Here is a 55,648-nt window from a genome sequence, read left to right as displayed (position 1 = left end):
CAGGGCGCGGCCCGAGGAACTGCTCGCCCTGTTCACGCTGCTCCTCTACTTCTGGGCGCAGCACACCTTGTGGGGGCGGACGCTCGGCAAGCGGCTGCTGCGCGTGCGCCTCGTCGACGCGCGGACGGGTGAGCGGCTGGGAGCGGGCAGGGCGGCCCTCCGCACGCTGGCCTTCCCCTGCCTCGCCGTCGTTCCCGACATCGGGCCGGTGCTCCTGCTCGCCGGCGGGCTGGCGGCGTTCCTGGACGCCAGGGGGCAGTTCCTGCACGACCGGCTGCTGGGCGCGGCGGTCGTACGCACCCGTCACACCACAGGCGATCCTCATGCCCCTGATCTCCCGTAGCGACTGCGAGGTCGACGTCCACGATGGGACCTTCTTCATCGTCGACGTGTCGTTCTCCTGGGACCCCTTCGAGCCGTCCGACGACGGCGGCCTCAGCCTCTCGGCCGAGGACGACCTCGTGGGCCTCACGCTCGAAGTGTGGGACGACGAGCCGGGGGATCAGCGCGAGGCGTGGGCGGATGTCGTCACCCGCGTCCTCCGCTCGGAGACGGGAGAAGTCTGCGCGGCGGAGCTGTACACGGGCGTGCAGGACGGGTTTCTGCTCCTCGGCGAGCCGGAGCGGCTGTGGAACGTACGGGTGTACACGCGGGCCGATGACGAAGCGGATCCGCGGGAGCAGTTCTTGGTCCAGTTCTGGCCGCATCGCGGGCCATCCAGCGCCTCGACCTAGATCTAGATCTTCCCTGCACGGGGTCGGGAGAGAACAAGATCCGGCCAACTGTTGGCACGGCCACACGTGTCGTGCCGCACCTCTCGTCGCCGTCCGACGAATCTTCCGTGCGGTGCCAGCGCCGGTCGCACGGCCTGGTGAATCGCCACGACGAGAGGACGTTCATGATGAGGCACATCCGTCGGATGTGTTACCCCGTCGCCGCCCTGCTGGCGGCGGCTGTTCCCCTGACGCTGTCCGGAGCGGTCCCGGCCGACGCCGCGTCCGCCCGTACCGAGCCCGTGGCCACGGTGGCGCAGCGGGCCGCGGCGCCGAACCCCGTGTCGTGTCCCGAGCAGGTGGCGCTGGTCAACGGTGGTTTCGAGAAGCCCGTCGTCGCCGGGACGTGGGCTCCGTTCCCCGACGCCTCGCAGAACAACCCCAACGCGGTGCCGGGCTGGCGGACGACCGCCACCGACCACATGATCGAGGTCTGGAGCCCCCGGATGAACGTTCCGGCGGTCGAGGGCGCGCAGTTCGCGGAGCTGAACGCCAACCAGGTCTCGACCCTCTACCAGGACCGTCCGACCACTCCGGGCCAGAAGCTGTACTGGCGGCTGTCCCACCGCGGGCGTCTCGGCACCGACCAGATGGCGCTGGACATCGGCGCTCCCTCGGGCCCCGCCCAGCAGGGGATCATGTCCGACGGCAACGGGAAGTGGGGCGCCTACCACGGCACCTACACCGTGCCCGCCGGGCAGACGACCACCAGGTTCGCCTTCCGTTCCATCTCCGCGGCCGGAGGCAACGCGTCGGTCGGCAACTTCCTCGACGACGTCTTCTTCGGCACCCCGCCGTGCGTCGTCGTCACCAAGTCCGCCAGTCCCCAGGGGCCGGTGAACGTCGGCGCCGAGATCACCTACCGGCTGACCGCCGTCAACAAGGGCGGCGACGTCGCGCAGAACGTCCGGCTCACCGACAAGGTCCCGGCCGGGACCACCTACGTGCCCGGCTCGCTCCGCGTCGTCGCCGGCCCGGGCAGCGGCGCGATGACCGACCAGGCCGGCGACGACCAGGCCGAGTTCGACGCCGCCACCGGTGCTGTCTCCTTCAGGCTGGGCGACGGCGCCACGGGCACGGCGGGGGGCCGGCTGGCCAACGACACCACCCTGCCGGACGGCACCACCGTGGAGTTCCGGGTCAAGGTCGGCAGGTCGGTCGCGGGCAAGCAGGTCGTCAACAGCGGCGCGGTCGCCTACGAGAACCGGCTCGGTCCCGAGCCCGAGCCGCTGACCTCCACCAGCGGGGACGCCGTCACCGAGGTCAATCCGGCCGTCGACCTGAGCGTGGTCAAGTCCGCGGACAAGACCGAGGTCACCGTGGGGGAGACCGTCACCTACCGCGTCACGATCGCCAACGCCGGGCCCAACGACGCCACCGGCGTCGCCGTCAAGGACGCCCTGCCGGCCAACCTCGCCTTCCTGTCGTCCACGCCCTCGGCCGGCACGTACGCCAAGGGAACGTGGACCGTGGGAACGCTGGCCAGTGGCGCGACGGCCACGCTGGTCGTCCACGCGAAGGCCACCGCGATCGGGGAGACGGTCAACACCGCCACCGTCGGCGGCAAGGAGCTCGACCTCGACCCGGCCAACGACAGCGACGCGGTCAAGGTCTGCGTCCAGCGCGAGCCGTTCTGCCCGTACTGCACGCCCGGGGGCAAGCAGGACGCCGGGAAGTAACCTGCTGAAATCGGGAGCCGCCGGGACTACCGTTGTGTCGCCGAAGACGGGCCACGACGGAGAGGACCGATATGGCAGGCAATCTTCTGGACGAGCTGTACGAGGCCGAGCGGCGGCTGCAGAAGGCGCAGCTCACCGGTGACGTGGAGGAGCTCGACCGGCTGCTCGACGAGCGGCTCGTCTTCACGGGACCGCCGGACGGCCGGCTGCACACGGAGGCCAAGCAACTCGATCTCCACAACCACCGCTCGCGTACGCAGGTGATGACGAAGGTTGCCGAGGAGGACCTCACCGTCGTCGTCTCGGGGACGACCGGGGTCACGTGCTTCCTCGGCACCCTCGAAGGCGCCTTCGACGGCGAGCCGTTCGCCGGCCGGCTGCGCTACACGCGCACGTGGGTGCACACCGGCGAGTACGGCTGGCGCGTCCTGGCGGCCCACGCCAGTGAGGCGTGACGCGAGGTTCGGCGTCGCGAGGCCCCTCCGGACCATCCGGAGGGGCCTTCGCACGTACCGGGCCGGAAACACGCGAGCGGCGAATCGCCGCGAAGACGCGAGCAGCGGATCGGCGGGGGTGCGCGTTCACACTGCATGGATCGTGAATCCCTACGGCTGACGGCGCTCGCGCCGCCCGCGCCGCCTCCCAAGACCGATCTGGCGGGGCTGTACCGCGAGCACCGGGTCGGCCTGGTGCGGCTCGCGGTGCTGCTCGTCGGCGACCTGGAGACGGCGGAGGACGTGGTGCAGGACGTCTTCGCCCGGCTGCAGGGCCGGCGGCGGCCCCCGGACCTGACGCTCGCCTATCTGCGGACCTGTGTGCTCAACGGGTCGCGGTCGGTGCTGCGCCGCCGTGCGGTCATGCTGCGCCGCACGCAGCGGGTCACCGACCTCGCCGACTCGGCGGAGACCGCCGTCCTCATCGGCGAGTCCCGCAGGCAGATGCTGCAGGCACTGGCCCGGCTGCCGCGGCGCCAGCGGGAGGCGCTGGTGCTGCGTTACTACCTCGACCTGGCGGACTCCGAGATCGCCCTGGTCATGGGGGTGGGGCAGAGCACCGTCAGATCCACGACCGCACGAGCCCTGGCCAAACTCCTCCGCGAACTGGGAGAGGACGCATGAGCACCATCGAGGATCGGCTCCGTGACGCCATGGCGGCCCGCGCGCGTACGGTGCCGGACGACGGCCTCGCCCACGCGCTGCCCGCGCCACGCCGCACCCGGCCGCGCGGCCTCGCGATCGCCGCGGCGGCCCTCGCGATGGCTGCGACGACCGTGGGCGTCGCACGGTTCGCGCAGCCGTCACCGGACCCCCGGGAGGTCAGCCTCGCCGTGATGTCGCTGAGCGGCGCGGCGGCCTCGTACGACGGGGTCGACGTCTCGGTCTACCTCTGTGTGGACGACTCAGCCTTCGAGGAGTGCAAGGGCGGCGGGGCCACCGACAGGGAGAAGGCGAACATCGAGCGGGTTCTTCAGGCCCGCCCCGATGTGCAGACCATCGTGTTCGAGGACCAGCGGACGGCGTTCGAGAAGTTCCGTAGATTCGAGACGAATCCCTTGCTGCTGAAGGTGACCACACTCGAGGACATGCCGGAGTCCTTCCGCCTGAAAGTCGCCCCCGCCGCCGACCCCCTGGCCGTGGCCGGGGCGGCGAGCGAACTGCCAGGGGTGTCCGTCGTCGTCGCCGAAGGGTGTCTGATCGACAACCTGAGCCGGCAGGGGGAAAGCTCCAGGCAATGCAGCTTCCCCGGCAGGGGGCGCTGACGCGTACGGACAGCGGAAGGGGCACGGGCGGGAACGCCCGTGCCCCTCATGGCCCTACTGGATGTCAGGACCTCGCTTCCCGGCTCACGGGTCGCAGTCCTCGCTGGAGGAGCGCATCATGGGCCGGCTGTAGCTGGTGACCTGCCGTGACTCGGTGACGTACCGGGTCTCGCTGACCGGACGCTGGTAGGTCATCATGCGCGTGTAGCTGACCGGACGGCTCTCGCTGACGAAGCGCGTGGACTTGACCTCGTGAGTCTCCGGCACCATCCGGGTGTAGCTGACCGGACGGCTTTCCGTGACGAAGCGTGTCTCCGAGACCGGGCGCTGGAAGGTGACCTGGTGGGTCACCGGACGGCTCTCGGTGACGTACCGCGTCTCGGTGATGGGCCGCTGGTAGGTCACCTGGTGGGTGACCGGACGGCTCTCGGTGACGTAGCTCACCACGGGACGCTGGTAGGTGACGTACCGCGTCACCGGACGCGACTCGGTGACGTACCGCGTCTGGGTGATCGGGCGCTGGTAGGTCACCTGGCGGGTGACCGGCCGGCTTTCTGTGACCATGCGCGTGTAGGTCACGGGGCGCTGGTAGGACACCTGGCGCGTTTCGGTGACCGGACGCATCCGGGTGACCATTCGCGTCTCGGTGACCGGGCGCTGGAAGGTGACCTGCCGGGTGAACGTGACCGGACGGCTCTCGGTCACCATGCGCGTCTGCGTGACCGGGCGCTGGTAGGTGATCGTCCGCGTGTAGCTGATCGGACGGCTGTACGACGACTCCTCACGGAGCGCCGGACTGCTGCTCCGCAGCAACGACGAGCGCAGCGACGACGCGCGCAGTGACGACGAGCGCAGCGACGACTCGCCCAGCGAGGCCCGCGAGTGGTGGTAGGCGAGGTTTCCCTGGGACTGGCTGCCGCTCGACTCCTCGCTCGATGAACCTTCCTGGGCGCTCTCCCGCCCGTACCCGCTCTCCTCCTCGTACGCGCTTCCGCTCTGCTGAGCCGCCTCCTCCGACTGTTCGCCGAGGCTGGTGCCCGGCTCCTCGGCCCGCGGCGCGCTGAGCGCGGCGGCGAGGCCGGAGGGGTGGGCGGCGGTGGAGGCCGATGCGATGGCCGGCCAGAGCGTGACCGCGGACAGGACTGCCGGACCCAGCAGTAATGAGAATCGAGTGCCGTGCATAGAGATACTCCTCTCCGATCAGCGATCGGTCGTATCTCAATCGTTGGCACACGCCGCCGGAGCCCGTCCAGGCGAGTTGACCCCTCCCGGGCCGTTCGCTGTGGCATTTCATGTGTGCCCATGGGCGTGGCTGTCGACGACGACGTCGATGACCGGCCTCCGCTTTGCCCCCACATTTCGCCGGCAATGCGCTTCGACTAATTGCCGAGACGTTTACGGATTCGGCATTGCGTGTTTTCCGGAGAAAGCGCAGGCTCAGCGGTGGGCGATGACGGCGTACCGTTCGTCGTGGATGGGCTTGCCCCACAGCACGGGGTCGGTCAGCGGCTCCACTCGCACGCTCGCGGCGTACGGCCGCAGCACCTCGACGAGGGGCTCGGCGCTCACCCCGCCGAGCCAGGGCAGGGAGCCGGCGCCCGGCACGTACGGCGGGCCGTCCCCGGAGGCCTGCCAGTTGCCCTCGATGAGGATCAGCCGGCCGTGCGGGCGCAGCAGACTCATCCAGGTGTGCAACGCGCGCTCCGGCGCGGGCAGGGTCCACAGCAGGTGCCGGGCCAGGACGACGTCGAAGGAGCTTCCTGCGGCGGCCGGCGGGTCGCTCGCGTCGCCGGTGAGGACGGGCGCGGTGAAGCCCGCCGCGGCGAGCTTGCCCCGGGCCGCCTCGGCCATCCGGGGGGACAGGTCCACGCCCACCGGCCGGTGTCCCTGCTCGGCCAGCAGCAGCGTCAGCGACCCGGTGCCGCAGCCCAGGTCGAGGACGTCGGTGGGAGGCCGCGGCATCCAGGACCGCAGCCGTCCCGCCCAGGCCGCGCGGACCCGGAGGTCGCGGAGCCCGTGGTCGGCTTCGTCGTCGAAGGTGTCTGCCTCCGCGTCCCAGTAGGAGGCGATCGACTGGGGATCCAGATCAGGCACGGACGCATCTTGTCACCCGCAGCCGACAAAAGTGGATGCAAAGGGCAAGACGGGTGATATTCGCAGGGGTCAGACGGCCTGTGGAGGTGAACGGTTCACCTCGCAAGAGGCTCCGGAGACGCCAGGACCCCGGCAGGAGGATCTCCTGCCGGGGTCCCGCACGTGTGGTGCCGGTGCCGGGTCGCCTCTCGGCGAAAGGCACAACGCGGCTCCAGCCGAACGGTAGTCCGCGAAGGCAAATTAGGTGAGGCCCGGGGACACCTGCACACCGGCCACGCTTCATCCAACCACGTGTCCGCACTCGTTGTTCCCGGGCCACGCCATCTTTTTCCGAGCCGATCTCCGCGCCCGCCGCTCACCCACCGCTCAATCCTTGAGGAAGACGGTCTTTCCGGACGTGCCGGGGAAGACGAGGACCAGGTGCTCTTCGACCGGGCCGTCGGACTCGTACGTCATCGCCTCCTCCTGTTTCCGCATGTAGACGCGGACGCGATAGCGGCCGGGCCCGGCGGAGGCGAGGTTCGGCAGAGGGGGGCTGTCCTCTCCGAGGAGTTCGAGCGTGCCGTCCGGGCTGTCGACGCCGGTCTCGACGACCGTGTCCCAGCCCGTCAGCCGTACGCGGGGAGCCTGGCGCAGCGCCTTGACCGTCAGGCAGATCGGGTAGTTGTCCACGGCGGTGCCGACCGAGACTGCGGTCGTCGTCAGCCAGTCGATGGCGTCGTCGAACGCGCGGTCCAGTCTGCGCGGCCGCTCCTCGCCGGACCGGCCCGTGCCGCCGTCGACCAGATAGCCGCCGCCCTCGCCCACGAAAAGGGCCGTGGTCGCCTGCCGCACCGGCCGCAGGCGGCGGGCAGGGTCCGCGCAACGGGCGGTCATCCGCGCCCGGTACTCGTCTATCTTCCGCTGGGCCTCGGCCTCCGACATCACGAGTTCGGGCCACTTCCGGGCGACCGCGTCCGGGCACAGGAAGACCAGCGCCTCCGCGAGTTGGTAGCTCCAGTCGTACGCCCCGGCCTGGTCGAGCAGGGTGCGGACGCGCGGCTCGGTGGAGGGCCGTCCGGCGACGCCGCACAATGCCCGTCCGAACGACAGCAGCTCCCGATCGGGCAGCCCCATGAGCCGCGGAGCGTACCCCGCGACGTCCCGCGCCATGCAGAGGAAGGCGAGTTGGCGGTCGCGGGGCGCGGTGTCGCCGTACGACCGGTGGATCACGGTCCACGGGTCGCAATCGGGCTCCGCGGCGAACCCGCCCTCGCCTCCGACCTCGCCTTCGCCTGCGTCGACGTCATCGCCGATGCTCAGGGTCGTGCTCTCGCTCTCCGCGGACTTCTCAGCGGCCTTCTCCGCGGCCTTCTCGGCCGCGCCGGCGAGCAGTCGCTCCGTCTCGGGATCCCTGCCGGCCCCGGCGACCGGGGAGTCGGTGTCCGGATAATCGGGGAACAGGCGCATGACCACGTCGAGGCCGGTGTAGCGGTCGTCGGCTCCCCGGTCCGCCACGGGCACGGCCAGCAGGAGGCAGCACACCGCGAGCCCCCCGGCCGTACGGCGCAGCCGGTCACGGGGGCGGGACCAGGCGGGCCGGACGGCCGACAGGATCAGGGCGGCGGCGACCACGTCGCAGGCGCTCACGCCCAGGTTCCACACGGCCATCGGCTCCCACTGCCCCCAGCACCCGGAGCCGACCGTGACCAGGTCGTACGCGACGAGCGCCGGGTTCACGAGCGCCAGGAGCAGCCCGTGGCAGGCGACGACGCGACCCGTCACCCGGCTCGGGAGCCCGCCGCGCGTCACCAGCCAGAGCGCGAAGGCGAGAGGGACGGCGACGACATGCGCCCAGAGCAGGTACGCCATGAGCGGAGCGGAGAACAACGTCGTCTGGAATTCGAAGGCCGGACAGGACGGGATATCGCCGAACACCGTGAATCCGGAGTAGACCTCCCCGCCCGGAAACACCCACGGCACCAGAGGCAGCAGCGTCATCACGGTCGCGACCGTCCACAGCCAGAAACCTCGTGATCGCCACATGACGCCACTCCCGGTCCGCCCGACAAAACCAGAGGCACCTTATCCACAGGAAGATCGAAATGTACGGATGATGGGGAAAGGGCCGCGGCCGCCGTTTCCTCCGGTTGATCCGGCGTGCGCGGGGCGAAAAAGGTGTTGCCCGCCCTCGTCGTACTCGGGGAGCCTCCCTCCTGTGGAACGAGTGATTCTGGCCGGGGCGGACGGCGCCCCTGCCTTCAGTTATGTCGAGGACGAGCGATACGGGCTGCCGTGCGCCGACCTGGTCGAGGTCATGGGCCCGGGCGCGGTCGACGCGATCATGGCGAAGCTGCCGGGCTGGGCGGTGGCGGGGCCGGTGGACCTGGGCGAGGCGCTGGTCGCGCGTGGCGCCCGTGTGATGCGGCACGCCCACGAGATGACCGGTGAGCTGCGTACGGCGCCGCCTGCCGAGGCCGGGGCGCCCGAGGGCTTCCGGTTCGTGCCCTGCGACCGGTCTCCCGAGGAGGTGTTCGCGGCGTGGCGGGCGGCCTATCCGGCGGGCCACCCCGACCATCGGAACGTGGACGACGCCGCCGCGCTGCGCGACCTCCTCACCCCGTTGCTGGCGGGGAAGGTGACCGGCGAGATCCTGCCCTGCAGCGTGCTCGCCGTGGACCGGGACGACGTGGTGGCCGGCGGCGTGGTGGTCACCCTCTTCCACGGCCGGCCCTGGGTGGTCGAGGTCTTCCGTCACCCCGCCCGCACGCCCCCCGGCCTCGGCGCGCGCATGCTGGCCGCCGTACGGGACAGGGCGGCGGCAGACGGATGGGAGCGGCTGGGCCTGGTCGTGTCCGAGAGCAACCCGGCCAGACGCGTGTACGAGCGACTCGGCTTCACCCTGGTCGGCAGCTCGATGACCGTCGTCATCCCGAGCTGATCGACGTGGCGAACTCCTTCACCTCCCGCTCGTAACGGCCGGGGTCCGCGTTCCAGGAGCCCGTGTGCCCGCCTCCGCTCGTCCGCACGAGCCTGACGATGTCGGGGCGGGCCTCGGCGAACCGCAGCGCCGGGCCGATCGGCACGGTCGCGTCGTCGTCGTCCACGAAGACCAGGGTGGGGATCCTGAACTCGCGGGCGTGCCGCAGGTGGTCGATGTCGTCGAAGGACACGCCGGTGCGCCGCTCGATGACCCATTCGCCCACCGACACGAGGAAGCCGGGCACGCCCATCTGCTCGGCCCCGAGGGCGATCGGCGCCCGCCAGTCGATGACCGGGCTGTCGAGGATCATGGCCTTGATCGGCTCGCCGGGCAGGTTGCGTACGGCCATCGGCACGATGCCCCCGCCCATCGACCAGCCGTAGAGGACGATCCCGGTCGCGCCCCGGCTCTTGGCGTACGTGATGGCCGCCGCCACGTCCCGCCACTCCGTGGCGCCGAGGTGGAACTTGCCGTCAGGGCTCGCCGGGGCGTCCTCGTCGTTGCGGTAGGTGATGCCGAGCACCGGCATCCCCAGGCTGTGGAAAACCGGCAGCACGCGCAGGGCCTCCGCCGGGCCGCCGTTGCGGCCGTGTACGGCGATCACCCAGGTCGTCGAGGTGCCCTCGGTCCGCCAGCCGGGGAAGTCGCCGAGCGGCGAGGGGATCTTCACGTCCGTGTACGGCACGCCGGCGGCGGCCGGGGTCGCGTGGCCCCACAGCCAGCGGTCGAGGTAGGCGTGCACTCCTGGCCGCAGCTCGCCGTGGACGACCTCGGTGACCTTCCTGGTCACCGTGCCGGCCCCGGTCGCGATCACCTGGCCCACCAGTGCGTTGCCGTCCGCCCAGGTCAGGCCGTACGTGCCGGGGGCGTCCGTGTCGGCGCCGCCCTTGATCGTGACCCGGTCGCCGCTGACGGCCGTCACCTCCAGGGGATAGCCGGAGGTGTGGACGGGGTCGATGACCAGACCGGAGTAGTACCAGCCCGCGCCGCCGACGGCGGCCACCGCGAGCACCACGACGACGACGAGCGTCCACAGCAGGCGGCGCCGCCATCGTGTCGTCCTGCGCATGGCCCAGAATCTACTGGGCCTTTTGCAGTTGGTTAAGTGCGGATGAGGCCTTTCGTACGCATGAGGAACTCACCGAGGTAGGCGTCGTGCGGAACCCACGGCGGCATCAGATAGGTGGGGGTGTCCCCCAGGTAGACGTTCCTGATCGACGGGTCCTCCACCAGGTGGTCGACCAGCCCGGCGTCCTCGGTGATCGCGGTCAGCACGAGCGTGTTCCGCAGCGGCTCGATGCCGTCCGCCCCGCTCCAGGGCGCGAACCACACGCAGGGGAACGACAGCTCGATGCCCGTCTGGGGCGCGTCCGGCCGGTCCACCACGAAGACGGCCGGCCGCAGGACCCCGCTGCCGTCGCCCAGCTCGTCCACCACGCCGTCGCCGCCGAGCACCGGCGTCGCGCCGTTCACGTGGTCGAGCAGGTACTTCTCGATCGCGTGCGCGTCCGCGACCGGCTGGACGGGCAGCACCGCGCCGTCGTCCTCCGGCGGCAGGCTCGGGATCGCCGAGAGCCGTTCCGCGACGGCCTCGGCCACCGGTGCGGGATCGCCCTCCACGAAGACGGCGGTGGTGTTCACGCAGGCCGTCCCGCCGAAGGCGCTGACCGACTCCACGATCGTGTCCAGGTGGGACTCCCAGTCGGGCCCGGTGAGCAGGATCTTGGACCGTCCCGGGCCCTGCGGCAGCACCCTGACGTCGTTGCCGTACTTGTTCACGACCTCCTCGCCGCCGTACACCATGGCGAGGTCGGCGTCGCGGATGATGTCGTCGGCCACCGTGTAGTCGGTCGGCAGGAGCACCACCTGGTCGTCGCCGAACCCCGACTCCCGCAGCGCCGTGATCAGGCGGTGCGGGGTGAACGGCTCGCGCCGCGAGGGACGCACCGCGACCCGGTAGCCGAGCGCCAGGGCCTCCAGCCACAGCGTGTGCACGCCCGGGTGGTTGCCCGCGGCGTGGACGGCGAAGACGTCGCCGCGCCGCGTCCAGACCGCCTGGCCGTTGCGGGTGAGAGGGTCGCGCCAGTCGTCCACCGCGCCCTCGGGCCGGGCGTACCGGGTGGTGCGGTACGCCTCCGCGGCGCGCCGCCCGATGCCCGAGGTCGCCGAGCGGACCACGGTGATCGGCATCCCCGAGACGCGGCTGACGATGTGCTGGTACTCCTCCGCAGGAATGCCGTCCACCACGCCGGTCGCGAAGAGCCGCCCCGCGCGGGCGAGGGCCGCCGCCCGCTCGTCGGCCGGCAGGGTCCGCGCCTCGCGTAAGGCCGCCATCGTCCGCTGGACGAACAGCCGCGGCACCAGGCTCAGCTCGGCGACCGGCGTGCCGGTCAGCTCCGTGATCGTCGACCGGCTGCGGCTGTGGTAGGGACCGCCCGCGCCCAGCGCGTCGAGCCGGATCAGCTCGTCCATCAGTACACCCCCTCGATGACCGTCTCGTTCTCGAAGGTGGGGAGCGGGCCGACGTCGGCGACGGAGTCGCCCATCTGCCCCGGCGGCGGCGCCACACGGGTCGCCAGGTCGCGTTCGAGATTGTTGGGCAGCAGGAAGCTCTTGCTGACGTGGTGCATCACCACCTGGCCGCGGTCGCCGTACCGGACGGCCTCCCCGGTCTCCTGGTCCACCACCGAGAACGTGATGTAGGGCGAGAACGAGTCGAAGACGACGAGGTCCTCCTCCGGCGGCGCGACGCGCTCGGCCAGCCCGCCGAGGATCATCGTGCTGCCGTACGTGCCGTACAGCCTGACGTTCGGGAAGACCTCGGTGCGGAGCAGATAGCGGGTGTCGGGGTCCATGTGCGCGCCGCCCCAGCTGATCGCGGCGACCTTCTCGTTGATCAGGCCGACGAGCGCGCTCCTGCGGGCGAGCCGGGTCAGCAGCGGCGGCGTGGTCACCAGGACCCGCACGTCCTGGGTCTCCAGGATGTAGGTGCTCTGGTCGATCAGGTGCTCGGCGTACCGCTCGGCCTCGTCGGCGCGGCCCTCGGCGATGCACCTCTTGACCCACCGGGGGTCCATGTCGACCGTGAACCGGATGCCGCCCCGCCGCGCGGCCTGCCAGCGGACCAGCTCGCCGAAGACGTGCGGCCCGGTCGGCCCGAGCGACAGCCAGTGGCCGCTCTCGGGATAGCCCCTCGCCCGCAGGTCCTGCTCGGTCCGGTGCATCAGCCGTTCCACCCAGTCCCGCAGCAGCACGACGCGCTTGGGCGGCCCGGTGGTGCCGCCGCTCTCGTACACGCCGATCACGTCCGCGTCCGCGCCGTACCCCCGGGGGATCAGGTCCTCCACCCGGACGTCGCGCAGCTCGTTGGCCACGTTGGGGAACCGGCGCAGGTCCTCGAAGGTGCGCACGTCCTCACGCGGGTCGAAGCCGAGCGTCTTCGCCCGGTCCAGCCAGAACGGCGAGCCGGTCTCGGGGCTGAAGTGCCACCGCATGGCGGCCTCGATGAACTCCGGGCCCTCCGGGACCTGGTCGAGCGGGCAGTCGAGGATCGGATCTGTTGACATATCCGGCCCCTTTGACTCGGAAATCCCCTGAAAAGCCAGGCTATTTCCGGGTGATTCGCCGCCAGGTCAAGAAATTCCGGGACTGTGGAAAAGATCGGACACCAGATCCCAGGGCCCGTTCTCAGGGCCCGTTCTCAGGGGCGGGGGGAGGTGCGCTGCCAGAGCCGGCCCTGGCCTTTCCCCGTCGCGGCCCGGCAGCGGGGACACACCCTCCGCACCTCGTCGGCCGCCCCGCCCGACTCGGGGAACGCGTCCGGCCAGGGGACGTGGTGGAACCGGTACAGCCGCGACCGGCTGAGCGCGAGCCCGCACACGGTCTGATTGGTGCCGGGCCACCAGGCGTGTGCCTCGCCCGCGGGCTTGCGTACGCCGTCCTCGTCCCGCCACTCGCCCGACGCGGCCACCGAAGGCTCCCCACGCGGCATCGCCCGCCTCCTCACGTCTCCGCCGCATGGTTCCCGTACGAGGCGGGGCGAACCGTCAGCAGGGCACTTTGACGTGGGAGGGGTGGGGTGCGAGGGAGGGCAGGTCCTGCGCCACGTCCACCCCGACCACGGCGCTGGAGTCGATCACCGCCCCCTTCGGCGTACGCGTCGTCACCTTCCTCGGCTTCCTGTCCCGTTCGAGATCCCGGCGCAGCGTCTCGGCGTCCATGCCTGTGGACACCCCGTCCCGGACGATGCGGTCGATGTCCGCGTCGGTCAGCGGCGGAGGTGTGAACGTTCTCGACCTGTCGCGGGTCGCCACCGTGCGCTCGCCGAGGTATCGGTAGGTGCTCTTGTCGAAGATGAGCTCGGTCTGGGTGAAGTCCTCCTCCATGGTGACCCCTATGCCGTGCCGGCCCGCCGCGTCCACGGCGTCCGGCACCATGGTGACTCCGTCGATTCCGGCGGCGATCCGGAACAGCGCCGCCGTGAGAGCCGGACGGAAGGCGCTTTCGCGGACGAACGTGCCGACGGCCCCCCAGAACCGCAGGTGCTCCGGCACGGCCGTGGCCTTGGCCGCCTCGGTCTCGATCCGCCGCCGCAGCCAAGCCTCGTCGAGGGGCCAGGTGGCCATCAGGGAGGCGGTGACGGCGTCGGCCGACGGGCAGGCAGGGGTCTCGGTCAATGTGTCCTCGGGCTCCTTCTGGAGCTGTGGCCGCGGGCTGGGCAGTGCGATGCCCGGAGCCGGAGCCGCGCTGATCTGCCGTTCGCGCCTGAGCCAGGGGCCGGTGCCGCCGGCCGGGATCCACCGCTCCTCGATCCCGGTGACCTGCATCCCGGCATCGTCAACGTTCATATAGCCCATCGTGCGCATCGTGAGGTGGACGTACTGACCGGACCGAGGCCGTAGCTCCGGCTCGGCCGCGGCGGTCCGTGCGGCGCGCTCCAGGAGCTCACGCGCGTTCGCCGGAGGCGCGGCCGGCAGCCCGGCGACGCCGCGGGAATCGGATCCGTCCGGCCGGATCTCGGCCACGAGCACTCCCGCGGTGAGCGCGGCGGCCACGCCGCCCGCGAGCGCGATCCTCAGCCCTGTCCGGGGGACTCGCAGCGTCCAGGCCCGTGATCGCGGCGTGCGAGCCGCGGCCAGCAGCGCGTCGCGCGCGTCGCGCAGGTCCTCGTCCGACCCGTCGGGCACCTCGGCCCACAGTCGTCTGACAGTGGTGATCTCATCCATCGTGGTCCTTCTTGATCGTCAATTCCTCGCGGATCTTCCTGCGTGCTCTGTTGAGTCGTGAGCGGACGGTGCCGAGGGGGATGCCGAGCGCCCGCGACACCTCCTCGTAGGTCAGGTCGGCCCAGGCGACGAGCAGCAGCACGTGGCGGTCGCCCGGTTTGAGTGCGGCGAGCGCGGCCGCGAGCGGCCGGTTCACCGCCAGCGTCGTCACTTCGTCCTCCACCAGGCCGCCGGACACGTCGGCGGGATGGACGCCGCTGCGGACGTACGCCCGGTAGACGGTGATCTCGCTGCGCCGGCGCTTGCCGATGACGTTGGAGGCGATGCCGTACAGCCAGGGACGGGCGTCGGCGTGCCGGACGTCGTAGCGATGCCGGCTCTGGAACGCGGCGAGGAACGTCTCGGACACCACGTCCTCGGCGTGGTCCGGCCCCAGGCGCCGGGTGGCGTACCGGTGCAGGGAGGGCGCGTGCCGGTCGAAGAGCACGGCGAAGACCTCGGGCTCCCCCAACGACCGCTGGATCAGCGTCGTGTCTGCGGCGTCAACGGCCGTGGCGGATTCCGGCATGAATGGTGGGCCCCTTCATCAGTCGCCTCTCGCGACGGCGGGTACGGTCGCCCGTTATTACCGGCCGCCTCCGGAATGGTTCACGACGCCGGTGTGCCGGACCCGCAAACCGCCCTGACGACGGAAAAATGGCGTGCCCGGTGTGGTGAGCGGCAGGTAGCCTCTCCGGGAAATCTGGGAGGGGCGTCGAAGTGGGTCATGTCGAGATCGGGCATCTGACGCATGTGCTGCCGGACGGCAGGATGCTCCTGAACGACGTCTCGTTCCGGGTGGGGGAGGGCGTCAAGGCGGCCCTGGTCGGCCCGAACGGCGCGGGCAAGACCACCCTGCTCCGGATGATCGCCGGCGATCTCCAGCCGGTCGAGGGCACGGTGGCCCATTCGGGCGGTCTCGGCGTGATGCGGCAGTTCGTCGGCAACATCCGGGATGGCCGTACGGTCCAGGACCTGCTGCTCAGCGTCGCGCCGCAACGGGTCAGGACGGCGGCGGAACGGTTGGACGCCGCCGAGCTGGCGATGATGGAGCGCGACGACGAGAAGACCCAGATGCGGTACGCCCAGGCGATCACCGACTACACCGACGCCGGGGGCTACGACATCGAGGTGCTCTGGGACGCCTGCTCGATGGCGGCCCTCGGCACGCCGTACGACAGGGTGAAGTATCGCGAGGTCGCCACGCTGTCCGGCGGCGAGCAGAAGAGGCTGGTGCTTGAGGCCCTGCTGCGCGGGCCCGACCAGGTGCTGCTGCTCGACGAGCCCGACAACTACCTCGACGTGCCGGGCAAGGTGTGGCTGGAGACGGCGCTGCGCGAGACGCCCAAGACCGTGCTGCTGGTCTCCCACGACCGGCAGCTGCTCGCCAACGCCGCCGACCGGATCGTCACGGTCGAGTCCGGCAACGTCTGGATCCACGGCGGCGGCTTCGCGACGTACGCCGAGGCGCGGCGGGAGCGCAACGAGCGGCTCGACGAGCTGCGCAGGCGCTGGGACGAGGAGCACGCCAAGCTCAAGCGCCTGGTGGTCATGCTCAAACAGAAGGCCACCTACAACGACGGCATGGCCCCGGCCTACCACGCGGCCCAGACCCGGCTGCGCCGGTTCGAGGAGGCAGGGCCGCCGGAGCTCGCGCCGAAGGATCAGGTCATCAGCATGCGGCTGCGCGGCGGACGCACCGGCAAGCGTGCGGTGATGTGTGAGGGCCTGGAGCTGACCGGCCTCATGAAGCCCTTCGACCTGGAGGTCTGGTACGGCGAGCGGGTCGCCGTGCTCGGCTCGAACGGCTCGGGCAAGTCGCACTTCCTTCGACTCCTGGCGGGAGAGGACGTGCGTCATTCGGGCACGATGCGGCTCGGCGCGCGGGTCGTCCCCGGGCACTTCGCCCAGACCCACGCCCGGCCAGAACTGCTCGGCCGTACGCCCTGCGAGATCGTCATGACCGAGCACGCCCGGCTGAAGAACGAGGCGATGAAGGCCCTGGCCCGCTACGAACTCGCGGGCCGGGTCGCCGAGCAGCGGTTCGAGACGCTGTCGGGCGGCCAGCAGGCCCGCCTGCAGATCCTGCTGCTCGAACTGTCGGGCGCCACGCTGCTGCTGCTCGACGAGCCGACCGACAACCTCGACCTGGCCAGCGCCGAGGCCCTGCAGCAGGGGCTGGACGCCTTCGACGGCACGGTGCTGGCGGTGACGCACGACCGATGGTTCGCGGCCGACTTCGACCGCTACCTGGTCTTCGGCTCCGACGGGCGGGTGTACGAGTCGCCCGATCCGGTCTGGGACGAGACACGCGTGGTCCGCCCCCGATAGACCGCCGGTAAAGATACCGGCGGGAGCGCGCGTGTCCCGGAGGCGGCGTCCCATTCAGCGGTTATGACGGCTAAGTGACGCGACGTTGCCACATGACCGTCGCACTCGCCCTCGCCGCACTGGCGATGGCGTCGTGCGCGAGGGAAGACAAGCAGGAGGGCCCGCAACCGCTGGCCCTCAAGGAGCAGGTGTCCTCGATCGTGCGCTCGGGGGCCGGATACGCGGTGACCTGGGCGGGGGTGCTGAGCAACCCCAACCGCTGGCACTTCGGGGAGAACGCCGTCGCCGTGATCACGGCCGTGGACGCCGCAGGCAAGGAGGTCGTCCACCAGGAGCAGCCGCTGGACGCCGTGCCGCCCGGCCGCCCGCTGGCCTTCAGCGGGCAGGTCGCGAGCCGCGCCCAGCCGGTGCGCGTGAAGATCGACTATCGCCCCGCCTCGTGGCGGTCCATCCCGCGGGTCCCGTCGGCGTTCCTCAAGTTCCCGATCTCGGACGTCCGCACAGACAAGCTGACGAACGGGTCCTACCTCGTCACCGGCTACGTGCTCGACCCGTTCCGCAAGCCCGCCGGCGGGCTCGCCGTCACGGCTCTGCTGCGTGACGCCGCGGGCAGGCTCGTCGGCGGGGCGACGTCGTACGTGGACGATGTACGGCCGGGGGCCAAGCGCAGGTTCGTCATCACCGTCGAGGGCGTGCGCGGGCCGGTCGGTGCGACCGACGTGCAGGCCACGACCTGGGGCTCGACCGCCAAGACGTACGAGGATCTGGCCCAGGCCGGAGCCGTTCCGCTGCACACGGTCGCGCCGACGACGGAGCCGTTCGCCAAGGACCGCGGATATCCGCCGCCCAACGACCGGCGCCAGTGAGCGGCCCACTGCCGATCTTGACAGGACAGGCGGGTTACCGTAGCGGGATGGCCATCCCCAGGATCGTGCTGTTCGGAGCCACCGGCTTCACCGGCAGGCTCACCGCCGAGGCGCTCGCCGCACGCGGGGCCCGGCCGCTGCTGGCAGGGCGGGACCAGACGAGGCTCACCGCCCTCGCCGACGCGTTGGGCGGCGACCTGCCCACCGCGGTCGCCGACGTCGGCCGCCCCGAGTCCGTACGCAGGATCGTCGCGCCGGGTGACGTGCTGATCTCGACCGTCGGCCCGTTCGTCCGGTGGGGAGAGGCCGCGGTCGCCGCCGCGACCGAGGCGGGCGCGGTCTACTTCGACACCACCGGAGAGCCGACGTTCATCAAGCGGATCTTCCAGCGGTACGGCCCCGCCGCGGCGGCCCGGGGCGCGGCCCTGATGACCGCCTTCGGGTACGACTACGTGCCCGGCAACCTCGCCGCGGCCCTGGCCCTGCACAAGGCCGGGTCGGGGGCCGTCCGCGTGGACGTCGGCTACTTCGTGGAGGGAGGCATGGCGCGTCGCGCGAGCGCCGGGACCCGCGCGTCGGCGCTGGGAATGGTCCTCGAACCGATGTACGGCTTCCGCGAGGGCCGCATCGTCCCCGAGCACGGCCGCACCCGCAAGTTCCTCGTGGACGGCCGCGTGCGGCACGGCCTGTCCATCGGCGCCTCCGAGCACTTCACGCTGCCGCCCGCGCATCCCGGCCTGCGCGAGGTGAACGTCTACCTCGGCTGGCTGGGCGGGCTGACCAGGGTCGCGGGCGTGCTGGCCAAGGCGACCCCCGCCATCGCCGCGCTGCCGGGCATCCGGCGGGCGACCGAGGCGCTGGCCGACCGGGTGCTCCGTACGGGCGGGGGCGGCGGGCCGGTCGGGGCGGGCGTGTCGTCGAGCATCGTCGCCGAGGCGTACGACGCGGGAGGCCGCCGCCTGGCCGCCGTCCACCTGACCGGAGGCGACCCGTACGAGTTCACTGCCGGCGTGCTGGCCTGGGCGGCGACGACGGCACTGGCCGAGGGTGTGCACGGCACCGGTGCCCTCGGACCCGTGGACGCCTTCGGCCTCGACGCGCTCACCCGGGGCTGCGCCGAGGTGGGGATGGCCGTAAAGGAGTGACAGGCGTCCGTACGGCGTCTCGCACGGCGTCCGCTGGGCCGGATTTTTCGCGATTAGTCGCCAGATAATGTGGCGAATTCCGGCAAATTAACGGGATGGTGGAGGTAAAAACCGACGATGTAGGTACGTGACTTCACCTGAATGGGTGGAGCGGGGAGTTACTGAGCATTTACTCTCAGTTATATGAATGATGGCGTCCTGGTCGAGGCATTGCGGGCCCGGGATCCGGGAGCGCTGGCCGCCCTTTATGACACATATGCGGGCAATCTCTACCGATACTGCCGCACGTTGCTGGCCGGGCCCGACGCCGCCCAGGTCGCGCTGCGCGACACGCTGATCGCCGCGGAGGCCCTCGTCGGCTCGCTGGCCGACCCGGACAGGTTCCGTCCCTGGCTGTACGCCCTGGCCCGTGGCGAGTGCATGCGCCGCCGCACGCCGGAAGAGGAGGACGGGCCGGAGACGGGGCCGGTCCCCGTCGCGACCGTGCCCTTCCCCGGCGTCACGGCCGAAGGCGCCGAGGCCGACCTGCGCCTCGTCGCGAGCAGCGCGGTGGGGGCGCTGTCGGTCGAGGACCGGGAGGTGCTCGAACTGGCGGCCCGGCACGGGATGATCGGCCAGGACCTGGCCGGGGTGCTCGGCGCGGGCGAGCGGTACGCCGAGGCGCTCCTCGACGCGGCCACGGAACGGCTGCGTGAGACGGTGACCATCGAGATCCTGGCGAGGCGTGCCACCCACGACTGCGCGCGGGCGTCCGCCATCCTCGAGGGGTTCACGGGTGAGCTCACCCCGCAGGCGCGGGCCCAGCTCACCCGGCACCTCGCGCGGTGCGAGATCTGCGCGCGCCAGCGCGTCAGGCAGATCTCCCCGGCCAAGGTGTTCGGCCTGCTCCCTCAGATCGCCCTGCCGGAGACGCTGCGGGTGCGGGTGCTCAGCAGCTTCATCGACCCCGAGCTCGTCCCCTACCGGCGGTATGTCGCCAAGCGTGTCGGCGGGCTCAACGCCGCGGGCTTCCCGAGGGCCGGTCGCCGCGAGGGCAGGCTGGCGCAGGCGGTGGCGGGCGCCGTGGCCGCCCTGGCGGCGGTGGCGACGATCGCGCTCGTGTTCGCCCAGTTCGCCGGGGACCTGCGCGAGCGGGCCGCCGACACGATCGCCCCGCTCAGGCTCCCCACGGCGGAGGCTTCGGCCGGCCCGTCCGGCGGCACCGCCTCTCCCGAAGGGTCGCCGGACGAGGTCGACGGGGCCGGCGGGCGCTCGCCCGTGCCTCCGGTCTCCCGGGAGCTGGCCGAGCCGGTCGTGCCCGTGGTTTCCGCGAGGCCGGTCGCCCTGCCGCGTCCGGCGCCGCTGCCCGCACCCGTGCCGCCCTCCGCCAACCGGCCGCACCGTCCCACGCCGCACGGCAAGCCGTCCGGGCGCCCCACAGGGGCGTCGTCCTCGCAGGGGCCGGGCGCCTCGCCGTCCGGCCCGACGCCCTCACCCACCGTCACCGCCGGCACTTCGGGCACCCCGGACACTCCGGGCACCGAGCCGGGCGAGGAGCCCGCCCCCGGCGGCTCCGGCTCCGGCGGGCCGGGTTCCGGCTGGCCCGGTTCCGGTGGGCATGGTCCTGGGGGACACGGCCCGGGCTGGTCGCCCCGGGGCGGACCGCCTCCGGCGCACTGGCCGGGGCACCGTCCGCCCTGGCGTGACCACCAGCACCATCCCCGTCCCCACAGGGAGTGCCCGCCGACTCCCCCGCCCTCCCGTACGCCCTCGGGCGACCACGGCGGGCTTACGGCCCTACCGCCGGGGCGCGGCGGACACGGCGGCAGGCACGCGGCACAGGATGCCGGAGGCGGCGGAAGGGCACAGGGTGCCGGAGGCGGCGGAAGGATCCAGGACACCTCAGGCGGAAGGGCAGAGAGCGCCGGAGGCGGCGAGAAGGCAGAGAGCGCCGGAGGCGGCGAGAAGGCAGAGAGCGCCGGAGGCGGCGAGAGGGCAGAGAGCGCCGGAGGCGGCGGTCAGTCGCGGCACGCCCGCCCTGGCGGTCCCGGCCGGGACGGCTCGCGCCGCGACGGTCCGGGTCTCGGCCGCCCCGGCCGTCCCGATCGCCCCGGCCGGGACGGCTCCGGCTCGCTGCCGGGCGTACCCGGTGGAATCCGGGACGGCGGCTCCGACCGCGGAACGGAGCGTCGTGGCACTCCCGGCGGCCCCGCGACCGGAAGCTCCGGAGGGCCCGGAGGCGCTTTCCCTGTGTAAACGGGACGACCTACCACATAGGTTGATTACTGGACGTAGCTTAGATGTGTACGGAGAGTAGTCGCCGGGAAGTGAGGGGAGTGGAGCAGGGAAGGGGAAGGAATTGCCACTCCTCAGAGCATCGGGGCTGGTCGCCGGGCTCGGGTCAAGTCTCGTCCTGACCTTCGGAGCCCCGGCGGGAGCCGATCCGAAACCGTCCGCGAAGGACGTCGCCAAGGCACGCCAGCAGGTGCAGGAGCGCGCACGGGAACTGGGCAAGGCCGAGGCCGACCTCGCGGTCGCGCAGGCTCGCCGAGAGGCGCTGGACACCGAGGCCGAGCGGCTCGTGGAGTCGTACAACGGGCAACTCGTCCAGCTTGAGCAGGCGCGTGCCGCCTACGAGCAGTCGGCCCGGCGGGTCCGCCAGGCGTCCGACCAGGTCGCCCGGCTGCGCGGCGAGGTGGCGGCGAGGGTGGCCGAGGGGTACGGCGGGGTGCGGCTGTCGCCGTCCGCCGCGGCCATGCTCGGCGGCATCGGCGACGTGCACGGTTTCCTGCGAAGAGCCAGCATGCTGACGCAACTCGGCGACGAACAGACCGCTTCACTGCAACGGCTGAAAGACGCGCAACAGGTCTTCGAGATCCTCCGAGAACAGGCGGCCCGTGCCTACTCCGACCAGTCGCGCAGCGCCGACGAGGTGCGACAGGCGAAGGACGCGGCACAGCGGGCCGTCGAGGAACAGCTCGAACAGACCAAACGGATCGAGCAGGAGAAAGCGGAGATCTCCAAACGGCTGGAGGCCGCCCGTGAACGCGTCGACGAGCTGAAACAGGCGAGGAGCAAGGCCAGGCAGGCGGCGCTCCCCGCGCGCAGAAGCCTCGCGGTGCCGGCCTGGACCGGGCGGCTCGGGTCGGGCCCCGGTGAGATGGCCGCCCAGTGGGCGCTCAAACAGATCGGCAAGCCGTACGTGTGGGCCGCCGCGGGCCCGTCGGGGTTCGACTGCTCCGGGCTGACGATGCGGGCCTGGCAACGGGCCGGGGTGTCACTCGATCACTGGACCGGCACGCAGTGGACGTCGGGACGGCATGTCCCGCTCAAGGAACTGCAGACCGGCGACCTCATCTTCTACGGCCGATTGAGCCGGAACCCCGGCGACATCCATCATGTGGGCATCTACATCGGGCGCGGCATGATGGTCCACGCCCCCCAGACGGGGGACGTGGTGCGCATCTCGCCCATCTGGCGCCACGATCTGGTCGGCGCCACCCGGCCCGGCTAGGCCCCTGACTCAGTGCTCCTCGTCGTGGTGCTCGGTCTCCTTGAAGCGCTCGATGCTGGCGACGATCTCGGCCTCGGCCTCGACACGGCCGACCCAGTTGGCGCCCTCGACCGACTTACCGGGCTCCAGGTCCTTGTAGACCTCGAAGAAGTGCTGGATCTCCAGCCGGTCGAACTCGGCGACGTGGTGGATGTCGCGGATGTGCTCCATCCGCGGATCGGTCGCCGGAACGCACAGGACCTTGTCGTCGCCGCCCTTCTCGTCGGTCATCCGGAACATCCCGACGGCTCGGCAGCGGATCAGGCAACCGGGAAAGGTCGGCTCCTGGAGCAGGACGAGCGCGTCCAGCGGGTCTCCGTCCTCGCCGAGAGTGTTCTCGATGAACCCGTAGTCGGCGGGGTACTGGGTAGACGTGAAAAGCAGGCGGTCCAGACGTATGCGGCCGGTCTTGTGGTCAACCTCGTACTTGTTCCGTTGTCCCTTGGGGATCTCAACGACAACGTCGAACTCCACTCGTTCCTCCGCATGAGTCCCCGGTCTCCCGGGCTGGCGTTAATGTCTCGTAGGCGTGGTCAAGGTCGGCGCGAAATGAGGGCGTAGTGGTGCGACGTGAGCGCTGGATGGTGGTGGCCACCCTCGCCCTGCTGCAGATCTTCGTCGTCCTCGCGGGCACTTATCTGATCACCCATGACGCCGACAGGACCCCGGCTCCGGTCGCGTCCCCGAAGCCGACCCCGATCCCCCTGGTGACCGCGGGTCCGGTTCTGGCCGCGGTGGGGGACGGGGCTCTCCCCGCCAAGGGTACTTTGACCACCCGGCTCACCGCTGCGATGGGTGACCCCGCCCTCGGTGGCAGCGTGGCCGGGATCGTGCTCGACGTCACGACGGGAACGCCGATTTTCGACGGCCGCTCGGGCACCGCCATCACCCCGGCCTCGACCACCAAGCTCGTCACCGCGCTGACGGTGCTGGCCACGGTGGGGCCGGACGCCCGCCTGGCCACCCGGGTCGTGCGGGGGGCCTCCGCCAAATCGATCGTCCTGGTCGGCGGCGGCGACCCGACCCTGGCCGGCCCGCGGACGAGCGCCGCCGAGCAGGAGGAGATCTACCCGCGGCCGGCGTCGCTCGCCAGGCTCGCCTCGACTACGGCCAAGGCGCTCAAGGCGGCGAAGCTCACCTCGGTGGACCTGTCGTACGACAGCTCCCTGTTCAGCGGGCCGCGGACGGCTCCGGGCTGGAAGCCCACGTACATCCCGGAGGGCAGCGTCGCCCCGGTGGCCGCGCTCATGATGGACGAGGGCCGGGCGGCCAACGGCGCCCGCTACCCGGATCCGGCGCAGGCCACCGCCGACGCGTTCGCCACGCTGCTCAGGAAGAACGGCATCACGGTGGGCAAGGGCGTCGACTCGGCGAAGGCGGCGCCCACCGCGCAGGAGCTGGCCCGGGTGGAGTCCGGCCCGATCTACGCGCTCGTCGAGCGGATGCTCACCCACAGTGACAACGACCTCGCCGAGGCGCTCGCCCGCCAGTCCGCCATCAAGGAGGGCCTGCCGCACACCTTCCAGGGCGTGCCCACGGCGGTCGGGCGCGTGCTCACCCGCCTCGGCGTGGGCGGCGGGGTGGAGGTCCACGACGGCAGCGGGCTGTCCACCAAGAACAGAATCACGCCGACGGCCCTCGCCCACATCCTGGCCGTGGCGGCGTCCCCCGCCCATCCGGAGCTGCACTCGCTGATCAGCGGCCTGCCGGTCGCGCATTTCACCGGGACTCTCCACAATCGATACGAGAAGTCCGACTCGAAGGCTGGGGCCGGATTGGTACGCGCGAAGACGGGCACTTTGAACGGGGTGAACACCCTGGCGGGCATCTCGTACACATCCGAGGGCCGGTTGCTGACCTTCGCGTTCATGGCCGACCAAGTGGCCAACCCGCCGGAGGCGATCACCGCCCTCGACAAGATGGCCACGATCGTCTCCCAGAGCTAGTGATCCCCTCACGCCTGCATGCGCGGCGAGAAGTCGGAGAACGTACGGTGGTGGGTATGCAGGTGATCGACTGGGATCTGGCCGTCGCGACCGGGGTGCGCCTTGTGCGGCCCGGCCCTCAGGTGAGCCGCGAGGAGGCCAGGCAGGCGGTCCTCGAACTGCGGCGCCTGTCGAGGGACGCCGAGGGGCACGTGCGGGACTTCACCCGCATCGACTCGGCGACGCCCGAGGCGGCGACCGTGGTCGACCGTCCGGGGTGGATCCGCGCCAACGTGGACGGCTTCCGCGTGGTGCTCGAGCCCCTGACGCAGAAGATGTCGAACATGCCCGCGGTCGTCGGCGCGGTCGGCTCGCGCATCACCGGGCTCGAGGTCGGCGCGGTGCTGGCCTTCCTCGCCTCCCGGGTGCTCGGGCAGTACGAGCTGTTCCTCCCGCCCGACCCCTCGGGCAACGCCCCGACCGGCCGCCTGACCCTGGTGGCCCCCAACATCGTGCACGCCGAGCGCGAGCTGGGCGTCGATCCCCGCGACTTCCGCCTGTGGGTGTGCCTGCACGAGGAGACCCACCGGGTGCAGTTCACCGGCGTCCCCTGGCTCCGTGAGTACGTCCGGGGCCAGATGACCGAGTTCCTCCTCGCGTCCGAGATGGACCTGGCGACCCTGCTGGAGCGCCTGCGCGCCGCCTCCGACGCCGTGGCCGACGCCTTCAGGGGCGGCGAGGGCAACCTCATCGAGGCGATCCAGACGCCCGAGCAGAAGGCCGTGCTCGACCGTGTGACGGCCGTGATGACGCTGGTGGAGGGGCACGGCGACTACGTCATGGACGCGGTGGGCCCGTCCGTCGTGCCGTCGGTCGCCGAGATCCGCGCCAAGTTCCAGCGCCGCCGCGAGGGCGGCTCGCGCTTCGACCAGCTCGTCCGCCGGCTGCTCGGCATCGAGCTGAAGATGAAGCAGTACGCCGAGGGCTCCCACTTCGTGCGCACCGTCGTGGACGAGGCCGGCATGGAGTCGTTCAACAAGGTCTGGACCTCGCCGGAGACGCTGCCCGACCGCGGGGAGATCGCCGACCCGCACGCCTGGATGTCCCGCGTCCTGGCCTCCGCCTGATTTCTCCCCACCCGCCCGGGCCCGTCCGACGCGCGTTTCCGCCTGTCCGCCGCGGGCGGCCAGAATGACCGTATGGGCCCGCATCCCGCCGTCGCCGACGTCCGCCGCGCCGTACGGCTGTCGCTCGCGGACCTCGCAGCCCCTCGGAGGGCGCGGGAGTCGTCCGGCGCGCTCGTCCTCGTGGCCTGCAGCGGCGGCGCCGACTCGCTGGCGCTGGCGGCGGCCACCGGCTTCGCGGCCCCGCGCCTCGGCCTGCGCGCCGGGCTGCTCACCGTCGACCACGGCCTGCAGGAGGGCTCGGCCGGCCGGGCCCGCGACGTCGTACGGCTCGCGCCCACGCTCGGTTTCGACCAGGCCGAGGTGCTGACCGTCACGGTCGGCACGGCCGGGGGGCCCGAGGCCGCGGCGCGGGAGGCCCGCTACGCCGCGCTGTCCGCCGCGGCGGGACGGCTGGGCGCCGCCGCTGTCCTGCTCGGCCACACGCGCGACGACCAGGCGGAGACCGTGCTGCTGCGCCTGGCCCGCGGCAGCGGCACGCGCTCCCTGTCCGGCATGGCGGAGGTCTCGGGGATCTACCGGCGGCCCCTGCTGGGGCTCGGCCGGACGCGGACCAGGCAGGCGTGTGACGCCCTCGGCCTGCGGCCCTGGGACGACCCGCACAACGACGATCCGGCGTACACCAGGGTCAGGGTGCGGCGCGACGCCCTCCCGGCGCTGGAGGCCGCGCTGGGACCGGGGATCGCCGAGGCGCTGGCCCGTACGGCGCGGCTGTGCCGGGACGACGCCGACGCCCTGGACGCGTGGGCGGAGGCCGTCCACGCGAAGTCGCGCGGCGCCGGCGGGGAGCTGGACGTGTCCGTGCTGGCGGACGTGCCGGGGGCGGTGCGGCGGCGGGTCATCCAGCGGGCGGCCGTGGAGGCCGGGGCGCACGCCGCCGCGCTCGCGGCGGTGCACATCGAGGCGGTCGAGCGGCTGGTGACCGGCTGGCACGGGCAGAAGGGAGTGGACCTACCCGGGGGGGTGGGGGTGGTGAGGCGCTGTGGCACCCTTGTCTTCGCCGTGGACAATCTCTCGCTCGCGTAAGGAAAACCCCAGGTGGACGCAGCCGACATGGGCAAGGATCTCTCCAGAGTCCTCATCTCGGAGCAGGAGCTACAGGAGAAGATCAGAGAACTGGCGGGCCAGATCGACGCCGACTACGCCGGCAGGGAACTGTTGATCGTCGGCGTGCTCAAGGGAGCGGTCATGGTCATGGCCGACCTCGCCCGCGCGCTGCACGTGCCCGTGCAGATGGACTGGATGGCCGTTTCCTCGTACGGCGCGGGGACCATATCGTCCGGCGTCGTGCGGGTGCTGAAGGATCTCGACACCGACATCGCCGGCCGGCATGTGCTCGTGGTCGAGGACATCATCGATTCCGGGCTGACCCTCTCGTGGTTGATGAACAACCTGAAGTCGCGCAACCCGGCGTCCGTGGAGATCTGCACGCTGCTGCGCAAGCCGGACGCGGTGAAGGTCGAGTTGGACGTCCGTTACGTCGGTTTTGACATCCCCAACGAGTTCGTCATCGGGTACGGGCTCGATTACGCGGAGCGGTATCGCAACCTGCCGTTCATCGGGACTCTTGCGCCTCATGTGTACGGAGGGGAGTAAGCCCTTAGCGAAGTGACCCTCGAATCGTGCGTTATTGGGCTCCAGGTCGGGGAACACGGGGCTGGCTGACGTACGTTGGAAAGGCAAAGCCGGAGCCGCTCGGGCAGTTACCCGACGCGGCTGCCGGGTGTACCTTCGGATATCCGTGGGAGGCCGGTCGGCCGCCCCGCGGTAGCCAGAAGGAGCGGTAAGGGATGCCGCGACCCCGGGTTTTCCCGGGGCAGGCCTTGGTCAGGAAGGGACGGGCCCGCCGGGGTTCCGCAACGGATGGATCTCAAGCGATTTACACGTGGCCCACTGCTGTGGATCCTGGGCATCGTATTGCTTCTCCTGCTCGTCACCACGATGTTCGGCGGCGGCGGCAACTACACAACCGCCGATACCTCGACGGTCGTCCAGCAGATACAGCAGGGCAATGTCAAGAGCGCGACCGTGGTCGACAAGGACCAGCGTGTCGAACTGACGCTGAACCGGCCCGTCGAGGTCGGGGGCAAGTCGACCGACCGCATCCAGGCCCTGTGGGTCGAGGGTCAGGGCGTGCAGCTCACGCAGGCGCTCGAGCAGGCCAAGCCCTCCCAGGGCTGGACGGTCGACGTGGCGAAGGAGAACTTCCTCGTCAGCCTGCTGGTCAGCTTCCTGCCGATCATCATCATCGTCCTGATCTTCCTGTTCATCATGAACCAGATGCAGGGCGGCGGCTCCCGGGTCATGAACTTCGGCAAGTCGCGGGCGAAGCTGATCACCAAGGACACCCCGAAGACGACCTTCGCCGACGTCGCGGGGGCCGACGAGGCCATCGAGGAGCTCCAGGAGATCAAGGAGTTCCTGCAGGCCCCGGCCAAGTTCCAGGCCATCGGCGCCAAGATCCCCAAGGGCGTGCTGCTGTACGGTCCGCCCGGCACAGGCAAGACCCTGCTCGCCCGCGCCGTCGCGGGTGAGGCGGGCGTGCCGTTCTACTCGATCTCCGGTTCCGACTTCGTCGAGATGTTCGTCGGCGTCGGCGCCTCCCGCGTCCGCGACCTGTTCGAGCAGGCCAAGGCGAACGCCCCGGCGATCATCTTCATCGACGAGATCGACGCCGTCGGCCGGCACCGCGGCGCGGGCCTCGGCGGCGGCCACGACGAGCGCGAGCAGACCCTGAACCAGCTCCTCGTCGAGATGGACGGCTTCGACGTCAAGGGCGGCGTGATCCTCATCGCCGCGACCAACCGCCCCGACATCCTCGACCCCGCGCTGCTGCGTCCGGGCCGCTTCGACCGGCAGGTCGTCATCGACCGGCCCGACCTGGAGGGCCGCAAGGGCATCCTGCGCGTCCACGGTCGCGGCAAGCCGTTCGCGCAGGACGTCGACCTCGACGTGATCGCCCGCAGGACCCCCGGCTTCACCGGCGCCGACCTCGCGAACGTGATCAACGAGGCGGCCCTGCTGACCGCCCGGCAGGACCAGAAGCTCATCACGATGAACACGCTCGAGGAGCCGATCGACCGCGTGATGGCCGGTCCCGAGCGCAAGTCCCGGGTCATGTCGGACCAGGAGAAGAAGATCATCGCCTACCACGAGGGCGGTCACGCCCTGGTGGCCCACGCGCTGCCCAACTCCGACCCGGTCCACAAGATCACGATCCTGTCCCGCGGCCGCGCCCTCGGTTACACGATGACGCTGCCGATGGAGGACAAGTTCCTCGCGACCCGGTCCGAGATGATGGACCAGCTCGCCATGCTGCTCGGCGGCCGCACCGCGGAGGAGCTCGTCTTCCACGAGCCCACCACCGGCGCGTCCAACGACATCGAGAAGGCGACCTCGATCGCCCGCCGCATGGTCACCGAGTACGGCATGAGCGAGCGGCTCGGCGCCCGCAAGTTCGGCAGCGGCAACGGCGAGGTCTTCCTCGGCCGTGAGATGGGCCACGAGCGCGACTACTCCGAGCAGATCGCCTCGGCGATCGACGAGGAGGTCCGCCGCTACATCGAGAGCGCGCACGACCAGGCGTGGGAGATCCTCGTCCAGTACCGCGACGTGCTCGACAACCTCGTGCTCGAACTGATGGAGAAGGAGACGCTCTCCAGGGAGCAGGTCCTCGAGATCTTCTCGCCCGTCGTGCCCAAGGAGAAGCGTCCCTCCTACGCCGGCTACGGCAAGCGCCTGCCGTCCGACCGTCCTCCGGTCATCACGCCCAAGGAGCGCGCCAACGGCAACGGCTCGGCGCTGCCCGCCGGCGGCACCGGCTCCACCCCGTGGGTCAACGACCAGTCGGCGCAGCGGGACGAGGCCTGACCATGGCCGAACCCATGGCGGGGCCGCCCCCCGGCTTCGACCACGGCCGGATCGAGAAAGCGGTGCGGGAGATCCTGTTCGCGATCGGGGAGGACCCCGATCGCGACGGGCTCCGGGACACTCCCGCCCGGGTGGCCCGCGCGTTCGCGGAGCAGTTCGCCGGCCTGGGCCAGCGGCCCGAGGACGCGCTGACCACCATGTTCGACGCGGACCACGACGAGATGGTGCTCGTCAAGGACATCGAGGTGATGTCCACCTGTGAGCACCATCTGCTCCCGTTCCACGGCGTGGCCCACATCGGCTACACCCCGAACGACAAGGGACGAATCACCGGCCTGTCCAAGCTGGCCAGGCTGGTGGACGTCTACGCCCGCAGGCCGCAGGTCCAGGAGCGGATGACCTCCCAGATCGCCGACGGCCTGATGCAGGTGCTGGAGCCGCGCGGGGTGATCGTGGTGATCGAGGCCGAGCACATGTGCATGACCATGCGCGGTGTGCGCAAGCCCGGCGCCAAGACGATCACATCGGCCGTCCGGGGTGACTTCCGTTCCAGTGAGGCGACCAGGGCCGAGGCCATGTCGCTGATCCTGCGCGGCTGATCGCGGGCGACGGCCGATTGGGACGCCGCTCCTGCCTGACAGGCACCGAGTCTCGGGGCACTAGTCTTGACCCCATGACCGCAGCGAGTGTGCCCGGTATGCCCGAGTCTGGGCGCTGTTTGGTCATGGGCGTGGTCAACGTGACCCCCGACTCCTTCTCCGACGGGGGGCAGTGGTTCGACGCCGACGTGGCGATCAGGCACGGCCTCGACCTGGTGGCCGAGGGCGCCGACATCGTCGACGTGGGCGGCGAGTCCACCCGTCCGGGCGCGGCGCGGGTGTCCCTGGAGGAGGAGCTGCGCCGCGTCGAGCCGGTGATCCGCACGCTCACCGAGGAGGGCGTGACGGTCAGCGTCGACACCATGCGCGCGGAGGTGGCCGAGGCGGCCGTCGCGGCAGGGGCGAAGCTCGTCAACGACGTGAGCGGCGGGCTGGCCGATCCGGCGATGCCGCGGGTGGTGGCCGCGACCGGCGTGCCGTACGTCGTGATGCACTGGCGCGGGCACAGCCGCGACATGGACAGCCGGGCCATCTACAGCGACGTCGTGACCGAGGTGGCGGAGGAGCTGCGCAAGCGGGTCGACTCCGTGCTGGCCGAGGGCGTGCGGGAGGAGCAGATCGTGCTCGACCCCGGCCTCGGATTCTCCAAGAACGCCGAGCACAACTGGGCCCTGCTGGCCGGGATCGGCGAGCTCAACCGCCTCGGCCGCCCGTTGCTGATCGGAGCGTCGCGGAAACGCTTCCTCGGCCGCCTGCTGGCGGGGCCCGACGGTGAGCCCCGGCCGTTCGACGGCAGCGACGACGCCACGCTCGCCGTCACCGCGCTCGCCGCGCGGGCCGGCGCGTGGTGCGTGCGGGTGCACCGGGTGCGGGCGAACGCCGACGCGGTGCGAGTGGCCGCCGCGTGGAGGGCAGCAGCCGTACGACACGCTGACGAGGGCCGGTGACGAGATGCCGACAGGGACGCCGATGAAGGACATCGAGGAGCTCAACCAGGCGTTCTACAACGCCATCGAGAGCGGCGACCTCGACAAGATGTCGGAGATCTGGACAGAGGACGTCCCTGGACGTCCTGCCATGTGCGTCCACCCCGGCTGGCCCATGCTGACCGGCCGGTCGGAGGTGCTGCGCTCCTGGGCGCTCATCATGGCCAACACGCCGTACATCCAGTTCGTGCTGACCGACGTGCAGACGACCGTGATCGGGGACGTCGCCGTGGTCACCTGCGCGGAGAACATCCTCACGGCCGCCGACACCGACGAACCGGGCTTCGCGGCCGGCCGGGTCGTCGCCTCCAGCACCTACGTGCGGACCGGGACCGGCTGGCGGCTGTGGCTCTACCACGGCTCGCCGGTCCTCCAGAGTGACGACGACGAGGAGGATCAGGAGCAGTGACGGCGCGGGCGGCGACCGGCCGTGACACCGTGCGGTTGACGGGTCTGCGGGCCCGCGGCAGGCACGGCTGCCTGCCCGCCGAGCGTGAGCTGGGCCAGGAGTTCGTGATCGACGTGGCCCTGTGGTTCGACACCGCCCCGGCGGCGGCGGCCGACGACCTGACGCTCACCGTGGACTACGGGGCACTGGCGACGGAGCTCGTCCGCATCGTTGAGGGCGAGCCGGTCAACCTCATCGAGACCCTCGCCGAGCGGCTGGCGGCGGCCTGCCTGGCCCACGAGCTGGTCGAGGAGGCGGAGGTCAGCGTGCACAAACCGGCGGCGCCCATCCCGCTGCCGTTCGGCGACGTGGTGGTGACGATCAGAAGGGGTCGCGCATGAGGGTCGTGATCGCGCTCGGCAGCAACCTCGGCCGCCGCATCGAGAACCTCCAGGGAGCCGTCGACTCGCTGTTCGACGCCCCCGGGCTCACGTTCGTGGCGGTGTCGCCGGTCTATGAGACCGATCCGGTCGGCGGCCCCGAGCAGGGCCCCTACCTCAACGCGGTCGTGATCGCCGAGAGCATGCTCGACCCCCGCACGCTGCTCGACCGCGCGCAGAGCGTCGAGAACGCGTTCGGCCGCGAGCGCAGGGAGCGGTGGGGCCCGCGCACGCTCGACGTCGACCTCATCACGGTCGGGAGTCTCATGTCGGACGACCCCGAGCTCACGCTCCCGCACCCCCGGGCGCACGAGCGGGCGTTCGTGCTGGTCCCGTGGGCGCAGGCCGATCCGGCGGCGGTGCTGCCGGGGCGCGGGTCGGTGGCGGCCCTGCTGGCCGACACGGACCAGAGCGGGGTGCGGCTGCGGCCCGACCTCGTGCTCGAACCCCCGGCCTGATCGACGAGGAGTCCCCGCGTGAAGCCCAGCAATCCCGGCGTTCTCGTCGGTCTCGTGGTCGTGTTCGCTCTGCTCACCTGGGGGCTGCTGCGGCAGTTCTACTCCGTGGTGCCGACCCTGCCGTGGACCGCGATCCCCACCACGCTGCTGCTGGCCGTCGGCGAGGCGTACACGGGCTGGCTGACCCGGGCGAGGATTCTGCGCCGCCCGGACACCAAGCCCGTCGAGCCGCTGGCCGTCGCCCGCCTGGCGGCGCTGGCCAAGGCCACGGCGTACGTCGGGGCGGCGTTCGGCGGCATCTTCGCCGGGTTCGTGGTGCACGTGCTCGAACTGCTCGACCTGGACAAGCCACGCCAGGACGCGTTGGTCGGAGGCGGGTCGTTCGTGGCCTGCGTGATCCTGATCTGCGCGGCGCTGTTCCTCGAGCACTGCTGCCGGGTGCCCGGCAAACCGTCAGGCGAGACCTGATCCCCTACTTGTCGATGTCGCCGACCACGAAGAACATCGAGCCGAGGATCGCGATCATGTCGGCGACCAGGTTGCCCGGCAGCATCTCCCGCAGCACCTGGATGTTGTTGTAGGAGGCGCTGCGCAGCTTGAGCCGCCACGGCGTCTTCTCGCCCCGCGACACGAGGTAGTAGCCGTTCAGGCCGAGCGGGTTCTCCGTCCAGGCGTACGTGTGGCCCTCGGGCGCCTTCAGCACCTTCGGCAGCCGCTGGTTGATCGGTCCCGGCGGCAGGTGCCGCAGGCGCTCGACGCAGGCGTCGGCCAGGTCGAGGGAGACCTTGACCTGTTCGAGCAGCACCTGGAACCGGGCCTGGCAGTCCCCGGCCGACCGGGTCACGACCTTCACCGGCAGCTCGCCGTACGCGAGGTAGGGCTCGTCGCGCCGCAGGTCGAAGTCGACGCCCGAGGCCCGCGCGATGGGGCCGCTCACGCCGTACTGCATGATCGTCTCGCGGTCGAGCACGCCGACGCCGCGGGTGCGGGCCAGGAAGATCTCGTTGCCGGCGATCAGCTCCTCGATGTCGGGCAGCCGCCGCCGCACGGCCGCGACGGCGGCGGTGACGCGGTCGAGCCAGCCCAGGGGCAGCTCCTCCTTCAGCCCGCCCACCCGGTTGAACATGTAGTGCATGCGGCCGCCGGAGATCTCCTCCATGACGTGCTGCAGGGTCTCCCGCTCGCGGAAGGCGTAGAAGACCGGCGTGATCGCGCCGAGCTCCAGGGGATAGCTGCCGAGGAACATCAGGTGGCTGAGCACGCGGTTGAGCTCGGCCAGCAGCGTCCTGGCCCACACCGCCCTGGGCGGGGGCTGCATGCCCAGCATGCGCTCGACCGCGAGCACCACGCCCAGCTCGTTGGCGAACGCCGACAGCCAGTCGTGCCGGTTGGCGAGCACGATGATCTGCCGGTAGTCGCGCACCTCGAACAGCTTCTCCGCGCCGCGGTGCATGTAGCCGACGATCGGCTCGGCGGCCGTGATGCGCTCGCCGTCGAGGACGAGTCGCAGCCGCAGCACGCCGTGGGTGGAGGGGTGCTGCGGGCCGATGTTGAGGATCATGTCCTCGGTGGCCAGCTCCCTCGCCTGCACGGCGTCGGCTCCCGCGCCGATCCCCACGATGCGTTCGGTGCGCCCGCCCTCCTGCTCGGTCGTCATGCCCTCCATGCTTTCACGCTCATCACGTGGGAGCGAAGACGGCGAAGGCATCAGACGAACTCGACCACGGTCCCATGCCGACGGCAGTAGCCTGCTGTCCGACTTAAGGCTAGCCTTGATTTCGGGAGGGCACTCTTGGGTGGACGGTGAAGGTCACAGATGAGTACGCCGCCTGGTTCAGGACGCTGCTCAAGGAGGATCTCGACTCGGCGATCCAGGTTGCTCAGGCCGTCGCCGCTCTGCGGGAGGAAGGGCCGACGTTGGTAGGCCTCGACTACACCAGCGACGAAGAGGAGTGATCATGCCGAAGAGGGCGCCGGGGGATTGGGCCGACCTCGAGCGGGAAGTGCACGAGGCCGGCGTCTCCCCTTCCGTGATCGAGCAGGGCGCCAGGAAGCTTCTTGCCGAGGCGCGCGGTCATCAGCTCGCCGAGGCACGAAAGCAACTTGGGCTCGGCCAGAGGGACGTCGCGGCTGTCATGGGTCTGAGCGTTGCCCGGGTCTCACAGATCGAGCATGGAGAGGTCACATCCCTCGACGTCATCGCTCGCTATGTAGAGGCGCTCGGGGCCCGCTTGGACCTGGTCGTCGACTTCGGCGATCGGACGCTGCGCTTGCCGGTCAGCGAGAAGTCGACGGATGCCGCTTGATCGGGGACCTCTTGGACGAGACCCCCAGGCTGACCTTCCGTCTTCAGGCGGTGGCGATTTCGCGTAGGGCCTCGACGAGGCGGTCGACGTGTTCGGTGGTCGTGCCGATGCCGACCGAGGCGCGTACGGCGCTGAACGTGCCGTCCGCGCAGCCGCCGTCCTCCCCGCCGCCGAGGAGGTGGCGGACGAACGGATGGGCGCAGAACTTGCCGTCCCTGACGCCGATGCCCCATTCGGACGACAGCGTCTCGGCGACCTCGCGGGCCGTACGGCCCTCGACGGTGAACGACACGATGCCGACGCGCGGGTGGTCCTGGCCCCACAGCGACAGCTCGCGTACGCCGGGGATCGTGGCGAGCCCGGCGCGCAGGCGGGCGAGCAGCCGCTCCTCCTCCCGCACCAGCGCGGTCCAGCCGGTCGCGGTCAGCGCGTCGCAGGCGGCGGCGAGCGCGATCGCGCCGAGCACGTTTGGGGTGCCCGCCTCGTGCCGCGTCTCGGGGTCGTCGCTCCACTCGGTGGTCTCGCCCACCGCCTGTACGGCTCCGCCGCCGCGCAGGTACGGATCGGCGTCGGCGAGCCAGTCGGGGCGGCCCACGAGCACCCCGGCGCCGAACGGGGCGTAGAGCTTGTGCCCGGAGAAGGCCACGTAGTCGAGGTCGAGCGCGGCGAGGTTGAGCTCGCGGTGGGGGACGAGCTGGGCGGCGTCCACGGCGATCCGTGCGCCGTGCCGGTGGGCGATGTGGGCCAGCCCGGCGATCGGCCACAGCTCGCCCGTCACGTTGGAGGCGGCGGTCACGACGAGCAGGGCCGGGCCCTCGACCGCGGCCAGCGCCTCGTCGGCCGCCCTGATCGCCTCGCCGGGAAAGGCGGGCGGGGCGAGCCGTACGGCGTTCGGCCAGGGCAGCAGCGAGGCGTGGTGCTCGGTCTCGAACACGACGACGGTGGTGCCCTCGGGGAGGCTGCGGGCCAGCAGGTTCGTGGCGTCGGTCGTGTTGCGCACGAAGATCAGCGCGTCGCCGGGGCGGGCGCCGACGAAGGCCCGCACGGTGTGCCTGGCCTGCTCATACCTGGCCGTCGTGAGCTGCGAGGCGTAGCCCGCACCCCGGTGGACGCTGGAGTAGGCCGGCAGCGCCGCCGCGACGGCGGCGTTCACCGGCTCGAGACAGGGCGCGCTCGCCGCGTAATCGAGGTTCGCGTACGGCACGAGCCTGCCGCCCCTGACGGGCACCTCCAGGCCGGCGCCCACGACAGCCGGTAGGCGCACGGGCTCGGAGATGCGGGTGACGGCCTGCTGGACGAAGGTGAGTGCGGACAACGCCATGCCTCCTCGGGGTTGGGGACCCCGGCCATGGCATCGGAAGTCGGAGCCCGCGCTTGCCCGGCACACCTCGTGCCGGACCCGGTCCTCACCCGGGGCACCCCGCCGCGAGCGCGAGGGTTGCCGGCCAGCAAGCCGGGGCTTGACGCTGGCACTCATGACCTGGACGGCACTATAACCCGACACCGCCCTCCGCCCGCAAGTGCGGGCGACCCATGCGAAGTCAGTCGTTGTCGACCGTCACGCCCAGGATGTGGGCGAACATCGGCGCGAGTTCCATCAGCTGGACGCCGCTGATGGTCGCGCCGCGCAGCGCGTCGTAGCCGTCGGAGATGCCCAGCGACACGGCGCCGCGCAGGTCGACCCGGGACATGCGCGCCTTGTCGAACCGCACCCGTTCCAGCGTGGAGCCGGGGAAGGCGACGCCGGTCAGCGTGGCGCCCGCGAAGTCCACGTCGCGCAGCGTGCACTCGACGAACGTGACCTCCCGCAGGTCGGCCGCGCGGAGGTTGACCGAGTCGAGCTTGCACCGATGGAAGAGCACATGGTTCATCTCGGCGCCGGGCAGCGCCGTGCCGGCCGGGGCGCTCATGATGATCTCCGCATCCGCCCAGACGGACTCGGTGAGGTCGCCGCCCACCCAGCGCACGCCGTTCAGCCACACGTCGGAGAACCGGGCGCGCCGATATCGGCCGCCGGCGAACGTCACCGAGGTGAACGCCGACTCCATGAACCGGGAGTTGGACGCCTCGGCGTCCTCGAACTCCCGGCCGTCGAACAGGACCGTGTCGTAGTCGCCGCCCCGAGCGAGCCGGCCCTCGAACGGTTCGAGGTGATCGGCATAGGGCAACTCGCCGAGTTCGCGGGGTTCCCTGCGATGCTGTTCGCGGCGCTTCGGCATCGCCCCAACCTACGCCATGACGGACCCCCACGCCCGTACTCCCAGGCGAGGCCTTTCATCCGTATTGTTGTCCATTGTGAAGTTTGATCCCTGGAATGCCGAGTTCATCGCGTACCCCTATGACGCCTACCGCGACCTGCGCGACAACGATCCGGTCAGCTTCTTCGAGCCGACAGGGCAGTGGCTGATCGCCCGCCACGCGGATGTGAACGCGCTGCTGCGCGACCGGCGTCTCGGCCGGTCCTACCTGCACGTGGCGACGCATGAGGCGTTCGGCCGCGAGCCCGAGCCGGAGTTCCAGGAACCGTTCTGGCGGGTGATCCGGGCCGGGATGCTCGACGTCGAGCCGCCGGTCCACACGCGACTGCGCCGCCTGGTGTCCAAGGCGTTCACGCCGCGCATGGTCGAGTCGCTGCGCCCCCGCGTACGGAAGATCGCGACCGAGCTGACCGAGGGGCTGGTCGAGCGCGGCGGCGGCGACCTGCTGGCCGAGGTGGCCGAGCCCCTGCCGGTCACCGTGATCGCCGAGATGCTCGGCGTGCCCGAGGCCGACCGCCACCTGCTGCGCCCCTGGTCGGCCGACATCTGCGGGATGTATGAGCTGAGCCCCTCGCTGGAGGTCCAGCACACGGCCGTACGCGCGGCGACGGAGTTCGCCGGCTACCTGCGCGAGCTGGCCAGGGCACGCAGGGAGCGGCCGGGCGACGACATGATCTCGGCGCTGGCCCAGGTGGTCGACGACGGCGACCGGCTGACCGAGGACGAGCTGATCGGCACCTGCGTGCTGCTGCTCAACGCCGGGCACGAGGCCACGGTCAACGCCACCGGCAGCGGGTGGTGGGCGCTTTTCCGCAACCCCGGTGAGCTGGAGCGGCTGCGCGCCGACCCCGGCCTGATGCCGACGGCGGTCGAGGAACTGCTGCGCTACGACACCCCGGCGCAGATGTTCGAGCGGTGGGTGCTTGAGGACATCGAGGTCGGCGGGGTGACGATCCCCCGGGGCGTGGAGATCGCGCTGCTGTTCGGCTCGGCCAACCGCGACCCCGAGGTCTTCGCCGACCCCGACCGTCTCGACATCGGCCGGGCGGACAACCCGCACATCTCGTTCGGCGCCGGCATCCACTTCTGCCTCGGCGCGCCGCTCGCGCGGGTCGAGATGGCGGAGTCGTTCGGCGCCCTGCTGCGGCTCGCGCCCAAGCTGGAGCTCGCCGAGGAGCCCGCCTGGAAGCCCAGCTACATCATGCGCGGCCTGGAGTCACTGAAGGTCACCGTCTGACACGCCGCCCGTGTGGTGGGTGACGGTGTGGTGGGTGACCGTGGTGTCGTAGCCGAGCAGGACGGCCCGGGCCGCGGGCTCGACGACGGCCGTGCCGGGGTCGTCCCCGGCGAAGCGGCGGATCGCGTCCATCGAGTCCCACAGCGTCATGACCTGGATTTCCACCCGCCCGTCGGCGGCGTCCCGCCGCAGCAGGTACGCGCCACGGTGCCCGTCCACGACGCGCAGGGAGGGCAGGACCGACGCGGTGAAATGCCGCTCGTAGCCGTCCGCGCCCTCCGGAGTGGCGCTCGCGCGCCAGATTCTCGCGATCAAGATCTCTCCTCTCGATGTCGTGACTGGCTGAGCCAGCCGAAGCCGCCGAGACCGGCCGGGTCGATCAGCTCCGCCTCCTGGGAGGCCCGGCCGAGCGCGCGTACGTACCCGAGGGGATCGGCGGACGCCAGTGAGAGCGGCGGGCGGGCGCCGGTGACCCCCAGGTCCCGCAGCGCCTCCCGCTGCGTGGTGAGCGTGGTCGCCTCCGCGCCCGCCCGCTCGCCGGCCGCCGCGCAGGCGTCCAGCGCGACGTGGGCGGTGATGTCGCACGACCCGTCCGGCGTCGGCGGCACCACCGAGCCGTCGCGATATCCGGCGACCGTGCCGAGCGGGGGTCGTCGCCCGGCCAGATGGCCGTAGTCCACGGCGACCGCCGTGCCGCGCGCCAGCCGCGTGATCAACGAGGCCCACGCCTCGTCGCGCGGGCGGCCGATCTCGGCGCGTTCCCCCGGTGCGCGCAGCGGCCACCAGCGCTCAAGCCAGGCCAGGTCCTCCGGGCCGGGAGCGGGCCCGAGCCGTTCCTCGCCGGTCGAGGTGTCCACGAGCACCAGGCGAGGGCCGTCCGGCGTCATCTCGGCGATGTCGAGCGGCACGTTGTCCAGCCACTCGTTGGCGATCACCAGGCCGCTGATCCCGTACGGCGCCTCCGGCTCCCATGCGACGCGCGGGTCGAGATCGCCGGGCCGGGGGGACAGGTCGACGGCGGTGATCCGCAGCCGCTCCGCGAGGTCCGGCGGCGCGGCGGCCGACACCCGGGCGGCCAGCAGGCCGTTGCCGCTGCCCATGTCCACGAGATCGACCGGGCCGGGCCGCCCGAGGGCGGCGTCGACCCGCAGGAGCAGGCGCAGCACCGCCTCGGCGAAGACCGGCGAGGCATGCACCGACGTGCGGAAATGCCGGTCGGGGCGCTCCCGCAGATAGAAGCCCTCCGCGCCGTAGAGCGCCCGCCGCATGGCCTCCCGCCAGGTGACCTCCACGGCGCTTTAGGTTACCGACACGCCGGGGCCGTGACGAAAAGTAGTCACTTTCGTACTTATGGCTCAACATAGGCCCGTGAGAAACGGGACAAAATCGGACCGTTGGGCCACGCCCGGGCCGGCGGGAGCGCCGCCGCTACGCTGAACCGAGGGGAGGCGTCATGGACACAAGTGACCGCCCGGCGCGGCTCGCCGTAGGAGTGCTCGGCGCGGGACGGGTCGGTTCCGTGCTCGGAGCCGCGCTCATGCTCGCGGGTCATCGGGTGGTGGCGGCAAGCGGCGTGTCCGACGCGTCGGCGCGGCGGGCCACCGACCGCCTCGGCCTGACGCTCAGCAGGCCGGACGAGGTGATCGCCCGGTCCGAGCTCGTGCTGCTGACCGTGCCGGACGACGTGCTGCCCGGTCTCGTCTCCGGCCTCGCCGCCACCGGCGCCGACCTGCGCGGCAAGCTGCTCGTGCACGCCAGCGGCGCGTACGGCCTGGGCGTGCTCGACCCCGCGGCCGAGGCGGGGGCGCTGCCGCTCGCGCTGCACCCCGTGATGACGTTCACCGGCAGGAGCGACGACCTGACCCGGCTCAACGGTTGCTCGTTCGGCGTCACGGCGCCCGACCTGCTGCGGCCGGTGGCCGAGGCGCTGGTGATCGAGATGGGCGGCGAGCCGGTGTGGATCGCCGACCGGGACCGGCCGCTCTACCACGCCGCCCTGGCCGGTGCCGCGAACCACATGGTGACGCTCGTCGCCGAGTCGCAGGAACTGCTCGCGAAGATCGGCGTGGAGCATCCGGGCCGGATGCTCGGCCCCCTGCTGAGCGCGGCACTCGACAACGTGCTGCGTCTCGGCATCAGCGGGCTCACCGGGCCGGTGGTGCGCGGCGACGCGGGCACCGTGCGCAAGCACGTCGACGCGCTCATCCTGGCCGCCCCCGAGGCCGCGGACGCGTACGTCGCCCTCGCGAGGCTCACCGCCGACCGGGCGCTCGCGGCGGGCCTGCTCAAGCCGGAGGCGGCCGAACGCCTTCTGGACGCCCTGGGAGGGAACATATGGACCTGACCGTCGCCGCCGACCGCGCCGCCCTCGACAAGGCGAGGGACGTGCTCGGCCCCGGGAGGATCGCCCTGGTCCCCACGATGGGGGCGCTCCACGAGGGCCACCGGTCGCTGATGCGGCTGGCGCGCGAGCACGCCGACCACGTGGTGGTGAGCGTGTTCGTCAACCCCCTGCAGTTCGGCCCCAACGAGGACTTCTCCCGCTATCCCCGTACGTTCGACGCCGACCTCCGGGTGTGCGAGGAGGAGGGCGTGGGCGTGGTCTTCGCGCCCTCGGCCGACGACATGTACCTGCCGGACCGCCAGGTGGAGGTCTCGGCCGGCGGCATGGGCGGGGTGGTCGAGGGCGCCTTCCGGCCCGGCCACTTCGACGGCGTGCTGACCGTGGTGCTCAAGCTGTTCAACCTGGTGCGGCCGGACGTCGCGGTCTTCGGGCAGAAGGACGCCCAGCAGCTCGCGCTGATCCGGCGGATGGTGGCCGACCTCGACGTCCCGGTGTCGATCGTCGGCGCCCCGACCGTGCGGGAGCCGGACGGCCTCGCGCTGTCGAGCCGCAACAGGTATCTGTCCGCGGCCGACCGCCGTACCGCGCTCGCGCTGTCGCGGGCCCTGCGGGCCGGCGCGGCGCGGGCCCAGACAGCCGGGCCTGCCGGGATCCTCGACGCCGCGCGGGCCGTGCTGGAGGAGGCCGCCCGCTTCGACCCGCCGCTGCTGCTCGACTACCTGGTCCTGGCCGACCCGGCGACGTTCGCGCCGGTCGGCGAGGACCACCGCGGCGAGGCGATCCTTGCGGTGGCCGCGAAGGTGGGCACCACCCGCCTCATCGACAACGTCGTGCTGACGCTGTAGCGGCTCAGGCTCCTCCGGCCCGCAGCGTGAACCAGAAGGTGGGGAACGGGTTCGTCCCGGGCGTGACGTCGACCAGCTCCCAGCCGGCGAACCTGGCACGCAGCTCGTCGGCCGTGACGCCCGCCGCCCACGACGTGACCTCGGGGATCGGATTGCCGAGCGGCTCGGGGCCGTACCCGAACATCAGTAACCGTGCTCCGGGAGCGGCGCGGCGGGTGAGCCCGGCGGCGTAGGCGTCGCGGCGGTGCAGCGGAACCCCGCAGTAGCAGCTCAGGTCGAAGAACAGGTCGTAGGGGCCGGGCGCGTCCAGCTCGTCGAGCCTGGTGGCGTCTCCGTGCAGCAGCCGTACGGCCACCCCCGCCGCGTCGGCCTTCTCCCGGGCCTGCTCGATCGCGCGGTCGACCAGGTCGACGGCCACGACCTCCCAGCCGTGGCGGGCCAGATAGACGGCGTTGGTTCCGGTGCCGCAGCCGAGTTCCAGGGCGCGGCCGGGCGGCAGCGCGCCGTCCTCTTCTCCGCGCCCCTCTATCAGGGCGACCAGCTCGGGCGGCGTCACGCCGCTGTCCCACGGCGGCTTGCCGGACCGGTAGTACTCCTCGAGCGCTCGGCGTACGGCCTCCTCCTCGTCCCGTTCGGTGCCCGCGTCCGCAGTGTTCGGCTTGTCCATGGATCGGCTCCAGATTCTTAGAGTTGAACTCTAGTGACGAACTCTAGAGATATACTCACGCCATGGACACCGTCAAGCGGCCGGACAAACGGGCCGAGCGCTCACGCCGCACCCGGGAGAAGGTCATTCAGGCGGCGCGGGAGCTGTTCGTCGGGCAGGGCTACGGGGCGACGAGCCTGCAGGAGGTCGCCGACCGGGCGGGCGTGGCGGTCCAGACGGTCTACTTCGTCTTCGGCAACAAGCGCACGCTGTTCAAGGACGTGGTCGACACGTCCATCGCCGGCGACACCGAGCCGGTGGCGATCATGGACAGGGAATGGTTCCGCGCCGCGTGCGCCGAGCCCACCGCGGCCGGCCAGTTGCGCGCGCACGTGCGCGGCACGAGTGAGATCCTCCGCCGGGTCGCCCCGATCATGCCGATGATCGAGTCCGCCGGGGCCGCCGACCCCCAGATCGCCGCGCAATGGCCCGACGGCCCCGATCCGCGCTACGTCGTGCAGCACGCCGCGGCCCAGGCGCTGGCGGGCAAACCCGGCGCCCGCCCCGACGTCTCCGTCGCGACGGCGGCGGATCTGCTGTTCTGCCTGCTCAGCCCGCAGCTGTACCTGCTCTTCGTCCAGGACCGCGGCTGGTCGCCGGACCGGTGGGAGGAATGGGCCTACGCCACTCTGGCCGCCCAGTTGTGCACCGACCCCGCGGCGTGCCCCTTGTAGGAGGGGCCGGGGCGGCACCATCGCCGGGGGAGCGTTATCGTCATTATGACGAAAGGGGATCCCCTCATGGTGGCGCTCGCACGCAGACTCACCGCCCCCGCACCCGGCTGGACCGTCGAGGCCGACGCGGTCGTGATCGGGTCCGGCATCGCCGGCCTCACCGTGGCGCTGCGCCACGTCGAACTCGACCCCCGGGCGCGGGTGCTCGTGGTCACCAAGGACGTGTTGTCGGCCGGGTCCACCCGGTGGGCCCAGGGCGGCATCGCCGCCGTCCTCGACCCCGAGGACACCCCCGACGAGCACCTGAGGGACACGCTCGTCGCCGGGGTCGGCCTGTGCGACGAGGAGGCCGTGCGCGTCCTGGTCACCGAGGGCCCCGACGCGCTGAAGCGGCTCATGAGCCACGGCGCCGAGTTCGACCGCGACACCGACGGCGAGCTCCAGCTCACCCGCGAGGGCGGCCACCACCGCAACCGGATCGTCCACGCCGGCGGCGACGCGACCGGCGCCGAGGTGCAGCGGGCCCTGGCAGAGGCGGTGCTGGCCGAGCCCCGCATCGAGGTCATCGAGCATGCCCTCGCCCTCGACCTCCTCCTCGACGCCGAGGGCCGCGCCTGCGGGGTCACGCTCCACGTGATGGGGGAGGGCGCCCGTGACGGCGTCGGCGCCGTACGGGCCGGGGCCGTGGTGCTGGCCAGCGGCGGCATGGGCCAGGTCTACGCGGCCACCACCAACCCCGTGGTGTCCACCGGAGACGGCGTGGCGCTCGCTCTGCGGGCCGGCGCGGTGGTCAGGGACATCGAGTTCGTGCAGTTCCACCCCACGGTCCTGTGGCTGGGGGAGGGTTCGACCGGCCAGCAGCCCCTCGTCTCCGAGGCCGTGCGCGGCGAGGGCGCGGTGCTGATCGACTCGAACGGCGAGCGCTTCATGCAGGGCGTGCACGAGCTGGCCGACCTCGCACCCCGTGACGTGGTCGCCAAGGCGATCATGCGCCAGATGGCGCGGACCGGCGCCGACCACGTCTACCTCGACGCCACCCACTTCGGCGAGGAGAAGTGGCGCTCCAGGTTCCCCACGATCCTCGCCGTCTGCCGCGAGCACGGCATCGACCCCGTCACCGAGCCCATCCCCGTCGCCCCCGCCGCCCACTACGCGAGCGGCGGCGTGCGCACCGACCTGTACGGCAGGACCAGCGTGCCCGGCCTGTACGCCTGCGGAGAGGTGGCCTGCACGGGCGTGCACGGCGCCAACCGGCTGGCCTCCAACTCCCTGCTCGAAGGGCTCGTCTACGGCGAGCGCATCGCCGCCGATCTGGTGGCCCGCGAACTCACGCCGCGCGAGCCCGTCCCGGCCGACGACCGGCCCGAGGGCCTGGTGGACCCGCGTACGCGAGCGAGGATCCAGAGCCACATGAGCCGGGGCGCCGGGGTGCTGCGCAGCGACCGGAGCCTCGCGCAGGTCGCCCGCGCGCTCTCCGACGCCCGCTGGACGCCGGTCGCGGTCGAGCCCTGCACCGAGTCGTGGGAGGCGACCAACCTCCTCACGGTGGCCTCCGCGCTGGTCGCCGCGGCGGCCGTGCGCGAGGAGACCCGCGGCTCCCACTGGCGGGAGGACCACCCCGACCGCGACGACGCCCGCTGGCGGGCGCACATCGACATCGCCCTGACGGCGGAGGGACTGACCTTGACGTACACGCCTCACGAGGAACTGCGGACCGAGCTGGAGAAGACCGGCCTCGACCCGGACGCCGTGCTCGGTCTCGTCCGCGCCGCGCTGGAGGAGGACCTGGCCGGGGGACAGGACGTGACCTCGGTCGCCACCATCCCCGCCGACCAGCGGGCCGTCGCCGACGTGGTGGCCCGCAAGGAGGGCGTGGTCGCCGGCCTGGCCGTGGCCGAGACCGTCTTCCGCCAGGCCGCCGGGCCGGTGGAGGTCGAGCGGCACGCCGACGACGGCGACCGCGTGCGCCCCGGCGACGTGGTGATGACCGTGCGGGGCGCGACCAGGGACCTGCTCACGATGGAGCGCACCGCGCTCAACTTCCTCACCCACCTGTCCGGCATCGCCACCCAGACCCGCCGCTGGGTGGACGCCGTCGAGGGCACCGGCGCCCGCATCCGCGACAGCCGCAAGACCCTGCCCGGGCTGCGCGCCCTGGAGAAGTACGCCGTCCGGGCCGGCGGCGGGGTCAACCACCGGATGGGCCTGCACGACGCCGCCCTGATCAAGGACAACCACGTCGTCGCGGCCGGAGGCGTCGCCGAGGCGTTCCGCGCCGTACGGCAGGCCTTCCCCGGCCTGCCGATCGAGGTCGAGGTGGACAGGATCGACCAGATCGAGCCGGTCCTGGCCGAGGGCGCCGACGAGATCCTGCTCGACAACTTCACCGTGGACCAGCTCGCCGAGGCCGTACGGCTGGTGGCAGGGCGGGCGCGGCTGGAGTCGAGCGGCGGGCTGACCCTGGACGCGGCCCGCGCCGTCGCCGAGACCGGGGTCGACTACCTGGCCGTCGGCGCGCTCACGCACTCGGCCCCGGCACTCGACCTTGGTCTAGATCTTCGTGAGGCATAATCAGGGAATGCTGCTCACCATCGACGTCAGCAATACCCACACGGTGCTGGGCCTGTTCGAGGGTGAAGAGGTGATCGAGCACTGGCGGATCGCCACCGACCCCCGCCGTACGGCGGACGAGATCGCGGTGGTGCTCCAGGGTCTGCTCGGGCAGTCGCCGCTGCTCAAGGACGCCGACATCAGCGGCATCGCGATCTGCTCCACGGTCCCGTCGGTGCTCAACGAGATGCGGGAGATGTCCCGGCGCTACTACGGCGACGTCACGGCGGTGGTCGTCGAGCCGGGCGTCCGCACCGGCGTCCCGGTCCGGATGGACAACCCGAAGGAGGTCGGCAGCGACCGCATCGTGAACGCGCTCGCCGCCACCACCCTGTACGGCGGGCCGTGCGTGATCGTGGACTTCGGCACGGCCACCTCGTTCGACGCCGTCTCGGCCCGGGGCGAGTACGTCGGCGCGGTGACCGCGCCCGGCCTGGAGATCTCGGTGGACGCGCTGGCCACGGCCGGGGCCCAGCTCCACAAGGTGGAGCTGGTCCGGCCGCGGTCGGTGATCGCCAAGAACACCGTGGAGGCGCTCCAGTCGGGCATCATCTACGGCTTCGCGGGCCTGGTCGACGGCATCGTGGACCGCATGACGGCCGAGCTGGCCTCCGACCCCGACGACGTCACCGTGGTCGCCACGGGCACAGGTGCGCCGCTCGTCATCGGCGAGGCCCGTACGATCGACGTGCACGAGCCCTGGCTCACGCTGATCGGCCTGCGGCTGGTCTACGCCCGGAACGCGTCCTGACGACTCCCTCGCGTACGGGACCATAGAAGGCAGGATCCCGTTCAGAGAGGACTGACGTGATGGACGCCGACTGGGTGGCGCGTTTCGCCGATGAGGTCATCGCCGAGGCTGAACGGCGCGCACCGGGCAAACCCGTCGTCTGCGCGTCCGGCCTCAGCCCGTCCGGCCCGATCCACCTGGGCAACCTGCGCGAGGTCATGACCCCGCACCTGGTGGCCGACGAGATCAGGCGCCGCGGCTACGAGTGCGTGCACATCATCTCGTGGGACGACTTCGACCGCTTCCGGAAGGTTCCGGTGGGCATCGACCCCGCCTGGAACGAGCACATCGGCAAGCCGCTGACCACCGTCCCGGCCCCGCCCGGCAGCGAGTACCCGAACTGGGCCGAGCACTTCAAGGCGCCGATGATCGCCGCGCTCAACGAGCTCGGCGTGGAGTTCCACGGCATCAGCCAGACGCAGATGTACACCTCGGGGGCCTACCGGGAGCAGGTGCTGCTCGCCATGCGCGAGCGGCGGAGGATCGACGCGATCCTCGACCAGTACCGCACCAAGAAGGCCAAGGCCAAGGAGGTCACGGACGCCGACGAGGCCGCCGCCCTGGAGGGCTCGGGGGCCGCGAACGAGGACGACGGCTCCGGCGCCGGGGGCTACTACCCCTACAAGCCCTACTGCTCGGCCTGCGACCGCGACCTGACCACGGTCACGTCGTACGACGACGAGACCACCGCGATGTCCTACACCTGCGTGTGCGGCCACAGTGAGACCGTCCTGCTGTCCGAGCACACCCGCGGCAAGCTGGTGTGGAAGGTCGACTGGCCGATGCGCTGGGCCTACGAGGGCGTGGTCTTCGAGCCGTCGGGCGTGGACCACAGCTCGCCGGGCTCGTCGTTCGTCGTCGGCGGCCAGATCGTCCGCGAGGTGTTCGACGCCCCGCAGCCGATCGGGCCGATGTACGCCTTCGTCGGCATCAGCGGCATGGCCAAGATGAGCAGCTCCAAGGGCGGCGTGCCGACTCCGGCCGACGCTCTGTCGATCATGGAGCCCGCGCTGCTGCGCTGGCTGTACGCCCGCCGCCGTCCCAACCAGTCGTTCAAGGTCTCCTTCGACCAGGAGATCCAGCGGATGTACGACGAGTGGGACACGCTGACCAGGAAGGTGCAGGACGGCACGGCGCTGCCGGCCGACCAGTCGGCCTACCGCCGCGCGTCGAGCACGGCCTCCCGGGTCCTGCCGGAGACGCCGCGGCGGCTGCCCTACCGGACGCTCGCCTCGGTCGTGGACATCGCCACCGGGCACGAGGAGCAGACGCTGCGCATCCTGCGCGCGTTCGACCCGGAGATCGGCGGGCTGGACGAGCTGCGGCCGCGGCTCGACCGCGCCCAGCACTGGGTGAACACGTACGTGCCCGCGGAGGAGCGCACGCAGGTGCGCGAGACGCCCGACAAGGAACTGCTCGACACGCTCGCCGAGCAGGACCGGGAGTCGCTGCGCCTGCTGGTGGAGGGCCTCGACGAGCACTGGTCGCTCGACGGGCTGACCACGCTCGTCTACGGCGTGCCGAAGGTGCAGGCCGGGCTCGACATGGACGCCAAGGCGGCCACGCCGGAGCTGAAGGCCGCGCAGCGCGCCTTCTTCGCCCTGCTCTACCGGCTGCTCGTCGGCCGCGACACCGGCCCGCGGCTGCCCACGCTGCTGCTGGCCGTGGGCCGCGACCGGGTGCGCGAGCTGCTCGGTCGCGCCTGATCCCGGCGGCTGATTCCCTGTGAGCGGGCCGGACGGCATGGCCGTCCGGCCCGCGGCCGTTCGCCGGGGTGAGTGATTCAGGCCGAGTGATTCAGGCCGAGTGTTCAGGCCGGGTGATTCAGGGCAGCAGGACCAGCCGGCCGCGCAGGCCGCCCTTCCGCAGGCGTTCGTGCGCCTCGGCCGCCCGCTCCAGTGAGTAGGTGCCGGCGACCCGCATGCTCAGCCGTCCCGCCTCGGCCAGCTTCGCGACGTCGCGGAGCTGGGCCGCGTCGGCGCGGACGAACACCGTCGAGACCCGGATGCCGCGCAGCGGGATGGGGGCCTGTCCGGCGCCGACGGCGACGAACGCGCCCCCGTTGCGCACGGCGTCCAGCGCGGGCAGGCCGACGACCGCCGCGTCCACCAGGCCGTGCACGCCGCCGGGGACGACGGCCCTGACGGCCGCGGCCAGGTCGGCGCCCCTCGGCACGAACCACTCCGCGCCGAAGCCCCGCACCAGCGGCTCGTCGCCGGACGCGGCGACCGCCGCGACCCTGAGCCTCCGCGCCACGGCCAGCTCCACGAGGTAGCCGCCGAGGCCGCCCGCCGCTCCCGTGACGAGCAGGGTCTCACCCTCGGCGAGCCCGGCGAGGTCGAGCGCCTGGACGGCCGTGAGCGCGTTCAGCGGCAGCGTCGACGCCTCGGGCACGGCCACCCCGCCGGGCGCGGGCGCGACCGCCGTCTCGTCCAGCACCACCAGGTCCGCCTGGGCCTTGAGCGGGTCCGTCAGCCGGTCCGACAGCCCGATGACCCGCTCCCCCGGACGTACGCCCGTCACTCCCGGACCGGTCCGATCGACCACGCCCGCCACGTCCCATCCGAGCGCGTACGTCTCCTGGTGCGGCATGAGCCTGTTGTCGGCGAGGACGCCCGCGGCCGTGAACAGGTCGACGGGGTTCACCGCCGCCGCCTCGACTCTGATCCGCACCTGCCCCGCGCCCGGCTCCGGCTCCGCCACGTCGACGACCCGTACGACGCCGTCCCGCGCCACCAGTGCTCTCATCAGTTCCTCCTTGCGGTATGGCAAGGAGCGTATGAAGAGCTACTCTCTCCCGGTAAGAAGGCACCTGGAAGTGCGTAAGGGACGAGAAGGGAAGACGATGGCCACTCAGACGGCGGCCGAGCGGCGCGAGGAGGCGCGTCAGCGCTACAACGCGTACGTCGCGACCTGCCCGTCGCGGAAGCTGCTCGACACCCTCAGCGACAAGTGGGTGAGCCTGGCGCTCACCGCGCTCGCCCGCGGCCCGCTCCGCTACAGCGAGCTGGCGAGGACGATCGCCGGCGTCAGTCAGAAGATGCTCACGCAGACGCTGCGGACGATGGAACGCGACGGCCTGGTCTCCCGCACGGTCACCCCCGCGGTGCCGGTCCGGGTCGACTATCGGCTCACGCCCCTGGGCGAGGACCTCATGCCGCTGCTGGAGGCGATCAAGCGCTGGGCCGAGATCCACATGGAGGATGTCGAGGCGGCCCGGGAGGCGTACGACCGGTGCTCAGACTCCGAGCCTTGACGACCTTCAGGGGAGGCGTTTACCTTCCCTGAAGGGTGGGCCGACGAATCATCGTCGTGGGGAGGGCGGACGATGGGTATTCCCGAGGTCGTCTACCGAGGTGACAGTCTCGCCTCGGACCTTGATCGTGCCGGTCTCACCGAAGAGGATCTGCTTCTCCTCGCGGAGCTGGCCAAGGGCATAACCGCCGACAGGGTGGGCCGCAGTCTCGACGTCAGCGGGCGCACCGTGCGGCGCCGGCTGCGGTGCATCTGCGACCGCATCGGCGTCGCGACCGCGATCGAGGCCGTCGCCTGGGCGGCACGCCGCCGCCTCATCTGACCGCGTCCCTCGACGGCGGGTCGAGGGGCTCAGTCCGCGACCCGCACCGCTCCCGCGAACGGCCGTCCGGCGATCTTCGCGATGTGGACGACGTCTCCCGTGCGCGGCGCGTGGATCATGTAGCCATTGCCGATGTAGATGCCGACGTGGTGCAGGTCGGAGTAGAAGAACACCAGGTCGCCGGGGCGGAGCTGGTCACGGGGGATGTGCGTGCCGGCCGTCCACTGGTCTCCCGTGTAGTGGGGCAGGCTGATGCCGACGGACTGGTAGGCCGCCATGACCAGGCCGGAGCAGTCGAAGGAGCCGGGGCCCTCGGCGCCCCACACGTAAGGCTTGAGCTGCTGCCTGAGGGCCCAGCGCGCCGCCTGGGCGGCCTTGCCGTCGCCGATGATGGGGAACGACGTCCTGCTGCGCGTCTCGCTGCCGATCGTCTGGGAGACCTGCCGGTAGAGGCTGCTCTCGGTCTTCTTGATCAGCTTGGTGATCTTGTCGCGCCGCGAGTCGAGGCCGCTGAGGAGCTTCTTGACCTCGGCCTGCCGGGCGGAGGCGCTCTCCCTGGCCCGCGCGGCGGCGTCCATGGCCTTGGTGACCTCGGCGACCTCCTGGCTCTCCTGCAGCTCCAGCGCGTACGTCGTGGAGGCCTGGTCCAGGTATCGCCGGGGGTCGGCGTCGCTGTCGATGAGCACGAGCGCCCTGCCGAGCCCGTTGGTCATGTAGGAGTGCTGCGCGAGGGCGCTCGCCTTCTGCCGGCGGACCTCGAGCTCGGCCTCGCTCTTGGCGAGGTTCTTCTTGGCGAGGTCGGCGGACCGCTCGGCCGCCTTCAGGCGTACGCGCTCGCCGTTGTACTGCTCGCTGAGGGTCTCGATCTCGGTGTAGAGGCTCTCGACCTGCGCCGTGAGCTCCTTGAGGCTCGGCTTGGGGTCGGCGGTGGCGCGGACCACCGGGGCGCCGAACGTGATCGCGCCGATCGCGACGCCGACGAACGCCAAGCGGCGGATGGCACCCGGACCGGCCGTGCCGGATCCGGACCGTCGGCCGCGGGCGTGTCTGCCCGCCTGCCGTCCTCCACGCGTGCGCAACCGAGCTCCTCTCCCACGTGTGCCCCGCGGCGGGTCCGTCGTCGGGACGGGGCCGTACGGCGGGGCACTTCTGAGCGCCTACCGGGTTAGCTGACGGGTTCGGGCCGGAGTAGCCCTACCTTGGTGGATTCACCCCTTGACGATCTGAGATCGAACCGATCCTGATCCTGCAGTTGGGTCCCCGGTTCCCCTTCGCACTCGGTGCTCCGAAGATTCGGCGCCCGGTCGCCGTGAGCGCTCCACGATGACCGGCATCGTCGCTGGACGATAGTGCACGGCGAGTTCTTGCTCAACCAGAACTCCGAAACCCGTCTACGTTTGACAACCAAATGATCACGGCCGGGTCACAGGCGCGGTAGTGATATGTCCGCGTTCACCTGCGTATGGAGTGATTTGGGAGTTTCGAGGTGCCGGTCGGGCTGCGGGGAAAAGTGGGACGAACCTGGATGTCCGCCTCGGGCTACGGCCGTGCACCTGTCCGTATCCTGGCGGCTACGGACAGTCAAATCTCCTGTCGGGTATGGCGTTTGGGGATGACCGTTATCCATGGGGACGATCCGTGCCGACCGCGTGGGATCGACCGCGCTCCGGCTAGGCTGGCCGGTCATGGAGCAGGTCGCCGCGCAGACATCCAGTGAATCGGGTGCCACGGCCGTGACGGTGCGCCGGGCCAGGACGCCGGACGTCCGCGCGATCCGGCGCCTCGTCGACGCGTACTCGGGTGTCGGTCCCCGCCTGCTCAAGAAGAGCACGGTCACGCTGTACGAGGACGTCCAGGAGTTCTGGGTGGCCGAGACGGACGGGCAGGTCGTCGGCTGCGGCGCGCTGCACGTGCTGTGGGAGGACCTGGCCGAGATCAGGACCGTCGCGGTGGACCCCGCGGCGCGCGGCGGGGGCGTCGGCCATCGGATCGTCGGCGCGCTCATCGAGACCGCCAGGGACCTCGGCGTCCGGAGGGTCTTCTGCCTCACGTTCGCGGTGGAGTTCTTCGCCAGGCACGGCTTCAGGCCGATCCAGGGCACCCCGGTCTCCCAGGAGGTGTACGCGGAACTGCTCGCGTCGTACGACGAGGGTGTCGCCGAGTTTCTCGACCTGGAGCACGTCAAGCCGAACACGCTGGGGAACACCCGGATGTTGCTGCACCTCGACCGCATTGATCACCATTGATGGGCATTGATCGCCGATCTTGACGGTGGTTGTCGACTGCTGCAAAGGTGACTGTTGATACACCTGTCGCTACTTTTGGCAATATCAGCGTGTGCTACAGACGTTCGGCGCATGCGTCTTCGAAACGAGGTGACACGGTGAGCACCGGACAGCCGCCGTACCCCCAGGACGAGTCGGACGGAACGCCACCGCCGTCATCGAACCCCGGGTACAACACGGACAGACAGCCCCAGGACTACGACCCCGACGTCACGGTCGTCAGCTACCGCCACTCGGGACAGCACACGGGCCCGCAGCAGCCGCCCGGCTACGACCCCGCGCAGGGCGGCTACGGCCAGCAGCAGGGCTACGGCGCCCAGCAGGGCCAGCAGCAGTACGGCCAGCAGGGGTACGGCCAGCAGCCGGCCCCGCAGCAGCAGGGATACGGCCAGGAGGCCGCCCAGCAGCAGGGCTACGGGCAGCAGCAGTACGGCCAGCAGGGCTACGGCGCCCCGCAGGGCCAGCAGGGTTACGGCCAGACCGGCCCGCAGCAGGGATACCCCCAGCAGGGCCAGCAGGGCTATGGCCAGACCGGCCCGCAGCAGGGCTACGGCGCCCAGCAGGGCCACCAGCAGTACGGCCAGCAGGGCTACGGCGCCCAGCAGGGTCAGCAGCAGTACGGCCAGCCCTCGTCCCAGGGCGGTTACGGCCAGCAGCAGACCGGCCCCCAGGACTACGGCCAGCAGCAGGGCTACCCCCAGCAGGGCCAGCAGGGGTACGGCCAGACCGGCCCGCAGCAGGGCTACGGCGCCCAGCAGGGCCACCAGCAGGGCTACGGCCAGCAGCCCGGTTACCCGCAGCAGCAGTACGGCCAGCAGGGCTACGGTCAGCAGCAGGGCCAGCAGCAGTACGGCCAGGATCAGTACGGGCAGCAGCAGTACGCCCAGTCCGGCTCCCCGCAGGGGTACGGTCAGCAGCCCGGTTACGGGCAGCAGCAGTACGGCCAGCAGGGCTATGGTCAGCCCGGCTACGGCCAGCCGTACGGGGCCGCGGGGCCGATTCCGCCCGGCGCCCCGGCGCCGCTCGCGGAGTGGTGGCAGCGCCTCGTCGCCCGCATCATCGACGGCGTGATCGTCGGCATTCCCTTCGCGATCATCACGCTCGTGATCACGGGGATCGTCGTCACCAACGCGAGCGTCGACATCACGAGCGGGGTTTACAACCCCGGAAGCGGTTACTTCCTGGCGTCACTGCTCACGTCGATCCTGGGCGGCCTCGTCATGGTCGTCTACGAATTCCTCATGCTGCGGGCGCAGGGGCAGACGCTCGGTAAGAAAGTCATGGGCATCAAGGTCGTTCCGGTCGGCGGCACTCTCGACGCGGGCGGGCTTCCCCAGGACGCCGCGCTCAAGCGCGCCGGCGTGCTCTACGTTTTCGAGTTCCTGCAGTGGATTCCCGTTATCAGCTACCTCGCGAGCCTCGGCTCTCTTCTGAACGTGCTGTGGCTGTTGTGGGACAAGCCGCTGCATCAGGCGCTGCATGACAAGGTCGCCAACACCGTGGTGGTCAAGGTCAAGTAACGACGACGGACGGGGCCGATGGAACGGACCATCGGCCCCGTTTTTCTATGGGTCGCTATGGCTCCTCCGCACCGTCCGCTCACCCGGCTGTGACGGAAAATCCTTGCGGGGCCTCCCGGGCATGCCATGCTTGGGTTCACCGTCCCGAGAGGTGCCCAATGACCGCGAGACCGCCCCCGGCGCCAATCCTTAAGACCCGCCCCGCCGTCCCCCGGGTCATATCCGCCCACGGGCGGCTTAAGGAACCGTCAGGGGCGCTTATGGGACCGTATGGAGCCGCACAGGGCCTTATGGCGTCCCGGAAGCCCACCCCCTCTACCCGGCCGCTGACGACGTCCAGCGGAATGCGGGGATCGTTTGGCCGTGGGAAACTCTGACGCCACGGCCGCCCGGGCCGTCCACGTGATTGTGCCCCCGCTCCTTTTTTCGATCTTCAGACCACCTGCCCGTCGATCTTGAGGGAACCGGCCGGTCCTCTCTTTTTACGAGGCTTCCGGGCGGTGGCGATCTGCTTGCGCGTATATCCCGCGAGGCGTGCGCGCCGTACGAGAAGGCTGCCGGGCTCCTTGTGAAGATCCGGCCGTCGTGACACGGCTCCTCGTTTCAGCCGAGCTCTTCAACGGCCGTACGTCCCCGGTCCGGCCTTTTCCGTAGGGCGTGTTTGCCGCTTCACACTTGTCCGTCCGTGCCTGTTCGTCCTGGTCGGCAAGCCGTTCACCTGCGGCTACGGCGTCCCCCGGCGGAACCCGAGGGGCATGCGGCCCCGCCGCCCGCCGTCGCCGGGGAAGCGCGCAAGCGGCTGAAACGGCGGGACGGCCCAGGATCGGTGACCGGCGGGGTCGGCATTCTGGGTACGATTTCGAGTGCATCCGGTAAGGCCGCTGGAGAGACGAGGATTACCCCAGCCCTCCAGGGGCACCCCGGAAGGCGCGCCTGGTCCCTCCCGGCGCTATGGTCGTATCAGGGCGCCCGGCCGGGCAAGAGGCCGGCAGCCTTGCCACGTCCTCGGAATTTCCTCGGGTGCACCTAATGACACCCCCGGCACGAGCGAGGCAGAATGACAGAGGTATTGTCCGCCTTGATACCTTCCGTGGTCGTCGCCGGCGCGGTCGTCTACGGCATCGTAAAGTTGGTACGTTCCGACGCGGCGGGCCTCCGCACGGCACGGGAGCCACGCGAGAAGTCACCGGACTCAGAGGTTCCTGAGAATCCGCAATCATGAATTGTCAGCCAGGGGAAACCGGGTATATGTTTGGCTGACGAATCAAACTATGGGCTGCGAAAGGATTGCCGGATGGCCAAGCACACGCAGGTGATTCTCATCGACGATCTCGATGGCGGCGAGGCCAATGAGACGGTCACCTTCGCGATTGACGGCACGTCTTATGAGATTGACCTGAGCGACGGCAACGCGAAGCGGCTTCGCGAGGCCCTGTCGCCTTTCGTCAGCAGCGCGCGGCGCGCGGACAGCGGGCAGGCCCGTGGGCGCCGTCGTGGTGCGGGCGGTGGGGGCCAGCGAGCCATGACGCGCGAGAAGAGCGCGGAGATCCGTGCCTGGGCGAAGGCGCACGGACACCCCGTGAGCGAGCGCGGCCGCATTGCCGCCTCGATCGTCCAAGCGTACGAGGACGCGCACTAGGTCGTCTCCCTTAGATCTTCTGCCTACTGCGGTCGCCCGGGCGGCGCCTCGCTGCGTTGTCGCCCTACCCGCGAAGATTCCTCGCAGGCAGGGAATCCACGCGGGGCCCGGAGCCGGTGCCAATAGCTCCGCTATTGGCTCCTCCTCCGCCTTGCGATGCATCCGCCTGGACGATCCCCGCTACGGCAAGATCTGTGGGGCACTTCCTAACTCACGCCTTGATCGCGCGGTTATGGCGGTCGTCGGAGGACCTGACGATCGCATAACCGCGCGATTGTGTTTGTGCTCCCTTAAAACCTCGTTCGCTTGCGGCGTATCGGGAACATGTCACCCCCAGCAGGGGGTTGGATAGAGCATGAACGCCCTGCGCTTGGGGAACCCTTCTGCCAAGGAGCGGCTTGCTGGGTCGGGGCTACCATGCGGAACGACGGGCCGGATCTCCCGCGCTCGCCTGACCGCTCTGTGAGGAGCGACGAGATGTTCGAGAGGTTCACCGACCGTGCGCGGCGGGTTGTCGTCCTGGCCCAGGAAGAGGCTCGGATGCTCAACCACAACTACATCGGTACTGAGCACATTCTTCTTGGCTTGATCCATGAGGGTGA

The 55,648-nt window shown here is 71.1% G+C and carries 56 protein-coding genes and 2 riboswitches (1 of these 58 cut by a window edge); of the genes, 38 read left to right on the top strand and 18 right to left on the bottom strand.

What is annotated here, in order from left to right; translation table 11 throughout:
• From FLW16_RS39020 to FLW16_RS38995, 6 genes are all read left to right on the top strand, one after another.
• Positions 1-343, top strand: the final stretch of a protein-coding gene (locus tag FLW16_RS39020; protein WP_142566022.1) for an RDD family protein. 695 nt of this gene lie to the left of the window's left edge; the window shows 343 of its 1,038 coding nt (coding positions 696-1,038); the start codon falls outside the window, past its left edge; its stop codon occupies positions 341-343.
• Positions 324-734 (top strand): hypothetical protein, encoded by a 411-nt coding sequence (locus FLW16_RS39015; RefSeq protein ID WP_142566021.1) that lies wholly within the window; start codon positions 324-326, stop codon positions 732-734. Before FLW16_RS39020 ends, FLW16_RS39015 begins: the two co-directional genes overlap by 20 nt.
• Before the next feature lie 167 nt (positions 735-901).
• Complete coding sequence (locus FLW16_RS39010; protein ID WP_221891500.1) at positions 902-2,452, top strand: CARDB domain-containing protein; 1,551 nt, start codon at positions 902-904, stop codon at positions 2,450-2,452.
• 71 nt (positions 2,453-2,523) lie between these two features.
• Positions 2,524-2,907: a nuclear transport factor 2 family protein gene (locus FLW16_RS39005; RefSeq protein ID WP_142566020.1), complete on the top strand. Its 384-nt coding sequence runs from the start codon at positions 2,524-2,526 to the stop codon at positions 2,905-2,907.
• Between the two features lie 135 nt (positions 2,908-3,042).
• Positions 3,043-3,570 (top strand): sigma-70 family RNA polymerase sigma factor, encoded by a 528-nt coding sequence (locus tag FLW16_RS39000; protein WP_142566019.1) that lies wholly within the window; start codon positions 3,043-3,045, stop codon positions 3,568-3,570.
• Positions 3,567-4,211 (top strand): permease-like cell division protein FtsX, encoded by a 645-nt coding sequence (locus FLW16_RS38995; RefSeq protein WP_142566018.1) that lies wholly within the window; start codon positions 3,567-3,569, stop codon positions 4,209-4,211. Before FLW16_RS39000 ends, FLW16_RS38995 begins: the two co-directional genes overlap by 4 nt.
• 84 nt (positions 4,212-4,295) lie before the next feature.
• Here the strand turns inward: FLW16_RS38995 and FLW16_RS38990 are convergent, their stop codons facing one another.
• The 3 genes from FLW16_RS38990 to FLW16_RS38980 all read right to left on the bottom strand — a co-directional run bounded on the left by FLW16_RS38990 (position 4,296) and on the right by FLW16_RS38980 (position 8,330).
• Positions 4,296-5,393, bottom strand: a complete 1,098-nt coding sequence (locus FLW16_RS38990; RefSeq protein WP_142566017.1) for a hypothetical protein — start codon at positions 5,391-5,393, stop codon at positions 4,296-4,298.
• Positions 5,394-5,648: 255 nt separating this feature from the next.
• Positions 5,649-6,305: a class I SAM-dependent methyltransferase gene (locus FLW16_RS38985; RefSeq protein WP_221891499.1), complete on the bottom strand. Its 657-nt coding sequence runs from the start codon at positions 6,303-6,305 to the stop codon at positions 5,649-5,651.
• A gap of 366 nt (positions 6,306-6,671) precedes the next feature.
• Positions 6,672-8,330, bottom strand: a complete 1,659-nt coding sequence (locus FLW16_RS38980; RefSeq protein WP_142566016.1) for a hypothetical protein — start codon at positions 8,328-8,330, stop codon at positions 6,672-6,674.
• Between the two features lie 172 nt (positions 8,331-8,502).
• Between FLW16_RS38980 and FLW16_RS38975 the strand changes: the two genes are divergently transcribed.
• Positions 8,503-9,225, top strand: a complete 723-nt coding sequence (locus tag FLW16_RS38975; RefSeq protein ID WP_221891498.1) for a GNAT family N-acetyltransferase — start codon at positions 8,503-8,505, stop codon at positions 9,223-9,225.
• Here FLW16_RS38975 and FLW16_RS38970 read toward each other — a convergent pair.
• From FLW16_RS38970 to FLW16_RS38945, 6 genes are all read right to left on the bottom strand, one after another.
• Complete coding sequence (locus tag FLW16_RS38970; RefSeq protein ID WP_142566015.1) at positions 9,212-10,336, bottom strand: S9 family peptidase; 1,125 nt, start codon at positions 10,334-10,336, stop codon at positions 9,212-9,214. The genes FLW16_RS38975 and FLW16_RS38970 overlap by 14 nt on opposite strands.
• Before the next feature lie 32 nt (positions 10,337-10,368).
• A complete protein-coding gene (locus FLW16_RS38965) occupies positions 10,369-11,739 on the bottom strand; it encodes an aldehyde dehydrogenase family protein (protein WP_142566014.1) in 1,371 nt (456 codons plus the stop codon).
• Positions 11,739-12,833 carry an AMP-binding protein gene (locus tag FLW16_RS38960; RefSeq protein WP_142566013.1) on the bottom strand — a complete coding sequence of 365 codons (1,095 nt, stop codon included), beginning with the start codon at positions 12,831-12,833 and terminating at the stop codon, positions 11,739-11,741. The genes FLW16_RS38965 and FLW16_RS38960 overlap by 1 nt, the downstream gene beginning before the upstream one ends.
• Before the next feature lie 134 nt (positions 12,834-12,967).
• Entirely contained in the window at positions 12,968-13,258 is a 291-nt protein-coding gene (locus FLW16_RS38955; RefSeq protein WP_142566012.1) for a hypothetical protein, read from the bottom strand.
• 55 nt (positions 13,259-13,313) lie between these two features.
• Complete coding sequence (locus FLW16_RS38950) at positions 13,314-14,492, bottom strand: CU044_5270 family protein (RefSeq protein ID WP_142566011.1); 1,179 nt, start codon at positions 14,490-14,492, stop codon at positions 13,314-13,316.
• The gene (locus FLW16_RS38945; protein WP_142566010.1) at positions 14,485-15,060 is read right to left on the bottom strand and encodes an RNA polymerase sigma factor; all 576 of its coding nucleotides are present in this window, start codon (positions 15,058-15,060) and stop codon (positions 14,485-14,487) included. The genes FLW16_RS38950 and FLW16_RS38945 overlap by 8 nt, the downstream gene beginning before the upstream one ends.
• 191 nt (positions 15,061-15,251) lie before the next feature.
• Between FLW16_RS38945 and FLW16_RS38940 the strand changes: the two genes are divergently transcribed.
• The 5 genes from FLW16_RS38940 (at position 15,252) to FLW16_RS38920 (ending at position 22,366) form a co-directional block, all read left to right on the top strand.
• The gene (locus FLW16_RS38940) at positions 15,252-16,862 is read left to right on the top strand and encodes an ABC-F family ATP-binding cassette domain-containing protein (RefSeq protein WP_142566009.1); all 1,611 of its coding nucleotides are present in this window, start codon (positions 15,252-15,254) and stop codon (positions 16,860-16,862) included.
• A 92-nt stretch (positions 16,863-16,954) separates the two neighbouring features.
• Positions 16,955-17,728, top strand: coding sequence for an FxLYD domain-containing protein (locus tag FLW16_RS38935; protein ID WP_142566008.1), 774 nt, complete (start codon positions 16,955-16,957; stop codon positions 17,726-17,728).
• Positions 17,729-17,775: 47 nt separating this feature from the next.
• Entirely contained in the window at positions 17,776-18,873 is a 1,098-nt protein-coding gene (locus FLW16_RS38930; RefSeq protein WP_221891497.1) for a saccharopine dehydrogenase, read from the top strand.
• A gap of 183 nt (positions 18,874-19,056) precedes the next feature.
• Positions 19,057-21,108, top strand: coding sequence for a hypothetical protein (locus FLW16_RS38925; protein ID WP_142566007.1), 2,052 nt, complete (start codon positions 19,057-19,059; stop codon positions 21,106-21,108).
• A 103-nt stretch (positions 21,109-21,211) separates the two neighbouring features.
• Positions 21,212-22,366 carry a C40 family peptidase gene (locus tag FLW16_RS38920; RefSeq protein ID WP_221891496.1) on the top strand — a complete coding sequence of 385 codons (1,155 nt, stop codon included), beginning with the start codon at positions 21,212-21,214 and terminating at the stop codon, positions 22,364-22,366.
• Between the two features lie 9 nt (positions 22,367-22,375).
• Here FLW16_RS38920 and FLW16_RS38915 read toward each other — a convergent pair whose 3' ends face one another.
• Positions 22,376-22,879, bottom strand: a complete 504-nt coding sequence (locus FLW16_RS38915; RefSeq protein WP_142566006.1) for an inorganic diphosphatase — start codon at positions 22,877-22,879, stop codon at positions 22,376-22,378.
• A gap of 86 nt (positions 22,880-22,965) precedes the next feature.
• Here FLW16_RS38915 and dacB point away from each other — a divergent pair, with 86 nt between their 5' ends.
• From dacB to FLW16_RS38860, 11 genes are all read left to right on the top strand, one after another.
• Positions 22,966-24,351: a D-alanyl-D-alanine carboxypeptidase/D-alanyl-D-alanine-endopeptidase gene (dacB, locus tag FLW16_RS38910; protein WP_260616082.1), complete on the top strand. Its 1,386-nt coding sequence runs from the start codon at positions 22,966-22,968 to the stop codon at positions 24,349-24,351.
• A 56-nt stretch (positions 24,352-24,407) separates the two neighbouring features.
• Positions 24,408-25,457: a zinc-dependent metalloprotease gene (locus tag FLW16_RS38905; protein WP_185949788.1), complete on the top strand. Its 1,050-nt coding sequence runs from the start codon at positions 24,408-24,410 to the stop codon at positions 25,455-25,457.
• A 72-nt stretch (positions 25,458-25,529) separates the two neighbouring features.
• Complete coding sequence (tilS, locus tag FLW16_RS38900) at positions 25,530-26,540, top strand: tRNA lysidine(34) synthetase TilS (RefSeq protein WP_142566005.1); 1,011 nt, start codon at positions 25,530-25,532, stop codon at positions 26,538-26,540.
• Positions 26,541-26,552: 12 nt separating this feature from the next.
• Complete coding sequence (gene hpt, locus FLW16_RS38895) at positions 26,553-27,110, top strand: hypoxanthine phosphoribosyltransferase (protein WP_240809458.1); 558 nt, start codon at positions 26,553-26,555, stop codon at positions 27,108-27,110.
• 267 nt (positions 27,111-27,377) lie between these two features.
• On the top strand, positions 27,378-29,384 hold the full coding sequence (ftsH, locus tag FLW16_RS38890) for an ATP-dependent zinc metalloprotease FtsH (protein WP_142566004.1): 2,007 nt from the start codon (positions 27,378-27,380) through the stop codon (positions 29,382-29,384).
• 2 nt (positions 29,385-29,386) lie between these two features.
• On the top strand, positions 29,387-29,983 hold the full coding sequence (folE, locus tag FLW16_RS38885; RefSeq protein ID WP_260616079.1) for a GTP cyclohydrolase I FolE: 597 nt from the start codon (positions 29,387-29,389) through the stop codon (positions 29,981-29,983).
• Positions 29,984-30,057: 74 nt separating this feature from the next.
• A complete protein-coding gene (gene folP, locus FLW16_RS38880) occupies positions 30,058-30,930 on the top strand; it encodes a dihydropteroate synthase (RefSeq protein ID WP_142566003.1) in 873 nt (290 codons plus the stop codon).
• 22 nt (positions 30,931-30,952) lie between these two features.
• Complete coding sequence (locus FLW16_RS38875) at positions 30,953-31,378, top strand: nuclear transport factor 2 family protein (RefSeq protein ID WP_142566002.1); 426 nt, start codon at positions 30,953-30,955, stop codon at positions 31,376-31,378.
• On the top strand, positions 31,375-31,758 hold the full coding sequence (gene folB, locus FLW16_RS38870) for a dihydroneopterin aldolase (protein WP_142566001.1): 384 nt from the start codon (positions 31,375-31,377) through the stop codon (positions 31,756-31,758). Before FLW16_RS38875 ends, folB begins: the two co-directional genes overlap by 4 nt.
• Positions 31,755-32,255, top strand: coding sequence for a 2-amino-4-hydroxy-6-hydroxymethyldihydropteridine diphosphokinase (folK, locus tag FLW16_RS38865; protein ID WP_142566000.1), 501 nt, complete (start codon positions 31,755-31,757; stop codon positions 32,253-32,255). The genes folB and folK overlap by 4 nt, the downstream gene beginning before the upstream one ends.
• A gap of 18 nt (positions 32,256-32,273) precedes the next feature.
• The gene (locus FLW16_RS38860) at positions 32,274-32,723 is read left to right on the top strand and encodes a DUF3180 domain-containing protein (protein WP_142565999.1); all 450 of its coding nucleotides are present in this window, start codon (positions 32,274-32,276) and stop codon (positions 32,721-32,723) included.
• 4 nt (positions 32,724-32,727) lie between these two features.
• On the opposite strand, the gene FLW16_RS38855 is transcribed toward FLW16_RS38860, so the two are convergent.
• Positions 32,728-33,912, bottom strand: coding sequence for an NADH-quinone oxidoreductase subunit D (locus FLW16_RS38855; RefSeq protein WP_142565998.1), 1,185 nt, complete (start codon positions 33,910-33,912; stop codon positions 32,728-32,730).
• Between the two features lie 146 nt (positions 33,913-34,058).
• On the opposite strand from FLW16_RS38855, the gene FLW16_RS38850 reads away from it, so the two are divergent.
• Positions 34,059-34,211 carry a hypothetical protein gene (locus FLW16_RS38850; RefSeq protein ID WP_221891495.1) on the top strand — a complete coding sequence of 51 codons (153 nt, stop codon included), beginning with the start codon at positions 34,059-34,061 and terminating at the stop codon, positions 34,209-34,211.
• A 2-nt stretch (positions 34,212-34,213) separates the two neighbouring features.
• Positions 34,214-34,561: a helix-turn-helix domain-containing protein gene (locus FLW16_RS38845; RefSeq protein WP_142565997.1), complete on the top strand. Its 348-nt coding sequence runs from the start codon at positions 34,214-34,216 to the stop codon at positions 34,559-34,561.
• A gap of 43 nt (positions 34,562-34,604) precedes the next feature.
• Here FLW16_RS38845 and FLW16_RS38840 read toward each other — a convergent pair whose 3' ends face one another.
• A complete protein-coding gene (locus FLW16_RS38840) occupies positions 34,605-35,876 on the bottom strand; it encodes an aminotransferase class V-fold PLP-dependent enzyme (protein WP_396687073.1) in 1,272 nt (423 codons plus the stop codon).
• A gap of 50 nt (positions 35,877-35,926) precedes the next feature.
• Positions 35,927-36,042, bottom strand: a riboswitch (SAM riboswitch).
• Positions 36,043-36,102: 60 nt separating this feature from the next.
• Complete coding sequence (locus tag FLW16_RS38835) at positions 36,103-36,780, bottom strand: pentapeptide repeat-containing protein (RefSeq protein WP_142565995.1); 678 nt, start codon at positions 36,778-36,780, stop codon at positions 36,103-36,105.
• Positions 36,781-36,856: 76 nt separating this feature from the next.
• On the opposite strand from FLW16_RS38835, the gene FLW16_RS38830 reads away from it, so the two are divergent.
• On the top strand, positions 36,857-38,056 hold the full coding sequence (locus FLW16_RS38830) for a cytochrome P450 (RefSeq protein ID WP_221891494.1): 1,200 nt from the start codon (positions 36,857-36,859) through the stop codon (positions 38,054-38,056).
• Here FLW16_RS38830 and FLW16_RS38825 read toward each other — a convergent pair.
• Both FLW16_RS38825 and FLW16_RS38820 read right to left on the bottom strand, forming a co-directional pair.
• Positions 38,036-38,371: an antibiotic biosynthesis monooxygenase gene (locus FLW16_RS38825; RefSeq protein WP_142565993.1), complete on the bottom strand. Its 336-nt coding sequence runs from the start codon at positions 38,369-38,371 to the stop codon at positions 38,036-38,038. The genes FLW16_RS38830 and FLW16_RS38825 overlap by 21 nt on opposite strands.
• Positions 38,368-39,348: an SAM-dependent methyltransferase gene (locus FLW16_RS38820; protein ID WP_142565992.1), complete on the bottom strand. Its 981-nt coding sequence runs from the start codon at positions 39,346-39,348 to the stop codon at positions 38,368-38,370. The genes FLW16_RS38825 and FLW16_RS38820 overlap by 4 nt, the downstream gene beginning before the upstream one ends.
• 161 nt (positions 39,349-39,509) lie before the next feature.
• On the opposite strand from FLW16_RS38820, the gene FLW16_RS38815 reads away from it, so the two are divergent.
• Both FLW16_RS38815 and panC read left to right on the top strand, forming a co-directional pair.
• Positions 39,510-40,400 carry a Rossmann-like and DUF2520 domain-containing protein gene (locus FLW16_RS38815; protein ID WP_142565991.1) on the top strand — a complete coding sequence of 297 codons (891 nt, stop codon included), beginning with the start codon at positions 39,510-39,512 and terminating at the stop codon, positions 40,398-40,400.
• A complete protein-coding gene (panC, locus tag FLW16_RS38810; RefSeq protein ID WP_142565990.1) occupies positions 40,391-41,245 on the top strand; it encodes a pantoate--beta-alanine ligase in 855 nt (284 codons plus the stop codon). The genes FLW16_RS38815 and panC overlap by 10 nt, the downstream gene beginning before the upstream one ends.
• A gap of 4 nt (positions 41,246-41,249) precedes the next feature.
• Here the strand turns inward: panC and FLW16_RS38805 are convergent, their stop codons facing one another.
• A complete protein-coding gene (locus FLW16_RS38805) occupies positions 41,250-41,912 on the bottom strand; it encodes a class I SAM-dependent methyltransferase (RefSeq protein WP_142565989.1) in 663 nt (220 codons plus the stop codon).
• Positions 41,913-41,974: 62 nt separating this feature from the next.
• Between FLW16_RS38805 and FLW16_RS38800 the strand changes: the two genes are divergently transcribed.
• The 4 genes from FLW16_RS38800 (at position 41,975) to lysS (ending at position 47,731) form a co-directional block, all read left to right on the top strand.
• Positions 41,975-42,625: a TetR/AcrR family transcriptional regulator gene (locus tag FLW16_RS38800; RefSeq protein ID WP_142565988.1), complete on the top strand. Its 651-nt coding sequence runs from the start codon at positions 41,975-41,977 to the stop codon at positions 42,623-42,625.
• 66 nt (positions 42,626-42,691) lie between these two features.
• The gene (locus FLW16_RS38795) at positions 42,692-45,196 is read left to right on the top strand and encodes an L-aspartate oxidase (RefSeq protein ID WP_142565987.1); all 2,505 of its coding nucleotides are present in this window, start codon (positions 42,692-42,694) and stop codon (positions 45,194-45,196) included.
• A gap of 7 nt (positions 45,197-45,203) precedes the next feature.
• Positions 45,204-45,986 (top strand): type III pantothenate kinase, encoded by a 783-nt coding sequence (locus FLW16_RS38790; protein ID WP_079319601.1) that lies wholly within the window; start codon positions 45,204-45,206, stop codon positions 45,984-45,986.
• A gap of 59 nt (positions 45,987-46,045) precedes the next feature.
• Complete coding sequence (lysS, locus tag FLW16_RS38785) at positions 46,046-47,731, top strand: lysine--tRNA ligase (RefSeq protein ID WP_142565986.1); 1,686 nt, start codon at positions 46,046-46,048, stop codon at positions 47,729-47,731.
• 118 nt (positions 47,732-47,849) lie between these two features.
• Here the strand turns inward: lysS and FLW16_RS38780 are convergent, their stop codons facing one another.
• Entirely contained in the window at positions 47,850-48,773 is a 924-nt protein-coding gene (locus FLW16_RS38780; protein WP_142565985.1) for an NADP-dependent oxidoreductase, read from the bottom strand.
• Positions 48,774-48,870: 97 nt separating this feature from the next.
• On the opposite strand from FLW16_RS38780, the gene FLW16_RS38775 reads away from it, so the two are divergent.
• Positions 48,871-49,281, top strand: a complete 411-nt coding sequence (locus tag FLW16_RS38775; RefSeq protein ID WP_142565984.1) for a helix-turn-helix domain-containing protein — start codon at positions 48,871-48,873, stop codon at positions 49,279-49,281.
• 72 nt (positions 49,282-49,353) lie between these two features.
• A complete protein-coding gene (locus FLW16_RS38770) occupies positions 49,354-49,602 on the top strand; it encodes a LuxR C-terminal-related transcriptional regulator (protein WP_142565983.1) in 249 nt (82 codons plus the stop codon).
• 29 nt (positions 49,603-49,631) lie between these two features.
• Here the strand turns inward: FLW16_RS38770 and FLW16_RS38765 are convergent, their stop codons facing one another.
• Complete coding sequence (locus FLW16_RS38765; RefSeq protein ID WP_142565982.1) at positions 49,632-50,591, bottom strand: C40 family peptidase; 960 nt, start codon at positions 50,589-50,591, stop codon at positions 49,632-49,634.
• Positions 50,592-50,741: 150 nt separating this feature from the next.
• Positions 50,742-50,911: riboswitch (cyclic di-AMP (ydaO/yuaA leader) on the bottom strand.
• A 376-nt stretch (positions 50,912-51,287) separates the two neighbouring features.
• Here FLW16_RS38765 and FLW16_RS38760 point away from each other — a divergent pair.
• The 4 genes from FLW16_RS38760 to FLW16_RS46360 form a co-directional block, all read left to right on the top strand.
• Positions 51,288-51,848 (top strand): amino-acid N-acetyltransferase, encoded by a 561-nt coding sequence (locus FLW16_RS38760; protein ID WP_142565981.1) that lies wholly within the window; start codon positions 51,288-51,290, stop codon positions 51,846-51,848.
• Between the two features lie 137 nt (positions 51,849-51,985).
• Positions 51,986-53,407 (top strand): RDD family protein, encoded by a 1,422-nt coding sequence (locus tag FLW16_RS38755; protein WP_142565980.1) that lies wholly within the window; start codon positions 51,986-51,988, stop codon positions 53,405-53,407.
• Between the two features lie 1,294 nt (positions 53,408-54,701).
• Positions 54,702-55,046, top strand: a complete 345-nt coding sequence (locus tag FLW16_RS38750) for an Lsr2 family protein (protein ID WP_079319595.1) — start codon at positions 54,702-54,704, stop codon at positions 55,044-55,046.
• 477 nt (positions 55,047-55,523) lie between these two features.
• Positions 55,524-55,648 (top strand): Clp protease N-terminal domain-containing protein (locus FLW16_RS46360; RefSeq protein WP_139578418.1); only part of this gene is annotated, 125 nt, incomplete at its 3' end.

It is taken from the genome of Microbispora sp. KK1-11 (genome assembly GCF_006874435.1).
GTDB classification, from domain to species: domain Bacteria; phylum Actinomycetota; class Actinomycetes; order Streptosporangiales; family Streptosporangiaceae; genus Microbispora; species Microbispora catharanthi.
This window is presented reverse-complemented; position numbering and strand designations above follow the sequence as displayed.

Excerpts from the sequence above, each read along its gene's own strand:
- FLW16_RS39015 (WP_142566021.1), top strand. The coding sequence starts at position 324 with ATGCCCCTGATCTCCCGTAGCGACTGCGAGGTCGACGTCCACGATGGG.
- FLW16_RS39010 (WP_221891500.1), top strand. The coding sequence starts at position 902 with ATGAGGCACATCCGTCGGATGTGTTACCCCGTCGCCGCCCTGCTGGCG.
- FLW16_RS39005 (WP_142566020.1), top strand. The coding sequence starts at position 2,524 with ATGGCAGGCAATCTTCTGGACGAGCTGTACGAGGCCGAGCGGCGGCTG.
- FLW16_RS39000 (WP_142566019.1), top strand. The coding sequence starts at position 3,043 with ATGGATCGTGAATCCCTACGGCTGACGGCGCTCGCGCCGCCCGCGCCG.
- FLW16_RS38995 (WP_142566018.1), top strand. The coding sequence starts at position 3,567 with ATGAGCACCATCGAGGATCGGCTCCGTGACGCCATGGCGGCCCGCGCG.
- FLW16_RS38990 (WP_142566017.1), bottom strand. The coding sequence starts at position 5,393 with ATGCACGGCACTCGATTCTCATTACTGCTGGGTCCGGCAGTCCTGTCC.
- FLW16_RS38980 (WP_142566016.1), bottom strand. The coding sequence starts at position 8,330 with ATGTGGCGATCACGAGGTTTCTGGCTGTGGACGGTCGCGACCGTGATG.
- FLW16_RS38970 (WP_142566015.1), bottom strand. The coding sequence starts at position 10,336 with ATGCGCAGGACGACACGATGGCGGCGCCGCCTGCTGTGGACGCTCGTC.
- FLW16_RS38965 (WP_142566014.1), bottom strand. The coding sequence starts at position 11,739 with ATGGACGAGCTGATCCGGCTCGACGCGCTGGGCGCGGGCGGTCCCTAC.
- FLW16_RS38960 (WP_142566013.1), bottom strand. The coding sequence starts at position 12,833 with ATGTCAACAGATCCGATCCTCGACTGCCCGCTCGACCAGGTCCCGGAG.
- FLW16_RS38955 (WP_142566012.1), bottom strand. The coding sequence starts at position 13,258 with ATGCCGCGTGGGGAGCCTTCGGTGGCCGCGTCGGGCGAGTGGCGGGAC.
- FLW16_RS38950 (WP_142566011.1), bottom strand. The coding sequence starts at position 14,492 with ATGGATGAGATCACCACTGTCAGACGACTGTGGGCCGAGGTGCCCGAC.
- FLW16_RS38945 (WP_142566010.1), bottom strand. The coding sequence starts at position 15,060 with ATGCCGGAATCCGCCACGGCCGTTGACGCCGCAGACACGACGCTGATC.
- FLW16_RS38935 (WP_142566008.1), top strand. The coding sequence starts at position 16,955 with ATGACCGTCGCACTCGCCCTCGCCGCACTGGCGATGGCGTCGTGCGCG.
- FLW16_RS38930 (WP_221891497.1), top strand. The coding sequence starts at position 17,776 with ATGGCCATCCCCAGGATCGTGCTGTTCGGAGCCACCGGCTTCACCGGC.
- FLW16_RS38925 (WP_142566007.1), top strand. The coding sequence starts at position 19,057 with ATGAATGATGGCGTCCTGGTCGAGGCATTGCGGGCCCGGGATCCGGGA.
- FLW16_RS38905 (WP_185949788.1), top strand. The coding sequence starts at position 24,408 with ATGCAGGTGATCGACTGGGATCTGGCCGTCGCGACCGGGGTGCGCCTT.
- tilS (WP_142566005.1), top strand. The coding sequence starts at position 25,530 with ATGGGCCCGCATCCCGCCGTCGCCGACGTCCGCCGCGCCGTACGGCTG.
- ftsH (WP_142566004.1), top strand. The coding sequence starts at position 27,378 with ATGGATCTCAAGCGATTTACACGTGGCCCACTGCTGTGGATCCTGGGC.
- folE (WP_260616079.1), top strand. The coding sequence starts at position 29,387 with ATGGCCGAACCCATGGCGGGGCCGCCCCCCGGCTTCGACCACGGCCGG.
- folP (WP_142566003.1), top strand. The coding sequence starts at position 30,058 with ATGACCGCAGCGAGTGTGCCCGGTATGCCCGAGTCTGGGCGCTGTTTG.
- FLW16_RS38875 (WP_142566002.1), top strand. The coding sequence starts at position 30,953 with ATGAAGGACATCGAGGAGCTCAACCAGGCGTTCTACAACGCCATCGAG.
- folK (WP_142566000.1), top strand. The coding sequence starts at position 31,755 with ATGAGGGTCGTGATCGCGCTCGGCAGCAACCTCGGCCGCCGCATCGAG.
- FLW16_RS38855 (WP_142565998.1), bottom strand. The coding sequence starts at position 33,912 with ATGACGACCGAGCAGGAGGGCGGGCGCACCGAACGCATCGTGGGGATC.
- FLW16_RS38845 (WP_142565997.1), top strand. The coding sequence starts at position 34,214 with ATGCCGAAGAGGGCGCCGGGGGATTGGGCCGACCTCGAGCGGGAAGTG.
- FLW16_RS38835 (WP_142565995.1), bottom strand. The coding sequence starts at position 36,780 with ATGCCGAAGCGCCGCGAACAGCATCGCAGGGAACCCCGCGAACTCGGC.
- FLW16_RS38815 (WP_142565991.1), top strand. The coding sequence starts at position 39,510 with ATGGACACAAGTGACCGCCCGGCGCGGCTCGCCGTAGGAGTGCTCGGC.
- panC (WP_142565990.1), top strand. The coding sequence starts at position 40,391 with ATGGACCTGACCGTCGCCGCCGACCGCGCCGCCCTCGACAAGGCGAGG.
- FLW16_RS38805 (WP_142565989.1), bottom strand. The coding sequence starts at position 41,912 with ATGGACAAGCCGAACACTGCGGACGCGGGCACCGAACGGGACGAGGAG.
- FLW16_RS38800 (WP_142565988.1), top strand. The coding sequence starts at position 41,975 with ATGGACACCGTCAAGCGGCCGGACAAACGGGCCGAGCGCTCACGCCGC.
- FLW16_RS38795 (WP_142565987.1), top strand. The coding sequence starts at position 42,692 with ATGGTGGCGCTCGCACGCAGACTCACCGCCCCCGCACCCGGCTGGACC.
- FLW16_RS38790 (WP_079319601.1), top strand. The coding sequence starts at position 45,204 with ATGCTGCTCACCATCGACGTCAGCAATACCCACACGGTGCTGGGCCTG.
- lysS (WP_142565986.1), top strand. The coding sequence starts at position 46,046 with ATGGACGCCGACTGGGTGGCGCGTTTCGCCGATGAGGTCATCGCCGAG.
- FLW16_RS38780 (WP_142565985.1), bottom strand. The coding sequence starts at position 48,773 with ATGAGAGCACTGGTGGCGCGGGACGGCGTCGTACGGGTCGTCGACGTG.
- FLW16_RS38775 (WP_142565984.1), top strand. The coding sequence starts at position 48,871 with ATGGCCACTCAGACGGCGGCCGAGCGGCGCGAGGAGGCGCGTCAGCGC.
- FLW16_RS38770 (WP_142565983.1), top strand. The coding sequence starts at position 49,354 with ATGGGTATTCCCGAGGTCGTCTACCGAGGTGACAGTCTCGCCTCGGAC.
- FLW16_RS38760 (WP_142565981.1), top strand. The coding sequence starts at position 51,288 with ATGGAGCAGGTCGCCGCGCAGACATCCAGTGAATCGGGTGCCACGGCC.
- FLW16_RS38750 (WP_079319595.1), top strand. The coding sequence starts at position 54,702 with ATGGCCAAGCACACGCAGGTGATTCTCATCGACGATCTCGATGGCGGC.